The sequence below is a fragment of the Synechocystis sp. PCC 6714 genome (assembly GCF_000478825.2).
In the GTDB taxonomy this organism is placed as follows: Bacteria; Cyanobacteriota; Cyanobacteriia; order Cyanobacteriales; family Microcystaceae; genus Synechocystis.
Genome location: NZ_CP007542.1, coordinates 3224218 through 3281888 on the forward strand (window position 1 = coordinate 3224218; position 57671 = coordinate 3281888).

Here is a 57671-nt window from a genome sequence, read left to right on the forward strand (position 1 = left end):
AATTGTGGTGGTGCTACTACGGGGCAATCAAAGTCCCTTGGTGGTGACTCAGTACAGTTGGCGCAATACCAACATCGGCGCCCAAACCGAAGCCCTGACAATGACTTTTAACCATCCCTTTGACCCAGAAGAAATGGAGTCAGGCTTGGTGATTGACCCCCCCCTGGCAGGCAAAACCATTTGGCAAGGAAGGCGTTGGTTCTATACCCTGACAGATATTCCCCGTTACGGCACTAACTATCAATTGACCTTACCCCTAGCTTCCATGGTAGGGGGTAGGGGGACCCAAGACTTTACCAGCGTAATCACCAGTCGGGCTAGGGCTTTAGTTTATATCGGTGTTAGCGGAGAAGAGAGGGGACGGCTAATTCTTTACAACATCACTAACCCCCAACAGCCCCAAAAAATTATCCTCACCCCTAAGGACCTCACCGTTCGTCAATTCCAGATTTATCCCCAAGGCGATCGCCTCGTTTTTACCGCCACTGATCCCAGCCGTCGTCAAAGCCAACAAAATATTTTTACCGTTACCACCGGCATCAATAACCTCAATACCCAAACCAAGGTTTTACCCGGTAAGTTAGAAAGGCTGTGGGAAAATCAGGACTACAACAATCAACGTATTGCCTTGGCCGCCAATGGCAGTGTGTTAGCAATGGCTAGGGAAAATGCCCAAAATCCTGCCGACTCTGGTTTGTGGGTAGCCCCCAGGGGAGAAAATCCCAGACCTCTGGGTATTAGGGCAGATAAATTTATTGTTGGCCCCAACGGTAATTTCCTTGCAGTGGGCCAGGAAGGGGGAGTAGGTTTAATTCCCCTGAACCCGGAGGCCGGAACGCCGCAATTTTTAGCCGGAATGGAGCAACCCCTAGATTTTTCCCCCAAGGGTAAAGAATTGTTATTAACTCAACAAAATCCCGATTTTAGCCATTCCCTGATCATCTACGACCTCGAAACAAGAAGCCAGGAGGAAGTTTTACGGAGTCCCTATCCCCTCTTAAACTGCCGCTTTGACCCCCGGGACCAACCCAGAGCCTATTGCTTGCAAGCAGACTTTGTACAACGGCCAGGGGAGCCAGTACAACCGGAACCTTACCTAGCGGTAATTAACTTGACCAGTGGCCAAAGCCGTCCCCTGCTGGCTCTCCCTAACTATCCTGAGGTGGACCTAACCATTGCCCCCGATGGACTGGGGTTGATGTTTGACCAAGTTGCCACCAGTTCAGGATTAAGTTCTCAAGATCTACTGACCGACTCCCAAAGATCGATTGTGGATGGCCGGGTTTGGTTATTGCCCTTACCAAGGGATTTGGCCATTGAAACGGAGTCCGAGCCGGACCCCCAGGAATTGACGGCAGGTTTTGCTCCCCGTTGGATGCCATAGTCTCTGATCCCCAGTGGATTAGGGTTATCCGCCCCTGGGAACGACAAAATAGTCAGATTATTTGGTACGCTAATTTAAACAGTTTGGGAATAGTAAGTAAGCGTGAACATTACGATTGGACGGGGAAAAACAGCCCGTCGAGCCTACGGTATCGACGAGATTGCACTGGTTCCCGGAGTGCGTACTTTAGATCCAGCTCTGGCGGACACCCGCTGGAAGGTGGGGCCCATTGAGCGGGAAATCCCCATTATTGCCAGCGCCATGGATGGGGTGGTGGATAGCCGCATGGCGGTATTGCTCTCCGAATTGGGTGCTTTGGGGGTAGTTAATTTGGAGGGGATCCAAACCCGCTACGAAGATCCCAATCCAATTTTGGACCGCATCGCCTCCGTAGGGAAAACAGAATTTGTTGGGTTGATGCAGGAGCTCTACGCAGAACCGATCAAGCCCGAGTTAATCACCAAACGTATTCGGGAAATTCAGTCCGCTGGGGGCATCGCCGCAGTAAGTTTAACTCCGGTGGGGGCGGCCAAATATGCTAGTACAGTGGCAGAAGCTGGGGCAGATTTATTGTTCATCCAAGCCACGGTGGTTTCCACGGCCCATTTATCCCCCGAGTCGGTGGAAAGTTTAGACCTGGTCAAACTTTGCCGGGAAATGCCCATGCCAGTGGTGTTGGGCAACTGTGTTACCTACGAAGTAAGTTTGGAATTGATGCGGGCTGGTGCAGCGGCGGTGCTGGTGGGCATTGGCCCTGGTGCGGCTTGTACTTCCCGGGGAGTACTGGGGGTTGGGGTACCTCAACCGACGGCGATCGCCGATTGTGCGGGGGCCAGGGATGACTATTTCCAGGAAACGGGTCGTTATGTGCCGGTCATTGCCGACGGAGGCATCATTACCGGTGGAGACATCTGTAAATGTATTGCCTGCGGTGCTGACGCAGTGATGATCGGTTCCCCCATTGCTAGGGCCGCTGAAGCCCCCGGCCGTGGTTTCCATTGGGGCATGGCTACCCCCAGTCCCGTGTTACCCCGAGGCACTCGCATTAATGTGGGCACCACCGGCACCATTCGGGAAATTTTAGTGGGGCCGGCTAAACTCGATGACGGCACCCATAACCTGCTGGGGGCATTGAAAACCAGCATGGGCACCCTGGGAGCTAAAGATATGAAGGAAATGCAACAGGTGGATGTGGTCATTGCCCCATCTCTGCTCACGGAGGGCAAGGTCTACCAAAAAGCCCAACAGTTGGGCATGGGTAAGTAGTTAATCCTTGCCGGTCCAAACCCATTTCCCCCTGGAATTATTCTAGGGGGATTTTTTCTGCGCCATCTGTTAACCTAGGCCAGGTTTTGTTTGCCTCTGCCCAAGTCCCACTAACCTCTATTCCCCATCCCATCACCGCCGTGCAACGCTGGAAAACCTACCTAGTTTTGGCCCTATTGGCGATCGCCATGTTGTTTCCTCTGCTTTGGTTGGTGGCCACCGCCCTCAAAGCCCCCACGGAGGATGTATTTGGTGGTTTAGGTCAATTGTTGCCCCGGCAACCTAATTTAGGCAATTTTATTAAGGTTTGGCAAGACTATCCCTTTGCTCGCTACCTATTCAACAGTGTCGTAGTTTCCAGCATCACTGTAATCCTCAATCTGTTCTTTTGTGCCCTGGCGGCCTATCCCCTAGCCCGTTTGAATTTTATTGGTAGGGACGTGACCCTAGCGGCGATCGTGGCCACATTGATGATTCCGTTTCAGTTAATCATGATTCCCCTCTATATTTTGGCGGTGAATTTTGGGCTAAGGAATAGTTACCTGGGCATTATTTTCCCCAGCTTGGCCTCCGCCTTTGGTATTTTTTTGCTCCGCCAAGCGTTTCAAGGGGTACCCAAGGAGTTGGAAGAAGCGGCCCGCATAGACGGTTGTCGGGAACTGGGCATTTGGTGGCATATCATGATCCCTGCCATTCGCCCCGCCCTGGTCACCCTGGCCATTTTTGTTTTCATTGGTGCTTGGAGTGATTTTCTCTGGCCCCTAATTGTGCTGGACCAGCCAGAATATTACACATTGCCCCTAGGAGTTGCCCAACTATCTAGCGCCCTGGACTTTGACTGGCGCTTAATCGCGGCGGCATCGGTAATTGCCATTGCTCCGATCATTGTGCTGTTCCTGTTTGTGCAACGGTACATAATCCCCTCGGAAGCTAGTAGTGGCGTTAAAGGTTAGGCGGTTGGATTTTTGAAATTTTCGGGTTGAAGTCTTCCAGCAAATCCCCTAAATTTCCCCTGGGTTGAGGGCAATCATCGCCCAGGTAACATATGTACCAATGGGGCTCCAGAGTAAAAAGGGTACTAAAAGGGCAAAGGCCGTGGGGGAAACTTGGGCGACGGCGATCGCCAGGGCCAGGCCGACAAAAAAGCCCGTGGCACCGATGATGGTGCCCACCCTTAGACTACGGAGTTTGCACATTACAGGGGTATAGGCCATGACAGTTAGTTCCAGCAAAAGATAGCCAGCCATCAGTCCCCAGCGGTGGCCAGGATTTTCCGTGGCCTGCCAAGTTACGGTGGCGGAAACTGCTCCGGCAATGAAAATCCCGATCCAGATGAAGGGGATGGCCCACTCAAAGGTCAGCCAGGGGGGACGACGCAGACGATTAAACCAGCGCAAATCCCTGGGGGAAAGGCGATTGCAAACAAAGGCCAGGGCGAAAGTGATCAGTCCAATCCAGAGCCAAGCTGGAACCATAAGCAGTGTCGGGTAACTTTTGCAAATTCTATCAACTACTCATACTCACCGTTGCTCGTTTGAGGAGCCTCAAATACGTGGCGGGGAAAGACCTCCGAGCTGATTGGAGGAACCAATGGATTCTTTTCGCTCCCAGAAAGATGGGGGTAGAATACGGAGGAGGTTGTCCCATGGAACCCCAAGCAAATGGTTACTCCGTCCCAAACTCTTCCCATGTCTGCCATTAGCCGCTGTCTACGCATTCTCCTCATTGAAGACAACCTAGGGGAAGCCCGCCTGTTGCAGGAAATACTCAAGGGGGCCCCGAAGGAAAACTTTGCATTTCAACACGTACAACGGTTGGAGGATGCTCTGACGGTTTTGGATCAAGGGGAAAAGTTTGACATCATCCTGTTGGATTTAACCCTACCGGACAGCCAGGGTTTAAGCTCCCTGCCCAAACTGCAAAAGCACCACCATGAACTGCCTATCATTGTACTTACCCACTACCAGGACGAAGAATTAGCCCTAGAAGCGGTGCGTCAAGGAGCCCAGGATTATTTAGTCAAACGGGACGTTAGCTTGGATATTCTCCTGCGTTCGCTCCATTATGCCATTCAACGCCATTGCCTTGCCCGGGAACTGGCGGTGGAAAATCAGACTCTCAATGCCAACATCAAACGTCAGGAACGGGAATTATCCGAAGCCAAAGCGGCCAATAAACTCAAATCGGAGTTTGTTTCCATGCTTTCCCATGATTTTCGCAATCCCCTCAATACCATTCTTTTATCGGCGGGCTTATTGGAAGAAAGTGGCGATCGCCTGAGTAAGGGGCAACAACATAATTATTTCAATATGATCCGCACCGCCATCAAAGATTTAGATGAGTTGTTGTCGGAGGTTTTACTGCTGGGAAAAACGGAAAATGGGCAACTAAATTGCCAATTTGAGCCGTTGGATTTGCTCTACTTCTGTCAGGATTTAATGCGTTTGGTCAATAACGCTCAGCGCCATCCCCGACCCATTCATTTCCACTCCCAGGGCAACCTCCAGCAGGGGATGTGGGATGCCCACTTACTGCGCCATATTATTTGCAATTTACTCAGTAATGCCATTAAATATTCCCCCGATGCTACCCCGATTATTTTTGAGGTGATTGCAAAAGATAAAACCATGGTTTTTCGGGTCACCGACCAGGGCATTGGTATTCCCCCAGGGGCGATGGCGGAATTATTTAATCCCTTTTTTCGGGCTGATAACGTGGAAGGGGTGACGGGCACTGGTTTAGGTCTGGCGATCGTGCAACGCTGTACCCATATCCATGGCGGCGAAGTGACGGTGGAAAGCACAGAAGGCCAAGGCTCCTGTTTTACGGTGCGTTTACCGATTTTGGAGCCCCCCGATAACGGCGATCGTTTTGGTTCCTAATTTGGGCAACGGAGAACGAAAGGGGACTAACTCCATTCCTCCGCCAAGGTGGGTGAATCCAGTCAGCTCCCAAGAGTGATGGATAGATCGTAGAGCGAAGTGGAGAAAATTCTATTTTTTTCCATGTCTAAACCGGAAGTGGAAACGCTAAAAGCCTTGATTTTACAGGTTTTTGGGGACTGACATGCCCTTAGGCTTTCCCTATGCTGTAAGTATCGACAGCAAAGGAATACGTCGCCATGTTTGCCTCCACCAACTACACCTCCACCGCCATCCGCAACTACACCATCGCCGCTGTAACCGTTTTGACCTTGAGTATAGGCATCGGTGAACTGTTCAACAACCCCGACCGCATTGCCACCCAAAACACCATTGATAACTACACTTCCTACCTTGGTGCTGGCTTAGTAAGCTACGCCCAGTCCTCCTTGAAGTAGGTATAAATTCGATCTGTTCTGCCCCAAGTGGTCTAAAAATTGACTAGTCTGAGCAAAATAACCGTTGGGTTGAATTGCTCCCTGGGATAAAAAAAGAAGTTAACAAACTGGTTTGATTTAGTTGAGTTTAAATAGTTGAAATAAACTATTTTAAAAAATTGCCCTCTTGCATGGCATTACTGAATGCTTGCAGTTGTTGATAATGGGCCAATAGGCGATTTTGATAGTGTTGTCGCCGCTCCGGAGACCGAGCCGATCGCCAAAAGATCAATTCCGTTGCCAGAAGCCTGAGGGTTCTTCGTAATTCCGTTTGTATGGACAGCCATTTTTGTCTTCTCTGGACTGGCAGAAGCTCCGCTGGCAGAGCAAGAAAATAATCATGGATATGATTTTCCAGGTGGTCAATCTGTCCTGCCACCGTTTCCCCATCAATGACAGTCTCAACCAAAGTTAACCGACATCGCTCCAGCAACTGCTGAAATTCCCTAAGGCGATCGGGTAAATCAAGTAGTAGTGTAGATGACATTAATCCGAGAAGTTTTTCAGGGGAAGGACAGATCTAAGGTTAAAATAATGTTAAGACCCACTGATATTAATTTAGATTTACCATGACCAAATGGTCAAACTGCCTGGGGTACATCCTTGGGGAGAAAATTTGTTTTCGATCTTCATGGTAGAAGGAGCAAAAAATCATTAACAACCATTAACATTAATTCCCCAAAACCTGCCCCGATTAGGGAATGTCTGTTACAAGATAAATACGGGATTTTAATAAAGCAATAGTTACTGTTATATTTTTTCCCGTTAACTGGCAATTATCGGCTTTTTTGGTCGTTTTTTCTGTTTTAAACTTAAGTTAGTGCAAGCTACCTCAACTATCTCCCCAAAACTATGAATGCCGTCGCCGCTCTGCCCACCCCTACCATCCATACCACCTGTCCCCAGGATATCCACGATATTGAACTACCCCAGTGGCTAGCGGATTGTTTACAACAGTGGCAAACGGAACTAGAACAGGGCCAGGACGAAGCGACGGTGCCCCATTGTTTAATCTGTCGAGCTTTTTGTTTTGCCTACGATCTCCATGCCCAACAGCGGCGAAAGTCTGGGGAACCCTACATTGCCCATCCGGTGGCCGTCGCTGGGCTACTGCGGGATTTGGGAGGAGACGAGGCGATGATTGCGGCGGGTTTTTTGCACGATGTGGTGGAAGATACGGACATTAGCATTGAACAAATTGAAGCTCTGTTTGGCGAGGAAACAGCTAGTTTGGTGGAAGGGGTAACCAAACTTTCCAAGTTTAATTTTTCTAGTACAACGGAGCATCAAGCGGAAAATTTTCGCCGCATGTTTTTGGCCATGGCCAAGGATATCCGGGTAATTGTGGTCAAATTGGCCGATCGCCTCCACAATATGCGGACATTAGATGCGCTAAGTCCGGAGAAGCAACGGCGCATTGCCAGGGAAACTAAGGATATTTTTGCTCCTTTGGCGAATCGTTTGGGCATTTGGCGTTTCAAATGGGAATTGGAAGATCTTTCTTTTAAATATTTAGAACCAGATTCCTACCGCAAAATTCAATCCCTAGTGGTGGAAAAACGCGGCGATCGGGAATCCCGTCTGGAAACTGTTAAAGATATGTTGCGTTTTCGCCTACGGGATGAGGGCATTGACCATTTTGAACTCCAGGGCCGTCCCAAACACCTCTATGGCATTTACTACAAAATGACCAGTCAGAATAAGGCCTTTGAGGAAATTTACGACATTGCTGCCCTACGGATCATTGTAGAAAGCAAAGGGGAATGCTATCGAGCCTTATCCGTAGTTCATGATGTATTTAAACCCATTCCGGGGCGCTTTAAAGACTACATTGGCTTGCCGAAACCCAACCGCTATCAATCTCTCCACACCACCGTTCTAGGCCTCACTAGCCGTCCTCTGGAAATTCAGATTCGCACTGAAGAAATGCACCATGTGGCGGAGTACGGGATTGCAGCCCACTGGAAATATAAGGAAAGTGGCGGTTCTGAAAATACTACCCTTAGTTCCACCGACGAGAAATTTACTTGGTTGCGGCAACTGTTGGACTGGCAAAGTGACCTCAAAGATGCCCAAGAATATGTGGAGAATCTTAAACAGAATCTTTTCGACGATGACGTTTACGTGTTCACCCCCAAGGGTGAAGTGATTTCCCTGGCCCGGGGGGCAACGCCGGTGGATTTTGCCTATCGTATCCACACCGAAGTGGGCCATCACATGAAAGGTGCTCGGGTTAACGGTCAATGGTTAGGGGTTGATACTAGGCTGAAAAATGGCGACATTGTGGAAATTGTCACCCAAAAGAATTCCCACCCCAGTTTAGATTGGCTTAATTTTGTTGTTACCCCCAGTGCCCGCCACCGCATTCGCCAGTGGTTTAAGCGTTCCCGGCGGGATGAAAATATTCTCCGGGGTCGGGAGTTGCTAGAAAAGGAATTGGGCAAAACGGGTTTGGAAGCTCTGCTCAAATCGGAACCGATGCAGAAGACAGCGGAACGTTGTAATTATCAAACTGTGGAGGATTTACTGGCGGGTCTGGGCTATGGGGAAATCACTTCCAATGCGGTGGTTAACCGTCTGCGGGAAAACAATGTCAATAACGTCAAAAATAGTCAACCTAGCCAGGAAGTCACCCTAGCCAGTTCCCCCCAAGTCCATCCCACTACTCCCCCCGCCACCGGCAAAGATAATTCCCCGATCGCCGGCATTGAAGGTTTGCTCTATCACATTGCTGGTTGTTGTCATCCTTTGCCAGGGGAGCCGATTATGGGGGTAGTGACCAGGGGGGCCAGAGGTATTTCCATCCATCGCCAAGGTTGCCATAATCTCGAACAAATGGACGGCGATCGCCTAATTCCAGTGCGGTGGAATCCCAACAATAATAATCACCAAACCTATCCAGTGGACATTGTCATTGAAGCCATTGACCGGGTGGGGGTGCTGAAGGATATTCTTTCTCGCCTCAGCGATAACCACATTAACGTCCGCAACGCCGAAGTGAAAACCCATCTGGGACGGCCTGCCATTATTAGCCTCAAAATTGATATTCGGGATTATCAACAACTGCTGGGTATCATGGCCAAAATTAAGAACATGAGCGATGTTATGGATCTCCGTCGGGTTATTTCCGGTTAGGTTCGGGTTTGTGGAAAAAATTGCCTAGAGAATTGATACGATATTTAGTATTTCCTTTCAATTTATTGACTGGGGCATCCTCAAGAATCCTAATTAAAGCTTTTTGGCAAAGTTTTAGTTTGCCCCCTAAATCGACCCACTAAAGCTCTGGTAATATAGTCAATCAAAGTAAGATTGAGATGACTAAAGTCTTTCCCAAAGACGCTTTTAGCCCTGGTCAGTGTCTTACTTTCAATTAAATTAACTATACTAGGGGACTTTTATCTGATTTCCCCCAAATTTGGGGGACTGGGACGTTGACAGTACTCTCCAAACAAAAAAATCTCCTAAAACTTAGGAGATCGAAAAAGTTTCGAGCAAAATTGGCTTTCCGAATGACCTAGGTGCCAGAAGCCCAGGAGTTGATATATTCCAACTGTTCTGGGGTGAGACTATCAATTTCAATACCCATGGCTTGGAGTTTCAAGCGAGCAATTTCTTGATCCACTTCCACAGGGATGGAGTGCATACCAGGTTCCAGTTGGCCTTTATTTTTAACCAAATGCTCACAGGCCAGGGCTTGGTTAGCAAAGCTCATATCCATTACCGCACTAGGGTGGCCTTCGGCGGCGGCCAAGTTGACCAAACGGCCTTCACCAATGACGATGATCGACTTGCCACTAGGCAGAATATACTGCTCAGTAAAGTTGCGGACTTCCTTAACTTCGGTGGCCTGTTCCTTGAGGGATTTGAGGTCAATTTCAATGTCAAAGTGACCGGAGTTGGAAACAATCGCCCCGTCTTTCATGACAGCAAAATGCTCAGGACGGATAACGTGTTTGTTGCCGGTGACGGTGATGAAAATATCCCCCTGTTTAGCGGCTTCGGCCATGGGCATCACTCGGAAACCATCCATGGCGGCTTCGATCGCCGGAACAGGGCTAATTTCGGTCACAATTACATCGGCTCCCATACCTTTGGCCCGCATGGCAACCCCTTTGCCACACCAGCCATAGCCCGCCACCACAATGGTTTTACCAGCTAGGAGAATATTAGTAGCCCGGATGATACCGTCCAGGGTGGATTGACCGGTGCCGTAACGGTTGTCATAGAAATGCTTGGTGTCCGCATCGTTAACGTTCATGGCAGGGAAGGTCAGTACCCCATCTTTGAACATGGCCCGCAGGCGCACAATGCCAGTGGTGGTTTCTTCGGTGGTGCCAATGATGTCGCTCAGTTGATGTTGCCGTTCCTGTACTAAGGTGGCTACTACGTCGCTACCGTCGTCGATGATGATGTTGGGACGGTGGTCTAGGGCAATTTGCACATGACGGTGATAGGTTTCGTTATCTTCCCCTTTAATGGCATAAACGGGAATACCGTAATCGGCTACCAAGCAAGCGGCCACGTCGTCTTGGGTGGACAGGGGATTACTGGCAATTAATAAAGAATCAGCTCCCCCGGCATGTAGGGCGATCGCCAAGTTAGCGGTTTCGGTAGTAACGTGACAGCAAGCCACCAAGCGGATACCGGCGAAGGGTTTTTCTTGGGCAAAGCGTTCCCGGATTTGTTTTAACACGGGCATTTCCCGGGCCGCCCATTCGATGCGCTGACGACCTTGGGGAGCAAGACTAATATCTTTAATATCGTATTTTTGTTTAACGGGCGTTGCTACCATACGGATCAATTCCTAGGGATTTTGCGTGAATGTGATATAACTTAACATTTATTTGCCCTTAGCTGACCACACAGCAAAGGCTCTGACCTAGGAAATGGAACTCATCTATTGATCGACGGGAAAACTAAACAGGGCAATTCATAGAGGAGAGTTTTGCCCTAGGTCATAGTAGTAGATTTGCTGGCTCTTATCCGTTAGGGCATTTAAATATTTACGATAGATTTTTTCTCCTGGGATCAATTCTGTAAACTCCGGCGGTTGTTTGTAGTCCGTTTCAGGATAGGCTTGTTGAATACTAGCAATCAAGCTGTAGTATTTTAACCACTGCCGCAATACTTTAATTAACTCTTCAAACTTTAGCGCCGTATTGCGATGTTGATGGTTCAGAGCAATAAATTGCACTATTAAGGCGAAGGAACGACTGTTGTTTTTTTCCGGTGGTATCTGAATAATTTGGCTGATTTTATCAAAAATAGTAATGTTTTTATTGACCAAATGAATCAGGATAGGGAGATCATGGATATTCCGAATTTCAATGTTGCGAATCAAGTCAGAGATGCTAACTAAAACGGAATAATCTGACTGCCCAAAAGAGTGAAATCTCCTCAATAAATTGAGCCCTAGGAGGTTGTCGGAGATTTGCTTGAGATTGTCAACGTAATGGTTGAGTGCCTCTTTCCCCTCCGGTGTTTTTGTTTGGGCAATGGCTTCGATGACGGTATATTCTAGTCTTTGCTTAAAGGTTTCAGCATCCTCCGATTCCTTGAGAATTTCAGGTACTTGATCATAGAATTCTTGCTGTTTATAGCCCCGATATCTCAGTTCGGTTTGGTTAATAAACAGAAGTAAATCTTTGACATCAATGGCTAATTCCAAGTATCGGTAACTCTGTTTCAGATTGGCATATTCCCCTAGATCGTTGTCCAGCATATATTGGATTTTGATATAGGTAATAAACTCCCCGTCTAAAAACTGAGGACTGTCGATCGCCTCTGCGGTTTTAGCAAAAATGTAGAGGTCATTGATGTGTTTTTTTCGCTCAATTAAAGCCTCCTCTGGCACCTCTTTTTTACTGTTAATAATGTCTTCAATTAACCCACCTTTGCCCAACACAGGACGATTCCACCAGGGCTTTTCCTTCTCTGATTCCAGCGATGAATTTACGTCTTTGTTTGGTTTGGCCATGGGTGAAGCTCCGGGGGAACCCCCAATGTAACTAAAAAAGGTCGAATGTAGCTAAATCAACACTCTATTAAGCTTGATTGAGCAAAGTGGTTAAACAATTATTGTAGGTACTAAAGCACGATTAAGGCTCAATAACGGTGACCTCATCCGGACGAAAATGGGCCTTAAAACGCTGTTCAAACTTAACCAAAACCGGCAAATTAGCGCTGATGGGTCTCCCCTGCCATTCGGTCAATACGGCGGCCACTTCCCCTTCCATTCCCTGCAAATCAAAAGCTGTTTTTTTATATTCTGGATGGTGGTAAACCACAACGGAGGAGGTGACTCGAACACGATCGCCGACATTCATAGGGACTTTCTCTAGGGTTGGCTTTGATAATTAACAGGGTCTAAGGGCACAGGAGCCAGAAAACAGCACTGTGATGATAGAGTTTCCATTTTTGCATAGGTTAGCCCCCGCTAAGCAAGCATCACCCAGGGAGGGAATGGGGAACAGAGTGGATTAGTCTTGGGTTTTGACCAGGCCAACTTCCGGTTGGATTGTTTCCGGGGTAGGGGATGGGGTCGTAAATTTAATCTTGGTTTGGATTTGTTGATTCAACCAAGTTTGGAAAAGATCGTTCCGCAAACGTTGCCGAATATTGTCATCCAATTGGCTAGAAATATATTTTTCCAGTCGGAGCAGAATCCACCACTCCCCAACGGCGATGGGTAGACAGAGTTGCCCAGCGGGAGTACTTTTCAGCAGTTGCACTATTTGAGGATGGGGTACATTCAGTTCCACTGGGCCGATTAAACCGCCATTTTGGGCTTCTGGCCCTTCGGAATATTGTCGCGCTAGGGCACTAAAATCTCCCTCCCCTTCCTGGATACGGAAATATAGCTCCTGAATAATGCCAGAGTCCCGACTGCGGATCAGAGAATAGATAACCTGGTCTAATTTATCTTTGCTATTGAGGAAATGACCTTCCAGTTGATCGTTCCAGGTTTGGTGTTTAAATTTTTCTAGACGGGCAGTGCGGAGGATGGACGTTTCCAACTGTGCCAGGGTCATGCCAGATTGCTTTAACCAAGCCTGCCTTTGTTCTTCGTTGGTGATTTGGGTTTGCTGGTAAAAGAGTGCTAAATTCTGCTGTTGCTCTTCCGGGGTTAGCTGGATATGGTCGATCGCCTGGTCGAGCAAAATTTCCCGAGCTAAATGGGGCAATAGTTGATATTCCACCATGAGGGAATACAATTCGTCTTCCTTCACTTGGCGATCGCCGACCGTCAATACCACCGACATAGTTAGCCAACTCCTAACGCACAATATAGCTTGATTGCTCCATAACCCTAGCCCAAGCTGACCTAAACATCAATCAGAGGAAGAGAGAAATATCCGTAAAAGTGCCTCTGGTAAATGGTTTTCTTCCGCAGCAGAGGTATCGAGGTAAAAAACCAAAGGTGCTTCTGATTCAGTGAAATCCTGCCAATCTAGGGATTGAATGAGTAACAATGTTTCATTGGCATCGGAAATATCTCCCCGGCGGGACTGCAAACGTTCCCTTAAAACTTCCATGGGAGCATGGCAATTGATAATGGTTAGGGAAAATTTTTCCTGTACTGCAAATTTAATGATGGGCGATCGCCATAATACTAGATCAAATTTTGCATCGAGAATGACATTGAAACCGGATTTGACTACCAAGGAAGCTAAATCAAGCAATGATTGGTAAACTTTTTTTGTCATAGCTTTGCTATATAAATCAGCTTTCCCTGGTTCGTTCAAAGGCACTTTTGCTAAATGTTTACGTACCGCATCAGAGCGAATATGAACGGCGGGTAAAAATTGGCCAAGATGCTGGGCAATGGTACTTTTCCCCGACCCTGACAACCCGGTCATTAAAACTATTTTTTTCTCTTTTTGTTGCCCTAATTGACTATATTGCCACGCCAATTGGTAATAACCTTTAGCTGTAACTAAAGCCTTTTGCTTTTCCACTTCATTTAAATTGGCATCATCTAACAAAAATGACGTTACTTTAGCCCGCACATAGGCTTGGCGACAGAGATAAAAAGGTAACACCTGTAAACCATGCCAGTCCCCTGTTTGCTCTAAGTAAGTATTTAGGAATAGATAGGCCCAATCAGTTCTACCCTTAGCTTGGAGGTCCATCATCGTAAAGGCAATGTCATAGATCACATCCACGAAGCGAAAAGGTTGATTAAACTCAATGCGGTCAAATAATTGAATCTTCCCCTGCCAATAACACAAATTCCTCAGGTGTAAATCTCCATGGCACTCACGAATTTTGCCCATGGCCTGTCTCTCTCGAAAAATATGGTCCTGGGTTTGGTAAAAATCCTTGCTAAATTGACAAATTTCTTGATATTGATCCGGACTTTGGGCAATGCCCAGGTATTTTTCCGTTGCCAAAAAATTATCCGAAACTGATTGCCAAATTACAGCGGGATCACCAAAACTGTTAATTTCCGCATTAGTCACTGTTTCCCGGTGAAATTCAGCTACTTTTAGAGCTAAAGCAATAATATCTTGACTGGATAATTTACCCGCTTCAAACATAGAAACAAGTAAACAATCCTGGGGAAACTGAGCCATTTTTAAAAGATAATCCTTTGGCTGGGAATTATCGCCAGCAGATTTTTTTGCTTTCTGCCAGTGCCATTGGTTATCTGTTAACTCAACCGTTAAAACTTCCTGATAAATATCCGGTGCCACTGGGGAATTTAAACGCAATTCTTCCTGCAAAAAATGCTCACGCTTTTCCGCCGTGGAGTAATCTAAAAAACCTAAATTAACTGGCTTTTTTAACTTGTAGGCATAGTCTCCGGTTAACAGCACGACGGAACAATGGGTTTGTAAGCATTGAATTGGTTCTCGGACGGGATGAGGATAAAAATCAGCCTTTTGTAGAGTGTGTAACAAACTTAGGAAAGGATCCTGGACAGACACGGCGATTTGATCGGGTTGATCCGGAAGACTATTCATAGGTAGTGGCCAGTTAATTCCCGTCTCTAATCGTAACCCCACCACCGGAGGCGATCGGGTAATGATCAACGTTGTGAGGTACCAATGGGTGCAAGGCTTTGGGTTAGGATGGATAACCGCCCGGAAAATTGTTAATCATTGCAACGAGGAAAACCTGTGACTGTCCGTGTCCGCATTGCCCCTAGCCCCACTGGTAATCTCCACATTGGGACTGCCCGCACCGCCGTTTTTAATTGGTTGTTTGCTCGCCACACCGGAGGCACTTTCATTCTGCGGGTGGAGGATACGGATGTGGAGCGCTCTAAGGCGGAATACACGGAAAATATCCAATCTGGCCTGCAATGGTTAGGTTTGAATTGGGACGAAGGGCCTTTTTTCCAAACCCAACGGCTGGATTATTATCGTAAAGCGATCCAACAGTTGCTGGACCAGGGGTTGGCTTACCGTTGTTACTGCACCACTGAAGAATTGGAACAAATACGGGAAGCCCAAAAGGCCAAGAACCAAGCTCCCCGTTACGATAACCGTCACCGCAATTTGACCCCAGAACAGGAGGCAGCTTTTCGGGCTGAAGGTCGCCAGCCGGTGATTCGTTTCCGCATTGACGACGATCGCCAGATTGTTTGGCAGGATCAAATCCGGGGTCAGGTGGTGTGGCAGGGCAGTGATTTGGGGGGAGATATGGTCATTGCCCGGGCGACGGAAAATCCGGAAGAAAGCTTTGGCCAACCTTTGTATAACCTGGCGGTGGTGGTGGACGACATTGATATGGCCATTACCCACGTGATCCGGGGGGAAGACCACATTGCCAACACAGCTAAGCAAATTTTGCTCTACGAAGCTTTGGGAGCGACGGTGCCCACCTTTGCCCATACGCCGTTGATTTTGAACCAAGAAGGCAAAAAATTATCCAAACGGGACGGGGTAACTTCCATTGATGATTTCCGGGCCATGGGTTTTCTGCCCCAGGCGATCGCCAACTATATGTGCTTGCTGGGCTGGACCCCTCCGGATTCGACCCAGGAAATCTTCACTTTGACGGAAGCGGCGGAGCAATTTAGCTTGGAGCGGGTTAACAAGGCCGGGGCTAAGTTCGATTGGCAAAAATTAGATTGGATTAATAGCCAATACTTGCACCATTTACCAGCGGCGGAACTAGTTCCTCTCCTCGTTCCCCATTGGCAAGGGGCGGGCTATGAAATTGATCTCGAAAAAGATGGTAATTGGTTGGCCAGTTTAGCCAGTTTAATTGCCCCCAGCTTAACTAGGCTCACCGATGCGGCCAAGGAAAGTCAGTTGCTTTTTGGCGATCGCCTAGAACTCAAAGAAGATGGGCAAAAACAATTGGCAGTGGAAGGAGCAAAAGCAGTGTTGGCAGCAGCTCTGACCTTTAGCCAAAATACGCCCGAGTTGACTTTGGATGAAGCCAAAGGAGAAATTAACCGTTTGACCAAGGAATTGGGTCTGAAAAAAGGCGTGGTGATGAAATCCCTCCGGGCTGGGCTGATGGGCACAGTGCAAGGGCCCGATTTACTCCAATCCTGGTTATTACTGCAGCAAAAAGGTTGGGCCGCAACCCGTCTCACCCAGGCGATCGCCGCAGGGCAATAGAAAAGCAACTAGGGCGAGGAAAGATCACTTAATTGTCTTACTTTTCCTGAGCTTGGTGGGATAAAAACCTATCTGAAAATTCCCCTTGACCCCCACCGATGGAGGGATTAAGGCTCAATTCCCCCGAAATATCCCAACCATCCTTCTTTTTTGGGGTTGTTTGATGGGGAGAATCGCCATTGTTTTCCACCTGATTTTGCCTAGCGACGTGCCATTGTCCCGTATCAGGGTCCCGATAGGCCGTGTAGGGGGATGGTCGCAACGGTTGGGAAGAGATTTTCACGGATATCATCCACAGCCCAGGCGATTACTAGGCACAGTTTCACCAGTCCAAGTCTAATATTTCAGCCCGGTTGGACAATGATTAAGGTCACCCTTTGGCCGTGATCCTAGTCACCGATCGCCGTTTGCCAGGGCCGGGGCAGGGAAGATTTTTTTCTTTCCGGTAGGGCAATGCAAACATGGTGGGTTTGGGCCTGGGCCAGCAGTTGGGACGACACGGCTTGACTAATTTGATAATCACAGCAAAAACGATGGGGGCTAGCCTGGGTAATGGTCAATTTCACCAACAGGCGATCGCCACAGTGGGCAGGGGCGAAAAAGTCAATGCTGGCATGGACTAGGGGTAAGGCAAAATCCCCGGCACTAATCATATTTTGTAAGGACAAATGCTCTGATATCAGCCAACTTTCATAGGCTTCGTGGCACATTTGCAAAAATTGGTTGAAATAAACCACCCCGGCCCCGTCGGTATCCGCCAGGTAAACTTGCCTTTCATAGGTAAATGTCGCCATAGTCCGCCCTAGTTAATTAACCACCATCCCTTGAACTACTCCACCTGTTCTGGAACTGCCCACAAAAATCCACAGTCAATCAGCCTGGAAACTAGCAACAATTGTCAAAAATATTAAGAATTGTGCGCTCATCAATCCCTGAACTAGTGGATACAATAACCTTAGATTACCTTCCTTGCCGGCTTTTCTCGGCCATTTTGTTCACCTGAGTCAATTAACTATTTCCGTTGCGTCGTTTTTCGGCTTTTAAATTTCCATGGTTAAAAAACGCTCCCAATTCCCCGTGATCGGCTCAATGGTGGCCCTTGCCCTACTCAACACCGCCTGTGGGGGAGACAAGCCAGGGGCCAATGCCCCCAAAGCCATTCCGGTGCAGCTACAGACCCTAGAAACTAGCTCTGTGGTGGACAGCAACGAATTTGTCGGCAACCTAGTGGCTACCAAATTTGTTGAGCTGGCCCCGAAAATTGATGGACGTATTTTACGAATTTATGCCCAATGGGGTCAGCAGGTGAATGAGGGAGATCCAATTCTGCTCTTGGAACCCACTCAACAGCAGGAAAACGTCAACGCCGCCGTGGGTAATCTCAATATCCAGCGGTCTAATTTTCAGGTCACTGAAGCGAACCTCCGCACCGCTGAATCAGAAAGGGATGCGGCCCAGTCGTTTGTTACTACCCAGGAAGCCAACCTGGCCCGGGCGATCGCCGATTTAGCTAATTCCCAGGAAGTTTTGAAAACAAGGGAAGCGGATTTAAAACGGGCCCAAGCCAATCTTAACCTGGCCCAAATTAACTTCAAACGAGCTCAATTTTTAGTGGAAACGGGGGTGCAACCCCAACAGGATTTAGACAATCGCACCACTGAGTTGGAAGATGCCCGGGCCAACACCGAAGCGGCCCAAAAAACAGTCCAAGCGGCCAAAGCTACTGTTCAAGCTAACCAGTCCAGTGTGTCTGCTTCCCGTTCCGCTGTGCAACAGGCCAAGGATAATTACCAAGCTGCCGTGCAACGGGTTAACGCTTCCCGTGCTTCCATCAGTGCCCAGAAAGGGGCGATCGAGCAGGCCCAGGGACAATTGGGCGCCACCTCCCAGGAATTAATTTATAACCGGGTGTTAGCTCCCGTTAGTGGTGTGGTGGGTAACCTACCCCTGCAAATTGGTGATTTTGTCCGCACTGGGCAAAGCTTTACCACCATTACCAACAACAACGAATTTGAACTGGACATTAACGTGCCAGTGGAACGCTATAACGACTTACGCATTGGCTTGCCCGTGGAAGTTGTTCGTAGCGATGGCCGAGCCGGGGAAGTGGGGCGGATCAGCTTTATTTCCCCCACCGCCAATCGCAATGACCAATCCATTCTGGCGAAGGTGATTTTCAAAAATGATGGCAGCCTGCGGAATAACCAGTACGTCCGGGTGAGAATTATTTGGGATCGTCAACCGGGCTTTCTGATTCCCACCACAGCGGTTACTTCCATCGGCGCCCAGAAGTTCATTTTTGTGGCCCAGCCTAAGAGTACCCAGGACAGTGGAGGGAAAGATGGGGCCAGTGGTGGAAGCACCAGTAGTACGGAATTAGTGGCTCGACAAACTCCAGTGGTGCTGGGGGGAATCCAAGGGCAATCCTACCAAGTTATTTCTGGAGTCAAAGCCGGTGAACGGGTGGCAGTATCAAGGATTTTGGAATTGCGGGATGGTATGGCCATTGAACCTGCCAGTGCCGCTACCCCTTCCAGTAACAGTGGTAATGGTGCTGGGGCCGGTGACAAACAGCAATCCTCTTCGTAGTGCTCCTTTGGTATTGGGGCTAAAGCCAAATCCCATCCTCCCCCGGTGATAACACCGCCGGTAATTGATCGCAAACTGTTGGGAAGAGCCCAGTGGGGAACTGTAAGATGGTCAGTGGCCCCGATCGCCATATTTGCCATGGTTGAATCTGTGGGTTTGGAGAAAATATCTACCGGCACCGAGCCCTTTTCTTGTTGACCAAACTTCCATGACCCAAGCCCACGCTAAGCGTTTTCAGTTCGATCGCCAACTGTGGCACCGCTTCGTTGAAACGGCCCAGCCCTACTTCTATCCGGTGGGGCAAAAGCAAACTAGGGTTTTTCTCGGTCTCATCCTGGCCTTGATGGTGGTGGTGGTGGCCCTGACCCTGTTTTTGTCCATGGGGTTGAGCCTTTGGGCCACGGCAATTTTTCCTGACTTTTTTGCCAAATCTGGTAAGGGCTTGGTGGATGGGGTGCAAGGTCTGATCAATTCCCCAGCTCCCTGGATCGGTTTAGTAGCCCTAGCCATTGCCGGGGCCGTTTTTGTTAGTCAGCGCCAGAAACTACAACAACGGTGGCTCCAGTGGTTATTACTGGGCGTATTGTTATCTCTACTATTTATTGTCAACGGCCTAAACGTTATTTTAAGCTTCGTTTTTCGCTTCATTGACACTGCTTTGAATGGTAAAGATGCAGAGGTATTTTGGCAATTTTTGTGGATCTATGGCATTGTCATTGTGGTGGCTATTCCCATCATTGTGGCCTATCGTTACCTACGCCAAAAACTAGGGGTGCTCTGGCGAGAATGGCTCACGGAACATTTCCTCGGCCGCTACTTTAAGGGGCGTTCCTACTATCATCTGGATTCCAATTCTGCCTACACTTTAATCGATAATCCAGACCAGCGGATCAGCCAGGATATTCAATCTTTTACCGGCGTGACCCTGGATTTTTTGCTGGACATCCTTGACTCTATTCTGACCCTAATTTCCTTCACCGCCATCCTCTATAGCATTTCCCAAACTTTGATGTGGGGATTGATTGGCTATGCTACCTTTGGTACGGCGGTGGCGATCGCCATTGGTACTCGGCTAATCCGGATTAATTATGAACAACTACGCTTGGAAGCCAACTTTCGTTACGGCTTGGTACGGGTACGGGACAATGCGGAATCCATCGCTTTTTACCGGGGAGAAGGATTAGAACGCAAACAAGTTACTGAGCGTCTGCTGGGGGCGATTAGAAACTTTAACCTATTAATTATTTGGCAAGCCCTAATCAGCCTATTTCAACTGGGCTATAACTATTTCACTCGGCTTATTCCCTACATTATTATTGCCCCCCTATATTTGGCTGGGGATCTGGATTTCGGGGCGATCGCCCAGGCTAGCTTGGCCTTTGGCATGGTACTTTCTGCCCTCTCTTTGGTCACTAATCAAATTCAAAATATTACCGAATTTGCCGCCAGCATTAACCGTTTGGGGGAATTCTATGAATCTTTAAATGGTCCCAACAATGAATTGGAACGTCGGGAAAGTGTTAGCTTCGACCGCAATGCTATCACTACCCGTATTGGTTCCACCGTTGCCCTGGAAAATGTCAGCCTTTCTCCCCCCAATTCCCCCCGGATACTGGTGCGAAATTTGTCCTTGACAGTAACTCCCGGCAATCATCTACTGATTATGGGCCCCAGCGGTAGTGGTAAAAGCTCCCTCCTCCGGGCGATCGCCGGTTTGTGGGACAGTGGTCAAGGCACCATTGAACGGCCCGAATTGGAAGATTTGTTATTTCTGCCCCAACGGCCCTATATGATCCTAGGTACCCTGAGAGAACAATTGGTTTATCCCAATTCCCAAACCACTGTGGAAGATGGGTTTCTGCTGGAAACTTTACGCCGGGTTAACCTCCCCGACTTGGCCCAACGCTTTGCCGATTTAGACAGCTTAGAAAATTGGTCTAATGTTCTTTCTTTAGGGGAGCAACAGCGCATTGCCCTAGCCAGGGTTTTCATTAATCAGCCCCGCTATGCCATCCTTGATGAGGCCACCAGCGCTCTAGATGTGGATAACGAAGCGGATTTGTACCATACCCTGACGGATTTAGGTACCACTTTTATTAGCGTTGGCCACCGTCCTACTTTGAGAAACTTTCACCGCCAATGTTTGGAAGTTCGACCGGAAGGCCACTGGCATTTGAGCCCAATCAATGATCGATAAATCCCATCAACACCCTAGGAGAGAATGGTCTGGCCAGTCTGGGAACGGAGACCAATTGCCTATCTCTCCACCGGAACGAATGAAATGGGCAGATCTTCTGACAGAGCAATTTTTCCTTGGCTCAACCCTGGGTTTGGGGTACCGGATCAAGTTCACCTCTACCCTGCTCGGCGATCGCCAATAACTCCCGCTCAAAGGCTACCTGGGCCCGGTTAGTTCTACCGCCAAGGTAAAGTTCTTGTTTATCTTCATTATTGACAGTGAGTAGCCAAACCTGGGAATGGGAAACATAACTCATCATCACCCCCACCATCAACAAGCCAAAACCAAGATAAACAAAGGGAATGCCCGGATCTGCTTTAATTTGCAGACCAGTACTACCTACTAATTCTTTGATTGTTAAAGTTACTCCGTTAATTTCCACCGTAGAGCCGGCCCGCACCGCATCGGTTAGATTACCCTGTTGATCATAGATAATCATGGTGCCCTGGAGGTCTTTAACTAATAGGGCCGCCCCTTCACTAAAATCTGTTTTGGTGGGAATATAAGCACCCCAAAGTTGGCCACCGTTAGTAGTTTGTAGGGGAGCCATGGGCAATTGCAACACTGGACTATTATTAATCTGTACCCTGACCCCAGCAATGCCCCAATTGGTTTGATAAAAAGTAACTCCCCGATGGCGCAAAGGATGGTTAACAGAAATAGTTTGACGGTCTAATTCTTCTCCTTCATCAGTGATAACTGATAAGTCAGAGTAAAATTGATCAACGGTGCCATCTTCGGTGTAGTCAATCCAGAAACGATTAACTTTAATGCCCCAATCTTTGGGAATTTGCCTATCTGCTAGGGGACCTTTTTCAATAATATTGCTTACTTGGAATGTTTCACCACTGGGAATCATATGTTGGGCAAAAAATCCTGTCAACGCCCCCCAAATTGCTCCCCCAAGAATAATTAACATAGCGGCATGGACAATAATGGGGCCAATTTTTCCCATCAAGCCCTTGCGGGCATAAATACTATCCCCTTCTTGGAAAATCCTATATCCTTTACCCCTCAGTAAGGTTTCAATTTGCTCACCATTACCATTCGTAAGAGAAATACTAAGGGCTAATTTTTTAAATTGTCTTGGCTGATGATAAAACTGCCAACTCCTAGCCGCTTTTAAGGCGGGAAACTGACGGTTAAAAGTGCAAGCAGTTAAGCTAGATCCGAACAGTATTAATAGACCTAAAAACCACCAAGTGCGATAGACTTGATTTAAGCCCAATTGTAGGATTACCTGCCAACTGAGAAAGCCAAATAGTGCGGGATCATCGGGATAATTTTGTTGATAAAAACTGACACTTTCCCCCTGTTCAATAATTGTTCCACCGACACTAAAAATAGCAATCAGTAATAAAAGGGCGATCGCCAGACGGAGATCCGCCAAAGTTTTGAGGCACTGCCGACTTAATTGTTGAAAAAAGTTGCTGGGGAAAGGGTTAGCAATGGTCATGAAAATAGCAAAATTGGCGAGATATAATTCTATTATTGTGCCCCGATCGCCAGCTCCATGGCAACGGAATTCAGTCGAGGATCAACAGCTGCTTATAGACCTTGGTCCTGTGGGAAATTCTACCCATTGACGAATCCACTACCCCGGGCGAGCATGACACTAGGTTCCTAACGGGTCAAAGCTTAAGCTGACAATCAATTCGGTAATTTAACCGTTGGCAACTCAATGGGCTAAAAACAAACTTGCCTCCCACTCACCCCCTTAACAGCAAGGAAAAAACCATGGCTAATGATCAGATGTCGGCCGGTAAATGTCCTGTAATGCATGGAGCAAACACGGCGGAGCGGAAAAACAACCTCGACTGGTGGCCCAACGGACTGAACCTAGACATATTGCACCAGCATGACCGCAAAACAAACCCCATGGATAGTGGGTTTAACTATGCCGAAGCCTTTCAAAAACTGGATCTAGCCGCTGTTAAACAGGATCTACATCATCTGATGACCGATAGCCAGAGTTGGTGGCCTGCCGACTGGGGTCATTACGGGGGGCTGATGATCCGCATGGCCTGGCACGCCGCAGGGACCTACCGTATTGCCGATGGTCGAGGGGGCGCTGCCACCGGGAACCAACGTTTTGCTCCCCTCAACAGTTGGCCAGATAACGTCAATTTGGATAAAGCCCGCCGCCTCCTCTGGCCGATCAAAAAGAAATATGGCAATAAACTTTCCTGGGGAGATCTGATTATTTTGGCCGGCACCGTGGCCTACGAGTCCATGGGCCTGAAAGTTTATGGTTTTGCTGGAGGTCGGGAAGACATTTGGCACCCTGAAAAAGATATTTACTGGGGATCGGAAAAAGAGTGGTTAGCTTCCAGTGACCATCGCTACGGCAGTGAAAATAGGGAGAGTCTGGAAAATCCCCTAGCCGCAGTGCAAATGGGGTTAATTTACGTCAATCCTGAAGGGGTAGATGGTCAACCCGATCCGCTCCGGACAGCCCAGGACATACGCACTACTTTTGCCCGCATGGCCATGAATGACGAGGAGACCGTTGCCCTCACCGCCGGTGGCCACACTGTGGGGAAATGTCATGGGAACAGTAAACCTGAGCTAATGGGGCCAGAACCGGAAGGGGCCAGTGTGGAAGAGCAGGGCTTAGGGTGGCGTAATCAAAATGGGAAAGGCGTGGGTCGGGAGGCCATGACCAGTGGCATTGAAGGAGCTTGGACTACCCATCCCACCCGCTGGGACAACGGCTATTTTTATATGCTGTTCAACCACGATTGGGAGCTGAAAAAAAGTCCCGCCGGAGCCTGGCAATGGGAACCGGTCAACATTAAAGAAGAAGATAAACCCGTCGACGTGGAAGACCCGAGCATTCGCCACAATCCCATCATGACCGATGCCGATATGGCCATGGTCAAAGACCCCATTTATCGACAAATTTCGGAGCGTTTCTATCGGGAACCGGACTATTTTGCGGAGGTATTTGCCAAAGCCTGGTTTAAACTGACTCACCGGGATCTGGGACCCAAAAGCCGTTACCTTGGTCCCGATGTGCCCCAGGAAGATTTAATCTGGCAAGACCCCATTCCGACCGTAGATTATATTCTTTCCGAAGCAGACATTGAAGAGCTTAAACAACAAATTCTTGGTTCGGGGCTGACCTTGTCCGAATTGGTCTGCACCGCTTGGGACAGTGCCCGAACTTTCCGTTACTCCGATTATCGTGGGGGAGCCAATGGAGCCCGCATTCGTTTAGCGCCCCAGAAAGACTGGCCCGGTAATGAACCACCCCGATTAGCCAAAGTGTTGGCGGTGCTGGAAAAAATTAAGGCCAATTTCGCTAAACCCGTTAGTCTAGCGGATTTGATTGTACTGGGAGGGGGAGCGGCGATCGCCAAGGCGGCCCTGGATGCTGGCTTTGAAGTGATTGTACCCTTTGCCCCTGGTCGGGGAGATGCGGGCGAAGCCATGACGGACGGAGAATCCTTTGCCCCGTTGGAACCGGTTCATGATGGTTACCGCAACTGGCTAAAACATGACTATGCGGTGTCTCCGGAAGAATTGCTGTTGGACCGGACCCAACTGATGGGATTAACGGCCCCTGAAATGACTGTTTTGATCGGTGGCATGCGGGTATTGGGGACTAACCATGGAGGTGCTAGCCATGGTGTTCTCACCGAGAGGGTGGGGGTACTGAGCAACGATTTCTTTGTCAATTTGACCGATATGGCCTACCAATGGCGGCCGGTGGGCAACAACCTCTACGAAATTGGCGATCGCCAAACAGGGGAAGTGAAATGGACCGCCACCAGGGTAGATTTGGTCTTTGGCTCCAACTCCATTCTGCGATCCTATGCCGAGGTCTATGCCCAGGACGACAACCAGGAAAAATTTATCCGTGATTTCGTTGCTGCATGGACTAAGGTGATGAATGCTGATCGGTTTGACCTTCCCCAGAGCTAGTTGGCACAATAGAAAAATAACAAAATCAAGGCAACATTTCAGCAATCCATGGCAGACCAATTAATCCGGGCCACCGCCGCCGATGGGGGTATTCGTGCAGTGGGAGTGATCACCACCAATCTGACCGAAGAAGCTCGCCAACGCCATCGCCTTTCCTACGTTGCCACCGCCGCCCTCGGCCGCACCATGGCCGCAGGTTTACTCCTAGCTTCCAGCATGAAACAGGAAAAATCCCGGGTCAATATCCGTATCCGGGGCAATGGCCCCCTAGGGGGTCTACTGGTAGATGCGGGGGTCGATGGTACCGTGCGAGGCTACGTACAAAATCCCCAGGTGGAACTACCTCCCAATGCCCAAGGCAAGTTGGATGTGGGGGGAGCTGTGGGCCGGGACGGCTTTCTCTACGTAGTGCGGGATGTGGGTTTTGGTTATCCCTATTCCAGCACAGTGGAGTTAGTTTCCGGGGAAATTGGCGATGACGTTACCCACTATTTGGTTACTTCCGAGCAGACCCCTTCCGCTTTGTTATTGGGGGTTTTTGTCGGTAAGGATGGAGTCACTGCCGCTGGGGGACTACTGCTACAGGTAATGCCAAAAGCTGCCCGGGATGAGGCTCTGGTGACAGCGTTAGAATCTCGGCTAGGACAACTGACGGGCTTTACACCCCTTTTGCGCTCAGGGAAATCCCTGAAGGATATTTTCCAAGAACTGCTGGGGGATTTTAGCCTTTCCATTTTGCCGGAAGTACAACTTTTGCGTTTTGATTGTCGCTGTTCTTTCCCCAGGGTGTTGGGAGCTCTAAAAATGCTGGGGCAAGAGGAACTAGAAGACATGATCGAAAAAGATAATGGGGCCGAAGCCACCTGTGATTTTTGTGGTGAAGTGTACCAAGCTAATCGCCACCATTTAGCCCAGTTGATCAGAGAAATTCAGCAAGAAAAAGCAGAAAGGGAAGGTTGACACTCCCCACGGATGAATTGGAGAGTATTCCCGCACGATATTTTCGATAAATTCAGGGCAATTTAGGGCTTGGTCAACTTTCCTTTCCTAGCCATAGGGCTTCCCGCTCACTTGAGCTAAAATTAAATGACTTAGCCTACGCTTCCTAAAGCGCTTTGTCCTGTGGTTGCATCAATCCCTAATCCAAAAACAACTGTCCTGAAAACTGTGCCCAGCCAGCGGCAAACCGGGGCTTTTATCCTAATGGATAGCCTCAAACGCCACGGGGTCAAACATATTTTCGGTTATCCCGGTGGGGCTATTCTTCCTATCTACGATGAGTTGTACCGTTTTGAAGCGGCCGGGGATATTGAGCATATTCTAGTGCGCCACGAGCAGGGAGCTTCCCATGCGGCCGATGGTTATGCCCGGGCCACGGGTAAGGTGGGGGTTTGTTTTGGTACTTCCGGCCCCGGAGCAACCAACTTAGTGACCGGCATTGCCAACGCCCATTTAGACTCGGTGCCCATGGTGGTGATTACAGGACAGGTGGGGCGCTCCATGATTGGCAGTGACGCTTTCCAGGAAATTGATATTTTTGGCATCACTCTACCCATTGTTAAACATTCCTACGTGGTGCGTAGTGCGGCGGATATGGCCCGCATTGTCACTGAAGCTTTCCATTTAGCTAGTACTGGCCGCCCCGGCCCGGTTTTGATTGACATTCCCAAGGATGTGGGGCTAGAAGAATGTGAATATATTCCCCTCGAACCCGGCGATGTCAATTTGCCTGGTTATCGTCCCACGGTAAAGGGTAATCCTCGGCAAATTAATGCGGCCTTGCAACTTTTGGAACAGTCCAAAAATCCCTTGCTCTACGTCGGTGGAGGGGCGATCGCCGCCAATGCCCATGCCCAGGTCCAGGAATTTGCCGAAAGGTTCCAGTTGCCAGTGACTACCACATTAATGGGGATCGGCGCGTTTGACGAAAACCATCCCCTTTCGGTGGGTATGTTAGGGATGCATGGCACCGCCTATGCCAACTTCGCTGTTAGTGAATGTGATCTATTAATTGCCGTAGGAGCCCGTTTTGACGACCGGGTAACGGGTAAATTGGACGAATTTGCTAGCCGCGCCAAGGTGATTCATATTGATATTGACCCGGCGGAAGTGGGCAAAAATAGAACCCCTGAAGTACCCATTGTAGGGGACGTACGCCATGTGTTGGAGCAAATTCTGCAACGGGCCCGGGAATTGGACTATCCCACTCGACCCCACGCCACCCAGGATTGGTTAAATCGCATTGACCACTGGCGGGCTGATTATCCCCTCCAGGTGCCCCATTACGAAGACAGTATTGCTCCCCAGGAAGTGGTCTATGAAATTGGTCGTCAGGCCCCGGATGCGTATTACACCACCGATGTGGGACAACATCAAATGTGGGCGGCTCAATTTTTAAACAATGGCCCCCGCCGCTGGATTTCCAGTGCTGGTTTGGGCACCATGGGTTTTGGGGTACCGGCCGCCATGGGAGCAAAAGTGGGGGTAGGGGACGAAACGGTGATTTGCGTTAGTGGGGACGCCAGTTTTCAGATGAATCTCCAGGAACTCGGTACCTTAGCCCAATATGACATCCAGGTTAAAACCGTCATTCTCAATAACGGTTGGCAGGGCATGGTGCGTCAATGGCAACAAACTTTCTATGAAGAGCGTTACTCCGCCTCCAACATGTCCCAGGGCATGCCGGATATCAATCTGCTCTGTGAAGCCTATGGCATCAAAGGTATCACTGTCCGGAAGCGGGAAGATTTGGCCCCGGCGATCGCCGAAATGCTAGCCCACAATGGCCCAGTGGTGATGGACGTGGCAGTCAAAAAAGATGAGAACTGTTACCCTATGATTGCCCCTGGTATGAGTAATGCCCAAATGCTCGGTTTGCCGGAAGTGCCAGTACGGGACAATGGCCCCCAAATGGTGGAGTGTGACCATTGCCAAACTCAAAATCTGATCACCCATCGTTTTTGTTCCGGCTGTGGAGCCAAACTCTAACTAAAATAACCACTTCGAATTGGTAATATGGCAGGAAAAACTTTGGAATTACCTTTTTCCTGCCTTTGTTTTTATTACTTGTTGAACTATGGCGGTTTTTGCTTTGATAAGGTCGGCGTCAAAACCTTGTAATACTTGATTTAAAGGATCTTGTGCACACTTTTCAAATCTGAAAACCGTTATAACTTAATTTCTTTGATATCTGTTTTTCTCGATACTCTAGCTAAAGTACCCTAGGGATATGTCCCCAGAGCCCCTATTGCCTCCTTAATTTAAATAAAAAATCAAGACACTCTAAAAGCTTCTATTGTTGCCCTGCCCATTGAAGAGCGTAATTATGCTTGCTTCTAGCCCAAACCCCACCCTAACCCTCGTTGATTTTTTAGCGTTGCCCCATATTGATGACTCGCCGGCTTGGGAATATGCCCATGGCACCATTACCCAAAAACCAATGCCCAAGACTTTCCACAGCCGATTACAACTAAAATTAGCCAGCATGATTGATTTGGCAGGGGAAAGGAACAAAACTGTCTTAGCCTTCACTGAACTAAGGTGTAACCTGTCTGAAAGGTCAATAGTGCCCGATATTGTAGTTTTAGATTGGGAACGTCTGCCGGTGAATGATTCTGGAGAGCTAGAAAATCAAGCGATTAGTTTTGCTCCAGATTGGCTGATTGAAATTCTTTCTCCCCAGCAAAGTTTGGCCAAGGTGATGAAAAATATTCTCTACTGTTTAGACCAGGGTAGTGAATTGGGCTGGTTAATTAATCCAGAAGAGCGCTCCATTTTAGTTCTCCTACCCCAGCAGGCGCCCCAGTGTTATCTCAGCGATGATCCAGAGGTGAATAATGCCCAAGAAATTTTGCCTGTGCTGTCCGGTTTAGACTTAAAACTAACCACAGAACAAATCTTTTCTTGGTTAAAATTTTCTCGCTAGTTTGAGACTAATATTCTAATTCGATGGCAGAGAATTTTGATCAAGAATAACCATAGTTATAAACTCAAGTACATCAAAAAGATGTTGGTGTTGAGTTGCTTAATGTTTTGCCAAGAAACATTAATATTAATGCCTATTTTTGCCAATGATGCTGGCCCCAGCTATCTGTCAGAAAAGGGTATAGACAGCAATTTTCTAACCCAGTATCCCAATAATTTGCAGGGCAGGAAAATAGCCATTGGCCAAATGGAAATGGGCCGGCCGGTACAATATCTTTGGGATAAGTTAGGTGGTTGGCAACCCCCTTACCGTTTAGCAGGGGTGTTTCATCTCAATGAAATTTCTCCCCGCAATCGTTTTTTTGATGATCATGCCGGTATGGTAGCCCAGGCTATGGTCAGCCATGATAAGCGCTATCCAGGGGTAGCACCGGAAGCCCGGCTTTATTCCACCGCCATGGAGCCGTTGACAGAAAATTTGCAGCCCCAGCAATGTTTAGCGGCCCAGTTTCTGAGTCAGCAAGATGGAGGCAATCTCCGGGCAGTCAATTTGAGTTATGGAGAATCCTTGGAGCGGGATGCCAGGGGGGATGCCCAGTTAGACGGCAATGCATTGTTAACTTTGTGCTTAGATTGGCTGACTCAGCAGCAGAATTTACTCTTCGTGGTGGCGGGCAATCAGGGACCGGGGGGCATTGCCATTCCTACGGATAACTACAATGGCATCACCGTTGCCTATACTGTCCAGTCTGTCGATCGCCAGGGACGGTATGACCGCATGGCTTTTACAAATTTAAGTCGGCAACCGGAGGGCATAGGGCGCAGAATTGTGGCGCGGGAAATTAATCAAGCTGGTCGGCAGGGGGTGAGTTTGGTGGCTCCGGGCAGTGATTTTTATCTATACGACATGAAGGGGCGAGTGGAATGGATCAGTGGCAGTAGCTTTGCCACCCCTCTAGTGACCGGAACCGTTGCCTTATTGCAGGAATTTGGCGATCGCCAGTTGTTGGCTAATCCCCCTAGTGCCCAGTGGAATTTAGCAGCTCGAAACCCCATGGTCATGAAAGCAATTTTGCTCAACTCAGCGGTAAAAATTCGCAATGTTGGTTTGGGTACAGACTACACCCTCTACAGCAGTAAAAACCGGGATTGGCTAGCTACCGAAGCCTACCAAGATCCTGCCCTACCGTTGGATTTGGAAATGGGAGCCGGTCAGCTCAACGCCCGCCGAGCCCTGGAACAATTTCAGTCGGGAGCCTACGGCCCTGGGGAAAGTTATCTACCGGCGATCGCCTGGGATTACGGACAAATCCAACCGGGGCAGACCGTCAATTATGCCCTGTCAAAACCTTTAAAAGGGGGAGAATTCGCCAGCGTTACTTTGGTGTGGCACAGACCAGTGCAGTTGTTGGACACCAATGGCAATGAACAATATGACCTGGGGGAAAGCTTTCAAGGCCAGCCTTTGGGTAACCTGGACTTATTTCTAGTATCTGAGAATGCTAATTCCCCCGTGGTTTGTGCTTCCCAGAGCCAGGTTGATAATGTGGAACATTTCCTTTGTCCCATTGCTACCGCTGGCAACTACACCATTCGAGTTAAACACCAAGGTGGTGGATCCGTGGCTCGACCGGAACAATATGCCCTTAGCTGGTGGACTGTTACCGAGTGAACTTATAGTTGATTTAATTGAAAGTAAGACACTGACCGGAGCTAAAAGCCTCTTTGGTAAAGACCTTGGCCGTCTCAACCTTACTTTGATTGACTATACTCCTCCGTGCTAAAGCGAGGAAGGAGCTTCCTGCCCAAAGAACTGCTCTCCATTCCGAAAAACAGAAAGTCTTACATTCTGGCGATAGGCGGAAAACCCTCGTTCCGAAGGCCACAAACTTTTTCTTGCAACACTGCCCGTTTAGCTTGGTTTTCGCTTAGGGAGACGCGCTCAAGACTGTTCAAAGTCAGACTGGCCTTCATCCCCTTCCTGCTCATCGCCATAAACCTGCGTCCGAGGAAGGGGAATTCCCGCTCTTATCAGTTAAAAGGACTGTCTGGCCGTGGGTAAATATCTTTAGCAAGCAAAATTTCAGGGGCAATCACACCAAGGTATCGACAAATTCTCCCAATTTAGCCAAACCCCGTTTAATGGTGTCCATATCGGTGGCATAAGAGAAACGCACGCACTCATCAGCCCCAAAGGCAACTCCCGGAATCACCGCCACCTGTTGGGATTCCAGTAACTGGGCGCTAAATTCCAGGGAATTAAGCCCAGTCTTGGCAATGTCCACAAAAACGTAAAATGCCCCTTTGGGGTTGGGACAACTCAGTCCCGCAATTTGATTAATCCCCTCCACCATCACCTGCCGTCTTTCGGTAAAGGCTTTGACCATGGTTTCCACACAGGTTTGGGGATTTTCCAGGGCGGCGATCGCCCCATACTGGGCAAAGGTGCAAACGTTGGAGGTGCTATGGCCTTGGATGGTGCTACAGGCCTTGATCAAGGGTAGTTCCCCCGCTAGGTAACCCACCCGCCAACCGGTCATGGAATAACTTTTGGCAAAACCATTACTGATGATGGTGCGCTGGAAAATTTCGTCATTCACAGCGCCAATGCTGAGGTGTTCTATGTCGTCGTAGAGAATACGTTCATAGATTTCATCGGAGACCACATACAAATGGTCGTACTCCAGGATTACCGCCGCCAAAGCCCGAATTTCGTCAGGGGTATACACCGCCCCGGTGGGGTTGGAAGGGGAATTGAGGACAAAAAGCTTGGTTTTGGGGGTGATGGCCTGCCGTAGTTGTTCCGGGGTGATTTTGTAATCCGTTGCCGCTGTGGTGTTGACAATGACTGGGGTTCCTTCCGCTAGGCGCACCATTTCCGGATAGCTAAGCCAATAGGGAGCCGGAATAATTACCTCATCCCCCTGCTCAATCACAGCCAGCATCAAATTAAACAAGGAATGTTTACCCCCGTTGGTGACCAAAACATTGGCCGCCTCGTAGGGCAAATTATTCTTTTCCCGTAACTTTTTGGCGATCGCCTGACGGAGGGCGGGTTCCCCAGCGGCCGGGCCGTAACGGGTTTTCCCCTCATCCAGGGCCAGCTTAGCCGCCTCCACAATATGGGCAGGGGTAGCAAAATCCGGTTCCCCAGCGGTGAAACTAAGCACATCAATGCCCTCGGCCCGCATTGCCTTGGCCTTTGCCGTAATTTCAAGGGTGATGGAGGGTACAACTTGGCTAACACGCTGGGTTAGTTGCATAATCAAAACATCCCTGGGGTAAACAACAGCAAAAAACGGCTAGGGCTAGTCGGACAGAGAATCTCAACCCCAGTAAAGGAACCGGAATTGAAACGATTTAGCTAAACACGATTAAGCACAGTTTAAATAATCGCATTGGGGTCTTCATTGCGGGCCACGGAAACCACCCGTTCTGTCATGGGAACATAAGATAAATTGTGGTCACCGACATAAATTTGGGTCGGACGGTAAATTTTGTTCACCGACAATTGCTCCTTCCAATGGGCTAACCACCCCGCCACCCTGGCGATCGCAAATAGGGGGGTGAACAGGTCAGCAGGGATATTCAGTTTGCGATAAACTAAGCCGGAATAGAAGTCTACATTGGGGTAAATACCCTTTTGCCCTACATATTCTTCCACAACTTTTTCCAACTCCACCGCTATTTCGTAATACTCGTCGTGGCCCATTTTGGCGAATAACTGCTCCGCTAAATCCTGCAGGATAATTGCTCGGGGGTCCTTGACTTTATAGACCCGGTGCCCAAAGCCCATGATCCGTTGCTTATTAGCCAAACATTTTTCCACATAGGGCCGGACATTTTCCACGGAGCCAATTTCTTCGAGCATATTCAACACTTCTTCATTGGCTCCCCCATGGAGAGGCCCCGCCAATGTACCCACCGCCGAAGCGATGACAGCATAGGGATCCGTCAGAGTGGAAGCGGTCACCCGGGCCGAAAAAGTAGAAGCATTCATGGTGTGCTCAGCGTGGAGAGTCAAACACACGTCAAATACCTTCGCCGCAAAGGGGTCTGGCTCCTTCTCCGTCAACATATAAAGGAAGTTGGAAGCATAGTCCAATTTATCGTTGGGCTGAATTGGATCGTTGCCCTCCCGGATCATATGGAATGCCGCCACCATAGTGGGAATCTTGGCCAACAGACGCACCACCGCCGCTCGGATATAGTTGGGATCATCCAAGGCCCGACGGGCATAGAACAGTCCCAACGCCGCCGCTGAAGTTTGTAAAGCATCCATGGGGTGCCCTGTTTCGGGAAAACATTTCATCATGTCCCGGATGTGATATTTAATGCGTCGATGGGTACGAATTTCGTACTCGAATTCCTCTAATTCCGACTGGGTGGGTAATTTCCCCCAGATGAGTAGATAAGCTACTTCGATGAAACTACTGGATTTGGCTAATTCTTCGATGCGGATGCCCCGGTACTCCAAAATACCGTCGGTGCCGTCCACATGGCTCACCCTGGATTTAGCGGCGGGGACTCCGGCTAGGCCTTCTTTAAATACTTCGCTATCAGTCATCATATAGTTCACCTATAACGGACAATGCCACTACTGTTGCTTAAAATTCGGACTAACAAAATTTCCGCTGGGCCAGGCCAGCCAGCTCCCCCCTACTTATATTAAAGAATCTGAAGGAATTCTGGAAATTTCCCCTCTGCCTTAAGTTAGCAAAAGAAAATGGGCCCAACTTTTCATTTCAGATTAACCAACGGGGGGAAATGAGTAAAAATAATTCCCCCTGACCGGGCTGAAAGTCCCATGGAGGCAAGGTTAAACCGATAATGCCAGCTTTTTTGACAATTAATTTGCCCTGGGGGCTACCAAAAATGAGATATTCGGCCCAGTTGGCCAAATCCGGTTGATGCCCCACTAGGGCCAGGCAACGATGACTACGATGCTGATATGCCTGGGTTAGCTGGACAATCCCAGTGGCAATGTCTTCCTCCGGAGCTAGGGGGGCAAAGATTTCCAAATGGGGAGAAAGACCCCTATCCATCAAGATTTGGGCTGTTTGTTGGGCCCGCACTAGGGGACTGGTGAGGATGAGGTCAAATTCCACTCCGATCGCCTGGAGGCGCTGGGCCACCCGTTCAGTTTTATCTTTACCTTTTTTAGTCAGTTGGCGATCGCCGTCGGGGATATCCGGGGACTGTTCCTGGGCGATGCCGTGACGAATGAGGTAAAGTTCCATGGAGATGACCGATAGAATGGAAGAATTGAGCAGTACAAGCCGGCAAAAGTTGGAATATGGAAAAATACAACATCCAAGTATTGGGCAATGTTAACTCCAAGGAAACCCTAGTATTTGCCCATGGTTTTGGGAGTGAACAGACAGCTTGGCGTTCTGTTTATCCGGCCTTCGAAGAAAATTATCGCATTGTTTTATTTGACTTTCCTGGCAGTAAACCCGCCAATAGCAAAGATTTTGATATTCAAAACTATGATTCTCTCCAGGATTATGCCGACGATTTAATGGAGGTGGGCTCCCTAACCGGGGTGCAGGGGGGGATTCTCATTGCCCATTCCGCCAGCTGCATGATTGGAGCCCTGGCAAGCTTACGGGATCCGGATTTGTTCAAAGGCATAGTATTCATCTGTGGTTCCCCCCGCTATCGGGATGATGGTGACTATAGGGGAGGGTTTAGCCAGGAAAAAATTGGCAAAATTCTCAATGAAATGAGCCATAACTATGCTGAATGGATTCGTACCTATGCCCCGGCAGCGGTTAATGACCCCAGTAAACCGGAATTGGTGGAGGAATTTTCCAGTTGTCTTTTCCAGTTGCGCCCGGACATCGGCCTGGTGGTGTTTAGCCTAATTATCATGTCCGATTACCGCCAAGAAGTGGCCAAAGTGGAACTGCCTACCCTAATTGTTCAGCCCCAGGAAGATATATTTGTGCCACCTTCAGTGGGAGCCTATCTCTATCGGACGATGAAAAATAGTGAGCTTTATTGGATTGATACCCCGGGCCATTTTCCCCACCTAGCTAACCCGTCCGAAATTATCAAGGCGATCGCCAGTTATTTAAAGGAGCATGGATTTTTCTAACGGTTATCACCAAAATTTTCTCGGTCTTCAAGGCGAGAAGCGCCCCAGGGTGGCCAAAGTTGGGCAAAATTAAGTTGGCTTGATGGGGCAGTTGTTGTCCTAGTTGGGTTTCCATCTTCTTTTTCCCACTGGAGGGTTTTCTATGGCTAAGGTCATGATTGTTGGCGCGGGGGGTGTAGGCAGTGTGGTGGCCCATAAATGTGCCGCTTTGGAAGATTTCACAGATATTCTTTTAGCCAGTCGCACTGTGGCTAAATGCGACCAAATTGCGGCCCACATTGGTTCCCCCAAGGTAAAAACGGCGGCGTTAGATGCTTTTCAAGTTGCCGATACGGTTAAATTACTCCGGGAATTCGGGGCAGATTTGCTGATTAACGTGGCTCTGCCCTACCAGGATTTAGTGCTGATGGATGCCTGCCTTGAGGCGGGGGTGGATTACCTCGATACGGCCAACTATGAACCCCCCGACGTGGCCAAGTTTGAATATAGCTGGCAGTGGGCTTACCACGACAAATTCAAGGAAGCAGGGTTAATGGCCCTGTTGGGTTGTGGCTTCGACCCAGGGGTAACGGGCATTTTTACCGCCCATGCCCTCAAGCACCATTTTGACGAAATTCATTACTTGGACATTGTGGACTGCAATGCGGGCAACCACGGCCAGGCCTTTGCCACCAACTTCAACCCAGAGATTAATATTCGGGAAATTACCCAAAAGGGTCGCTATTACGAAGATGGAATCTGGAAGGAAATTGATCCCCTTTCTGTCCATCGGGATATTAACTATCCCCACATCGGCGATCGCCCTTCGTACCTGCTCTACCACGAAGAATTGGAATCCCTAGTAAAAAATATTCCTACTTTAAAACGGGCTCGCTTTTGGATGACCTTTTCCGAGGCTTACATCACCCATCTACGGGTACTGGAGGCGGTGGGCATGACCCGCATTGACGAGGTGGAATACCAGGGGCAAAAAATTGTGCCGTTGCAGTTCCTGAAAGCTGTGTTACCGGAGCCCGCTTCCCTAGCGGAAAACTATTCCGGGCAAACCTCCATTGGTTGCCACATCAAAGGGGTTAAAGATGGTCAAAGCAAAACCTATTACATTTACAACAACTGCGATCACGCTGTCTGTTTTGCGGAAGTGGGTTCCCAAGCCATTTCCTATACCACCGGGGTACCCGCCGCTTTAGGGGGGTTGATGATGGTACAGGGTAAATGGAAGCAAGCGGGAGTGTTCAATGTGGAAGAAATGGACCCCGATCCTTTCCTTGCTAAATTGGGGGAAATGGGTTTGCCCTGGCACGAAGTGGTCAATGGCCCTTTTCCCTTTGATGATTAGTATTAGTGATTTGATTAGTTTTTAACTCAATTTTTGATGACTTCCGACCCCATTACCCTCTTGGTCAACGGCGATCGCCAAGTCGCTTCTGGCCCGATCACATTGCCCGATTTTTTGCAAAGCCAGGGTTTTAACCTCCGTTTAATTGCAGTGGAATATAACGGCGAAATTCTCCATCGCCAGTTTTGGCCAGAAACTCAACTACAAACTGGCGATCGTCTGGAAGTGGTTACCATTGTGGGGGGAGGCTAGCGTTTGACTGTGACTTGTTCCCCGCGCCCCAAAGGGTGGGGATTTCCCCCAGACCCATGGCAGATGGCTGGTAAATCAACGGAGCCATGGGTAATAGGTAAGATGACAAAATTGGGCAAAAATCCCCTAAAGTAGGGTAGCTTACGGCAACATTGCCCTTGGTCTGACGTTGGGAAGGCATGGATTTATCACAGTTAATCTTTAATGGCATTGCGGTGGGTAGTATTATTGCCCTGGGGTCTGTGGGTTTGACCCTCACCTATGGCATTTTGCGGCTGTCTAATTTTGCCCATGGTGATTTTATGACTTTGGCCGCCTATCTAACGTGGTGGGCCAACACCAGTGGAGTTAATTTGTGGTTATCCATGGCCCTGGGTTGTGGCGGCACCATCATTGCCATGTTTCTCAGTGAATGGTTACTCTGGAAACCTATGCGGGCTAGGCGGGCCACGGCCACCACTTTGATTATCATTTCCATTGGTCTGGCTCTATTTCTCCGTAACGGTATTCTTTTAGTCTGGGGTGGCAATAATCAAAATTACCGAGTGCCCATTGTCCCTGCCCAGGATTTTATGGGTATTAAATTTGAGTATTACCGTCTGCTAGTCATTGTCCTGGCGATCGCCGCCATGGTGGTGTTGCACCTGATCTTGCAAAAAACCAAAGTGGGTAAGGCAATGCGGGCAGTGGCGGACAACGTGGATCTGGCCAAGGTTTCCGGCATTAACGTGGAATGGGTGGTGATGTGGACCTGGGTAATGACCGCCGTACTAACCGCCCTGGGGGGCTCCATGTATGGCCTAATGACCACTCTGAAACCGAATATGGGCTGGTTTTTGATTTTGCCCATGTTTGCCTCGGTAATCCTGGGGGGCATTGGTAATCCCTACGGGGCGATCGCCGGGGGACTAGTTATCGGCGTAGCCCAGGAAGTGAGCGTGCCGTGGTTTGGCACTAGTTACAAAATGGGGGTGGCCTTGTTGTTGATGATCATCATTTTGTTTATCCGTCCCCAAGGTTTGTTTAAAGGCACCCAGTGATGACCAGTGTGGGCAAACAAAGGTTAGATGCTCTGTTGGTGGCAAGGGGTCTGTGCGAGTCCCGGGCCCTGGCCCAACGGTTGATCCGGGCGGGAGAAGTAAAAATCAATCAACAGTTGGTGGATAAACCCGGTACCCTCGTAGCTCTGGATGCGGCGGTGGAACTAGCCCAAAAGCCTCCCTATGTTTCCCGGGGGGGAGAAAAATTGGCCAAAGCCCTAACAGAATTTGCCCTTGATGTGACCGGCCGCATTTGTTTGGATGGAGGAATTTCCACCGGTGGTTTTACCGACTGTTTATTACAAAGGGGAGCTACGAAAGTTTACGGAGTCGATGTGGGTTACGGCCAGGTGGCTTGGAAATTGCGCCAGGATGACCGGGTGATTTTGCGGGAGCGGGCTAATTTTCGTTACCTCACACCCCAGGATTTGTATGGAGACCAGCCCTGGCCGGACTTGGGAGTGATGGATTTGTCTTTTATTTCCCTTACCAAAGTGATGGCTCCCCTCTGGTCTCTCCTCGCCCCTCCCCGGGAAGTGGTCTTATTGGTTAAACCGCAATTTGAAGTGGGTAGGGAAAAAATTGGCAAAAAGGGAGTGGTGCGGGATGCCCAGGCCCAGGCAGAGGCCATTGACCAAGTGTGGCGATCGGCCCAGCCTTTGGGGTGGCAATTCCAGGGATTAACCTTTTCCCCAATCACCGGGCCAGCGGGCAATGTGGAATACTTACTCTGGCTTAGTCAAGCGGCTGTTAACACTTCTGCTCCAACGCTAGCTCAGTTGGGAGAAATTACCCAGCAGGCAATGGATTCTTTCAAGACTTGAGAGGGGATTCAAATCTTTCCTAGTCTCTTACCGGAAAGGATAACTAGATTGAGATCTCAGTCTGAGATATGTGGGAGAACGAAAGGCAAATCGAAACCCGTTTAAACAGGGCTAATGGTGGAGTCAAGCAAACATAGTAAGATTTGAGGTCGAGAGTGTAAACGGAGTTGACAATTGGGTAAATGCATTTACTAATTCCGGCGGCGGGTTCCGGCAAGCGCATGGGGAGTAGCCAAAATAAGTTGCTTTTAAATGTTCTGGGGCAACCGCTATTGAGTTGGACAGTACAAGCGGCTTTGACATCCCAGTCCATCGAATGGATTGGCATAATAGGGCAAACCTACGATTTTCCAGCCTTTGAAACTCTATTAACTCCTCTCCATAGCTCTAAACCAGTGCAGTTAATTGTCGGGGGAGATACCCGGCAGCAATCGGTTTTTAACGGCATCCAAGCCTTACCCCAGTCAGCGAAATTTGTGTTAATCCACGACGGTGCCCGTTGTTTGGCTACGCCGGATTTGTTTGATCGTTGCACAGAAGCCCTCCAGCATTGCCAAGGGCTAATTGCCGCCATGCCGGTGAAGGACACCATCAAAATAGTGGACTCCGCTGGTTGGATCATTGACACCCCCGATCGCCAGGGATTATGGGGAGCCCAAACGCCCCAGGGTTTTGACGTGGCCCTGCTCAAAGCCTGCCATGAAAAAGGTAAACAGGAAGGTTGGGAAGTGACGGACGATGCGGCCCTGCTGGAAAAATGTGGCCAGCCCGTAAAAATTCTCCAAGGGGAAGACACCAATTTGAAAATCACCACCCCCGTGGATTTGGCGATCGCTGAATTTATTTTGGGGCAAAGGTTGGCAAAATCTGCCTGAAAATAGGGAAATTTCGGGGTTCGGAAAGATCAAGTTAGGATGGAAGGGACTTTGAGCCTAGCAATCCAAGGAGACTTTCATCCATGACCGTTAGCGAGATTAATATTCCTAACTCTTTACTAGACCGGGATTGCACCACCCTTTCACGCCACGTCCTCCAGGAACTCAATAGTTTTGGCGCCGATGCCCAGGACTTGAGTGCCATCATGAATCGCATTGCCCTGGCCGGAAAATTAATTGCCCGTCGCCTCAGTCGAGCGGGGTTAATGGCCGATGTGTTGGGCTTCACCGGGGAAACCAACGTCCAGGGGGAATCGGTGAAAAAAATGGACGTATTTGCCAACGATGTTTTTATTTCTGTCTTTAAGCAAAGCGGCTTGGTTTGTCGCTTAGCTTCCGAAGAAATGGAAAAACCCTACTATATCCCCGAAAATTGCCCCATTGGTCGTTATACCCTGCTCTACGACCCCATTGACGGTTCCTCCAACGTAGACATTAACCTCAATGTGGGTTCTATTTTTGCTATCCGTCAACAACAGGGGGATGACCTGGACGGCAGTGCGTCGGATTTATTGGCCAACGGAGACCAACAAATTGCCGCCGGCTATATCCTCTACGGCCCTTCCACGATGTTGGTTTATTCCCTCGGCTCCGGGGTGCATAGCTTTATCCTTGATCCCAGTTTGGGAGAGTTTATCCTAGCCCAGGAAAATATCCGTATTCCCGACCACGGCCCCATTTACAGCACCAATGAAGGTAACTTTTGGCAATGGGATGAAGCCCTGAGGGACTACACCCGCTATGTCCATCGCCACGAAGGTTACACTGCCCGTTATAGCGGTGCTCTGGTGGGGGACATTCACCGGATTTTGATGCAAGGGGGAGTGTTTCTTTACCCAGGTACGGAAAAAAATCCTGACGGGAAACTACGTTTGCTCTATGAAACCGCGCCGCTGGCCTTTTTGGTGGAACAGGCCGGTGGACGGGCCAGTGATGGTCAACATCGTTTGCTGGATTTGATTCCGTCTAAATTACATCAGCGTACCCCCGTTATTATCGGCAGCGGGGAAGACGTCAAGTTGGTGGAATCCTTCATCAGTGACCACAAACAACGGCAAAGTAGTTAGTTTCCGCTACTACGAAACAGTTCAAAGAAGATCTTTCTACTTGTTGCTCAGTTAATTTAAGTAGCTTTATGCGACAGTTATTGCTAATTTCTGACCTGGACAATACCTGGGTCGGAGATCAACAAGCCCTGGAACAGTTGCAACAATACCTAGGCGATCGCCGGGGAGATTTTTATCTGGCCTATGCTACGGGGCGTTCCTACCATTCCGCTCGGGAACTACAAAAACAGGTGGGACTAATGGAACCGGACTATTGGCTCACCGCGGTGGGGAGTGAAATTTACCATCCGGAAGGCTTAGACCAGCATTGGGCTGATTACCTTTCTGAGCATTGGCAACGGGATACCCTCCAGGTGATCGCCGATGGTTTTGAGGCATTGAAACCCCAATCTCCCTTAGAACAAAACCCTTGGAAAATTAGCTATCACCTTGATCCCCAGGCTTGCCCCACCGTCATTGAACAATTAACCGAAACTTTGGCGGAGACTGGCATTCCAGTGCAGGTTATTTTCAGCAGTGGTAAGGATGTGGATTTGTTACCCCAACGCAGTAATAAGGGCAATGCTACCCAGTATCTGCAACAACATTTGGCCATGGAGCCGTTTCAAACCCTTGTGTGTGGAGATTCCGGCAACGATATCAGCCTGTTTGCCACCCCTTCCCGAGGAGTGATTGTCCGCAACGCCCAACCGGAATTGGTGCAGTGGTATGAGCAACGGCGGGAACCTAGGCATTATTGGGCCCAATCGAGCTACGCTGGCGCTATCCTAGAGGCGATCGCCCATTTCGATTTTTTTAGTTGACACGTTAGTTAACATTTCCGAATGGGTAAACAAAGTAAGCTACAATTTGACATTGTTCAATTTTGAGTACAGGGTGCAAAACCGAGGAGGGCGTTATTGCTGAGCCACTAAACTTGACGGTCAGTTTACGCGGGACGTTGGAAGTCAAGGAAAAGCTACAAATATTCCGTCTGACAGGCCTGTTGGACGCATTTTCCGAGCCTACCTTCCGTAAGGTAGTTAGTGACCATATCGAGGCGGGCCCCTCCCATGTGGTACTAGACTTGTCCACCATTGATTTCATTGATAGCTCCGGCTTGGGGGCATTGGTACAGGTAACCAAACTTTCCCAAAATAAACAGGGGAGCGTGCAGATTGTCACCAATCCTAGGGTTACCCAAACGGTAAAACTGGTGCGTCTGGAAAAATTTCTCCACCTCCACAATTCCCTGGCCGAGGCGATCGCCGCCGCTGATGCGGAATAATGATGGCCCCTTGCCTGGGCATAGCCAAACCCTGTCATTGTTGTTCGGCCTTGACTGCAATGGGGACGTGCCATGACCCGGTTTAATGACCATCCCCTTTGGCAATCCTTGCTTTCCACCACCTCTGATTTACCAGTGCAGTCTCTCTCCCCCGTGGCCCTAGCTTACCTGGGGGATGCCGTTTTTGAACTTTATGTCCGTTGCCGTTATCTGTTTCCTCCCCGCCGTATAGGGGATTTTCACCGTCGGGTGGTGGCCCAGGTGCGAGCTGAGCAACAGGCCCAAATATTAGCCATCCTGTCTCCCCAACTAACTGATCCGGAAAAGGAATGGGTGCGTCGGGGTCGCAATGCCGCCACATCGACTTCCCGCCGGGCCAACCCAGAACTTTACCAGGCCGCCAGTGGTCTAGAAACTCTTTTGGGTTATTTATATCTCAGGGATGTCCACCGCCTGGATGAACTATTAGCCTTAATTGAACTGCCAGACGCAGCCCCACGTTAGCCCCCCAAAGTCATGACTGAAATGCCCAAGAAGAAATTTTCTCCCCGTTCCACCCGTGGGGACAAGCCCCGCTATGGGGAGCATAAGCCGAAGCCGAAGCGGGCCGGTGATAAACCCCGCTTTAAAGATGACCAGCCCCAGGATTTTAAAGAAAAATCTGATCGCTTCCAGGATAAGCCCCGCCCCCGCCCCCATGAAGACCGGCCCCGACGGGCTGGGGATAAGCCCAGCAACTTTAAAGACCGGTTTAAAGATAGGGATAAACCCCGCTACGGTGAAGACAAACCCCGGCGATCGGGCCAGAAGCCTCCATTTGGTAAAACTTTCCCCGCTGCCCCCCCGCCGATGGACTCCGAGCAAGCCCAGGAAGCCTTAGATTTACTCTACGGCCACCATGCTGTCCTAGCAGCCCTAGACGGCGATCGCCAATTGAATCGCATTTGGATTACTTCTCACCTCCGCCACGACATCCGTTATCGCACTAAAATCCAGGCCGCTAAAGCTAACGGGACAGTGGTGGACGAAGTCGATAATTTCCGCCTGAATCAAATCACCCATAATGCCAATCACCAAGGCATCGCCGCCCAAGTGGCTCCCTATCACTATTGGGAATTGGGGGATCTGATTGATAAAGCTAAAAGCCAAAGCACCGCTCCAGTTTTGATCATCATCGACAGCATTACCGATCCCCATAACCTGGGGGCCATCATCCGCACCGCTGAAGCGTTTGGGGCCCAGGGCATGGTACTGCCCCAACGACGGGTGGCAGGCATCACCTCGACGGTAATGAAAGTGGCCGCCGGAGCTTTGGAACATTTTCCCGTGGCCAGGGTGGTCAATCTCAGTCGAGCATTAGAGACCCTGAAAGAATCAGGCTTTTGGATTTATGGCACCGTGGCAGGAAAACAAACCGCCCTGCACCAAACGGATTTACGGGAACCCATGGGGTTAGTAATTGGCTCCGAAGGAGAGGGATTAAGCTTGCTGACCCAAAAACACTGTGATCATCTCATTACCATCCCCCTAAGCGGTAAAACTCCCAGCCTTAACGCTTCTGTGGCAGCGGCTATCAGCCTCTATGAAATCTTTCGGCAACGGGGCTTTGATCGTCCTACCTTGACCACTGCTTCGGATTCGACATTGGAGTTACCAGGAATTTCAGTAGACTAACTAGGGCAAAAGGACAAAAGAGGCGATCTAATTGCCATTCTGCCGGCAATGTAACAAAATATTGCGGGTTTGAAAGCTAGAATGACAGCAACTAAAACCTCTTATGTTGTCTCCATCCTTATCCGAAGTCCTATGAAAGAACTGTGGATCCGTGTTTTGTCCCTGCTGGGCATGGCTCACTGGGTTGTGATTAGCACCGGTGCTCCTCGCTGTACCTATTACTTTGGCCCCTTTGCCCGCCGCAGTAGTGCGGAGAGGGCCCAATTAGGTTATCTAGAGGATTTACAGGGGGAAGGAGCCCAAGATATCCAGGTGACCATTAAGCAGTGCAAGCCGGCCCGCCTAACTATTTTTGATGAAGGGGAAGAATTAATGCCCCTACTTTCCCCCTAGGACAGAGATCTCGTCCATCTCCACTACGGCCCAATTGTCTCCGCCTAGTCCAATCCTTGGTGATCACCTTTGGGCCTAGGCTATGCCTTGATGGAGAATAATGGAAAGACTATCAACGATTTTTGCTTTCCCCGCCCATGACCCTGCGCCTGTACGACTCCCTCACCCGAGCCAAACAAACCCTCCAATCCCTCCGCCCTGGCCTGGTGACCATGTACTGTTGCGGCATCACGGTCTATGACTATTGCCATCTGGGCCATGCTCGCACCTGCATTACCTGGGACCTGGTGCGCCGTTATTTAGAATGGTCGGGCTACGAAGTCCGTTATGTACAAAACTTCACCGACATTGACGACAAAATCCTCAAACGGGCAATGGACGAGGGTTCCACCATGGAAGCAGTGTCAGAAAAATTTATTGCTGCCTACTTTGAAGATATGGAAGCTTTGGGGGTCCAACCGGCGGATCTCTATCCCCGGGCCACCCACACCCTAGATGGCATTAGACGGCTAATTGCGGAGTTGGAAGCTAAAGGTTATGCCTATCCTGCCGCCGGAGATGTCTACTATTCAGTGCGTAATTTTGCTGGTTATGGTAAATTGTCCGGGCGTAGGTTAGAAGATTTACAGGCGGGGGCCAGTGGCCGGGTGGCGGATGCCGATGGTGCCCACAAACAAGACCCCTTTGATTTTGCCCTGTGGAAAAGCGCTAAACCGGGGGAACCGGCCTGGGAATCCCCCTGGGGCAAAGGGCGGCCGGGCTGGCACATCGAATGTTCCGCTATGGTGAGGGAATTTTTAGGGGAAACCATTGATCTCCATGTGGGGGGCAATGACTTAATTTTTCCCCACCATGAAAATGAAATTGCCCAATCAGAGGCGGTGACAGGGCAACCCCTGGCCCAATATTGGCTCCATAACGGCATGGTCAAGGTGGATGGGGAGAAGATGTCCAAATCCCTGGGGAATTTCACCACCATCCGGGCTTTACTAAAAACCGTTGACTCCATGGCCATTCGTTTGCTTGTCCTCCAAGGCCATTACCGCAAACCCTTGGATTTCACCGATACGGCGATCGCCGCCGCCACCAATGGTTGGCAAACGTTAACCGAAGGATTGAAATTTGGTCATGACCATAGCAAGGATTTTGGCTGGGATTTAGAAGATTTCGCGCCCATCGGCCCCAACGCCAATCAATGGACAGAGGCATTCCAACAGGCAGTGGATGACGATTTCAATTTTGCTGGTGGTTTGGCAGTACTGTTCGAATTGGCTAAACATCTGCGTTCCGAGGGCAATAAGTTAAAGTTTGAGGGGATAACCCAGGCCGATCCAGATTTATTAAAAACCCAATGGACTACGTTGGTTAGTCTGGCGGAAATTTTGGGTTTACGCGCTAATCTAGATTCCCCATCTGCCACAAATGCTGGTTTAACCGACACAGAAATTGAACAACTGGTGACCCAACGCACCCAAGCTCGGAAAGACAAAAACTGGGCTGAAGGCGATCGCCTGAGGGATTTACTGCAAGAAGCGGGGATAACCTTAGTGGACAAGCCCGGCGGCGTAACAGTATGGTTCCGTTAGTTGATCCTCAGCAGGTATCACTGGACCATATTCTCCTTAAAAAACTGCAAAAATTTTTCCATGGCAAAAAGTGGGCTGCTTAGGACATTTTCAATTTTATCCCTATTCCGTTAGAGAGGGGGAATTAGAATGAAAGAAAAAGGCTGAAAAGCCCGGAGAGAAAATGACAGAAACAAGAGAAGCAAAAAAGATAGTACGATATGTAGATACTTATAGTGAACTGTATAAGGATATATTCATTTCAAATAATTTCGAGACCGCTTAAGTCTTTATTGACAAGCTTTTTGGTGAATTTGACTGCCTCAGTCTTACTAGAAACGACTAGAATGCTAGAGATTTAGCCATGGGAGAAACCAAATTGTCAGAAAAAGTTTTCCCTCGACGATGTCAATATTTGTCAGAATAAATTTTAAACATTGTTTGATTAAATTGGTGTGACATTAACAGCGCAGGCTTTTAGTTCAGGCTGTTTAGAAATCGGGCAAGCAATGGGATGGGTCAAACTATTGACTTCTGCATTTTCCTGCCACAAAAACCCCCAATGCATAGGCATAAAAACTGTACCGGGAGCAATGGCCTTAGTCACCAAAACTTCTAGTTGGGCAGAACCCCGTCGAGATTTAATTAAGACTAGATCTTGGCTTTTAATACCCAACTTTTCTGCGTCCCTAGGATGCATTTCCAGGATCGGTTTAGGGTGCATTTTTTTGATTTTGGCAATATGGCCAGTGCGGGTTTGGGTATGCCAGTGACCATAAAGGCGACCGTTGGTAAGGACAAAAGGATAATTGGGATCCACTGGTTCCGCTAAACCTTGGCCATGGTCTAAACAAAAGTTTGCTCGACCAGTTTCTGTGCAAAATTTATGGTCAGTGTATAGTCTTTTGGGGCTTAAAATTTCTTTTTCATGCTCAGCACTAGGACGGGGCCATTGTAGGGGACCAAATCTTTCCAAAGCTCTGTAACTAATGCCCGATTGATCACACAATCTACCAGCGGTTAATTGCACATATTCCCAATGCACCGCCGCTGAATTGGTAAACTTAAACTGCTCTGCAAAGCCTAATCTGCGGCCCACCTCTGCGAAAATTTGCCAATCTGCCCTGGCTTCTCCCGGGGGAGAACGAAAAGCGGTGGATAGGGTAACTACACGCTCGGAATTAGTCATAGTGCCGGTTTTTTCACTCCATTGGGCCGCTGGTAGTAATAAATGAGCATATTCCGCTGTTTCCGTTGGAAAGTAAGCATCTTGATGAATCGTAAATGGCGATCGCCGGAGGGCATTTTTAACCCTTTCTAAGTCCGGCATGCTGACCGCTGGATTAGTGGCCACAATCCAGAACAAACCAACCTCTTGGCGTTCTAAACCCATGAACATTTCCCAGGCGGATAAACCCGGTTGAGCATCAATACGACCGGGGGGAATTTGCCAAAATTGTTCCACTTCCTGGCGGTGTTGAGCATTTTTAATCGAGCGATAGCCCGGCAATAAGTGGGATAAGCCCCCGGCTTCCCTACCCCCCATAGCGTTGGGTTGTCCTGTTAAAGAAAAAGGTCCACTGCCGGGTTTGCCAATCTGACCAGTGAGTAAATGTAGGTTAATTAGACAACGACCCTTAGCCGTACCCTGGGAAGACTGATTTATTCCCATGGACCAGAGGGAGAGCACGGCCCTAGCATTGCCCCAGTAGTTCACCACAGTTTCCAATTGCTCCAGGGTAATGCCACAGGTTTGGGTTACTTTTTCTGGGGTGTATTGGCTAATAACTTGACAATATTGCTCAAAATCTTGGGTGTGATTGTTAATAAATTCTTGATCAATTAAATTCCTTTTTTTTAGTAAATAGGCGATGCCATGGAGTAGCTCAATATCACTGCCCGGATTGATGGCTAAATGTAAATCTGCCACTTCAGCGGTGGCGGTACGGCGGGGATCCACCACAATTAATTTAACGTGGGGATTTTGCTTATGATGTTTACGTAAACGATTAAAAACAATCGGATGACAATCGGCAGTATTAGTGCCAATCAGAAAAGCACAATCGGTCAACTCTAAATCTTCATAACAGCAAGGAGGACCGTCAGAACCGAAGCTTAGGCCATAGGCGGATACGGCCGAAGACATACAAAGGCGGGAGTTAGTGTCAAAATTATTGGTTCCTAAACAGCCTTTAAATAGCTTTTGGGCAACATAATAATCCTCGGTTTGCATTTGTCCGGAGGCGTACATACATAAGCTGTTTACGCCTAAGGTTTGACTAACTTGTTGGATTTTATCAACTACAATCTGCAAGGCTATTTCCCAGCTGATCGGTCGAAATGGCTGGTCCAAACTTGGCCGAAACATTGGATGCATTAGCCGCTGTTTATCCATTGCTTCCAACACGGTAGCCCCCTTTACACAGACCATGCCCTGGCTAGAAGGATGCTGGCGATCGCCTCTAATTTTATGGCCACCGCCGGAGTTAACTGCCGACTTTTGGGGACTAGCAACAGCCTCCAAACCACAACCAACCCCACAGTAGGGACAAAGGGTTCTGATGGTGGGAAGAATAGCTGAGGAATCCATTAAAATATCGGCAGTTGATTGAAGCGGATGTGATTAGTTGACCACTAATTAACCAAAAGATGAATACAGTTAATATGATTGGTCGATATTTGATCGGATTGAAAAACTTTAACAGTTAATTCATCCTGGGGGCTAGCCCAAAACAATAATCGTTCTCCGGGGAAAATTAGTTTTTCCTTTTTCCAAGTGCCATTGATGATGATTTGCTGTAGGTTATTACCACTATTGCGATAGTAGCAAAGCCGATTATCACTGGCATGGGTCGAGTTGTTAGGGGGCGAGAGGGGATGATTAAAGTTGTTAATGGTTGACATTATCTTAGAAATTAATCGTAAACCTACGGCTGGGAAAATTACTGGTGGTCAATGGTGACAACAACAAAAATTCAGCTAATCCAAATAATTTAATACCCTTCCATGGATTCCACTGCGGGGGCGGGGCCACTATCTCCCTTGGAACTAAAAGTTTGCACTAAGCCAATGCCCACTAAGGCGATCGCCGCTACACAAGTTACCCCGGCCACAATTTTTTTGATGAGCAAACCAGGGTTGGGCTGGTCTTCTTTCATTTCATCATCTTCATCGTGGGCATAACGGTGAAAGAGAAAATCAAGGGCATAATTCCGCAGTTGATAATATTTAGGGTCATCGGTAATTTGACTGCGGTTGCGGGGACGATCAAAGGGGATATCTAAAATTTCACCAATTTTTGCGCTGGGGCCATTGGTCATCATTACCAGGCGATCAGCAAGGAATAAAGCTTCATCAATGTCGTGGGTAATCATCAACACAGTCAGATTATTTTCTCGCCAAATTTTTAATAGCTCCTCTTGTAATTCCTCCTTAGTAATGGCATCCAAAGCCCCAAAGGGTTCGTCCAGGATCAACACTTCTGGAGAAATAGCTAAAGCCCTGGCGATCGCTACCCGTTGTTTCATACCCCCAGAAATTTGCCCGGGTTTTTTCTGGGCCGCTTCCGTCAAGCCCACCATTTCTAAGTAATGTTTAACTAACTCTCCTTTTTCCGCTTTGGACTTATCTGGATAAACCGATTCCACCGCAAGAAAAACATTGTCATAGGCAGATTTCCAAGGCAACAAGCAGTAATTTTGGAAAACCATCATTCGGTCAGGGCCCGGAGCAGTAATAACTTTATTTTTAAGCTTAACTGTGCCCTGGGTGGGTTGATTAAAGCCCGACACCATATTTAAGAGGGTAGATTTACCACAGCCAGAATGACCAATGATACAAATAAATTCTCCTTCTTTTACTTCTAGATTGACCCCGTCTAAAACCGTATAGGGCCCCTGGGGAGTGGGATAAACTTTCGTAACATTGTCAATGGCTAAAAAAGCAGTGGTTTCCTGAGTGAATATGGATTCGTTGGCATTCATTGTTTGCATGGCATTTAGAAAATAGATATTCAAAGGTTAGAAATGGGGTCAAAAATTGATTTACTAATTAACTTGATCAATTTGGTCAATGAGAATTTCTGTTACTTGAATATCCCGATGAATGGTGAAACGTTTAATGTAGCCGAGGGGATCATTGGGGGTGAAGACCATGCCATCAAACAGGGAAACATTATGGTGATCGCCTTCTAAATCGGGCCAACCTAAATGGCGACAAGCTTCCCCAAACAGGTCAGGACGGCGAACCCTCTCAATAATCTCCACCCAGTTTTTAGGAAAATCAATGTAACCCCAACGGGCTAACTGAGTCAGGATCCATAACCCTTCACTGCGGGAGGGATAGTTAGATTGCTTGACATAAAATTGATTGAAATCCAGCAATATTTCCGCTTCTTTACCATTCCCTTGATCATATTCAGTCAAAAATCCTGGACTGATATATTCTGTGGAGGTGCCGACATATTGGGGCAAGGCCAGATAATCTAAAATTTCTTGGCGATGACGGCGATCGTCACAATATTCACAGGCTTCCAACAGAGCTTTGACAAGGGCTAAATGGGTAGCTGGATATTTATTAACCCATTCTTCCCGTACTCCCAAAACCTTTTCCGGATGACCATTCCAAATGTCTAAATCCGTGGTAATAACATAGCCTAAATCCTGTTTGACGGCATAGGAATTCCATGGTTCTCCCACACAAAAACCGTCGATATTACCAGCCTCTAAATTAGCTACCATTTGGGGAGGTGGTAGGCGCATTAGATTAATGTCTTGATCGGGATCAATACCGCCAGAAGCCAGCCAATAACGCAGTAATAAATTTTGCATGGATGCGGGGTGAACCATGCCTAAGGTAGCAACTTGATCGGGGGTTTCTGATAGTTTTAGCCGTAAATCTTCGAGGGTTTTAACACCAGCTGCAGCAAACTTTTTATCGAGGGTAATAACGTTGCCGTTGCGACTCATCACCATGGCAGTAATCATAGGTAAAGGAGTTTTTCCCCCCATGCCCAAGGTTAAAGCTAGGGGCATGCCTGCCACCATTTGTGCTCCATCTAACCGTCTTTCCCGAATGCCATCGGCGATCGCCTGCCAACTGGGTTCCCGTACTAGATTAACCTGCTCTAAACCATGTTTTTGGAAGAAACCTTTTTCTTTGGCTACCACTAACGGGGCACAATCGGTGAGGGGAATAAAACCCAAGTCGAGGTTGATCTTTTCCAGTCCATTGCCAGTAATAACCGCCGTTGATGGGGCGGCCAGACCAACTTTTTTAACCCTTTTCTGTTGGTTTAGAAAATAAACCATTTCCCCCCGCAAGGCGTAATAACTGGGATGGTTCACCACTTCTAAACGGTGGCGGGGTCGGGGGATGGGCACTTCCAAAATTTGCCCAATGTGGGCTTCGGGCCCTGTGGTTAACATCACTACTCGGTCAGAAAGTAATAACGCTTCGTCCACATCATGGGTAACCATAATGCAAGTTACGCCACTTTCCTGGACAATTTCCATTAACCGTTCCTGGAGATTACCCCGGGTTAGAGCATCCAAAGCCCCAAACGGTTCATCTAATAATAAAACCTTAGGACGGATCGATAATGCCCTGGCGATCGCCACCCGTTGTTTCATGCCTCCGGATAGTTCCCCTGGCCGCTTATGCATGGCCCGTTGCAATCCCACCAAGGCAATATTGTCATCAATAATTTTTTCCCGCTCCGGTTTGGATAGATTCCGCAAAACCCGATTCACCGCTAAGGCGATATTTTGCCGCACCGTTAACCAAGGCAACAAAGAATAATTTTGAAAAACCACCATTCTTTCTGGGCCGGGGCCCACAATTTCCCGGCCTTCCATAATTACCCCGCCAAAGGTCGGTTTATCTAAACCCGATACCATATTTAACAGAGTTGATTTACCGCAACCGGAATGGCCAATGAGGGAAATGAATTCCCCCGATTTAATTTTTAGCTCAATATTTTTTAAAGCAATATAACGATCGCCATTGGGCAGGGGAAAAATCCGGTCAACGTGGTCAATTTCAATGAAGGCAGACATGGCACTCAAGAATGGAGGTTAATTATTAATCAAAACTGCGGTATCTAAAGTCAACTGGGGGACATATGGAAGATAAAACCTAATGCCAACTATTTTTGTTCTTCCGGCACCATTAAGCTGGCAATAAAACTGACAAAACGATCTAGCAGCAAACCAACAATACCAACATAGAACAGGGCCAAAATAATTTCACTGGTGTTGGAACTGTTATAGGCATCCCAGATAAAGAAGCCAATGCCCACGCCCCCCACAAGCATTTCCGCCGCCACAATGGCTAACCAAGACAAGCCGATGCCAATGCGTAACCCGGTGAAAATATAGGGCACAGAAGCAGGAAAAAGAATGTTGAAAAAATACTCTAATTTTGATAACTGTAAAACCCGGGAAACGTTACGGTAATCCTGGGGAACTTGCTGCACCCCCACCGTTGTATTGATAATAATTGGCCAAATAGCAGTGATAAAAATTACGAAAATTGCCGAAGGTTCACTTTCCCGTAACGCCGCCAGAGCAATGGGCAACCAAGCTAGGGGAGGAATAGTTCTCAGCACTTGAAAAATTGGGTCTAGGGCGTCGTACATTACCTTGCTAGTGCCCACTAAAATACCTAAAGCAATACCTACCACTGCGGCTAAAGTAAAGCCCACTGCCACCCTAGTTAAACTGGCAAAAATTTGTAAGCCCAAACCTTTATCGGTGCCCCCATTATCAAAAAAGGGATTAATAATCAGAGGGTCCCAGGTTTCTTGGAAAACGGTGATCGGACTAGGTAAATTGGGGTTGGGGCCAGAGCAGATAATTTGCCAAATCACCAAAAAAATAATCAGGGCAATTAATGGACGGGTAAGTTTTTTAGAATAGGCTAAAAAGCGAAATACATTGGTCCGGGAACTGCGTCGATTAACTGCGATGTTAGCCATAAATTTAGCTCGGTAATAGAAAAAATAAGAAAAATTAGATTTTCAGGGATTACGAAAATGCCATACATTTATTCAAAAACTTCCAACGTCATCGCCAAAAATTTTTGAAAAATGTCTAAAAAGTCTGGATTTTCCCCCTAAATCTAATTAGTTCAACCAGCGGACTTTGACTTAGATCTTCCCACCATTGGAGGGCTAGGGGGACTTATTCAACTGCCTCTTAGGCCTTAATGGCTTTGATTTTCAAGCTGTCCAAGTAAGCCTGGGGATTTTCAGGATCGAATTTAACGCCATCAAAAAATGTTTCCACACCCCGGGACGTACTGGTGGGAATTTGGTCAGCGGGAACTCCGATCGCCGTGGCGGCCTCTTTCCAAAGATCTTCTCGGTTAACTTCAGCGATAACTTTTTTGGTATCGGTGGAGGCGGGTAAATAACCCCAACGAATATCCTCCGTTAAGAACCAAAGGTCATGGCTTTGATAGGGATAGGAAGCGTTATCCCGCCAGAATTTCATCGCCAAATCGCGGTCATCAAGGGTACGGCCATCGCCGAAATCGACTTTGCCCTGGAGCCGACCTAAAATATCCTCAGAAGGAACATTAAGGTATTGGCGACCACCGATAATCTCCGCCATTTCCTCTGTATTGGCAGGATCGTCACACCATTGTTGGGCTTCTAAAACTGCCTTCAATAACGCCTTGGCCGCCTTAGGATTTTGATCTGCCCAGTCTTTTCGCAGGGTAAAAGCCTTCTCCGGATGATCTTTCCACAACTCACCGGTAATTAACGCTGAATAACCTGCTCCTTGGGCCACTAGCTGGGCATTCCAGGGTTCCCCTACGCAAAAAGCACTCATGTTACCCACTTTCATATTGGCTACCATCTGGGGGGGAGGCACGGGGATAACAGAGACATCCTTACCGGGGTCAATGCCACCGGCAGCTAACCAATAACGAATCCAGAGATCATGGGTTCCCCCAGGAAATGTCATCGCCACCTTACTTTCCTTGGTTAACTTAGCTTTAAGGGGTTGACTATCGGTGCTGACTTTTAAATCCTTCAACGCATTATCAACGGAAATGCCCTGGCCTTGGGTGTTGAGACGGGCCAAAATATACATGGGTACCGGTTTTTGGGTGATAGTTCCCAGGGTCATCATGTAGGGCATGGGGGTGAGAATATGGGCTCCGTCAATGCCCCCACCACCGGAACCAAGTTCGAGATTATCTCTGGTTACAGGCCAGGATGCTTGCTTCAGTACTTCTACCTCTGTCATCCCATACTTAGCAAATAGTCCTTTTTCCTTAGCAATGATTAGAGGGGAGGCATCGGTGAGGGCGATAAAACCAAGCTTAGCTTTAGTCACTTCTGGAGCATCTTCCGCGCTGACGGGAGCCGGTTGTGTCCCTGGGGAAGCATTCTCAGTATTAGGTGTGGTGGTGGGGGAGGTACAACCATGGAGAACCACTCCTCCAATGGCGGCAGCCCCTGCGGTTAACATGAACTTGCGTCGGGTAGTTCGGGAAAAATTACTCATAGTTTAGGTAATAACTTAGGCAATAACTGAAGTCACAAAGGGCAACCGCTGACGATCACATTCCTAAGACTGGATTTTTTTCTTGTAAATATTTGTATAGTTTGTAACTAATAATTAATTTTCATGCGCTTACTGCATTATTGCTAGCTTATTTTGCATATGATTGCAGTCGGTGCCATTGCTGTTGCACCAGTCCGTCATCAATCAACTGTTCTGCTTTAGCGATCGCCGTTTCCAGGTTTTCCAAATCAGTATGTTGCCAGAGATAAAAAGCACTGTTCCAAATCAGGGCTGGGCGTAGGGGGGTTTGTTCTCCGGCCAGGGTTGCTTTAGCCAAAGTTGAATAATCAGTCAAATTGGTCCAAACCGGATTTTTGCCCCCCAAACCAAAATCGGCAGCGTGGAGCCGTAGGCGAGTTAAAGCATTGTCCCCTTGGGTTAAATCGTATAAACCAATAATGGCCGTGCGTTCCTGGGGTAAATCACAGCTTCCCTCCAAACCTTTCACTGTGGTAAATGCACTAACTCCCCGTAGGGTCAGGGCCTCGGTAATCATGTTTTCCGTGGGGGGATGAACAAACCCTGCCACCACATGGTGTTTACCGGCATAGGGACTCCAAATTAACTCCAAGGTAGCAATGGGAGGACGTTTCCCGATTTCCCGCCGGTAGCTGACCAATGCCTCTGCCTGGGGAAAATGTTTCGCTAAATAGACAAAGGCAAGATTGGTTTTTTCTAAAATTGCTTGAATTTCCCCTAAAGATGGCGATCGCCAATTAACTCCCAAACCCTGCCAGATTTCCATTAGGGGAATACCTTCTTTGGTGGGCATTCTATCCCCGCCATGTTGCAAAACCGGACAGCCCGCCGCCGCCAACAGTAACGCCGTCAGGGGACTAAGGGGACAGGTGCGATCCCGCCCATCGTAGGGCTGGCTGAGCATCAACACCGATTTTCCCGAATTCAAAGTCGGTACCTTTGGACCCCATTGGTCAAACGCATCCAACATTCCTGCCAACTCAGTGCCCGTAGGTCTTTTAATGCGGTGGGCAATTAAAAACGCACCAATCTGGGCCGGGGTTGCTTCCTTGGTTAACATCAACTCCATAGCCCGAGCCGATTCTTCCCTGGTCAAATTTTTGCTGGTATGGGGACCACTGCCCACTTTTCTCAACAGATCACGAAATTCCTTGCTCATAATGACGGAAAAATGGGCTATCCCAGGAATACATAGCAAAGATTTCTTATAGCTCTTTAGCCAGGGCATAAAGGTGATTTTTGCTACCAATTAATTTTCCAATGCTGGGAGGCCAACGGGCGCGAAAAAACAGAGTATTTACGTACAATGGAAATGGACAGAGTTAAGCCTCAACTCCTCTGTAATATTGCTCTTTTTCAACTCGCCCATGGCCCTAAAACTTTATTTCCTGCGCCACGGACAAACCGCCTACAGTGCCACTGGCGGATATTGCGGCACCCCAGAGAATGATCCTGGGCTAACCCCAGACGGAGTTTTAATGGCTAAGGAATTCGCCGAAGCCTATGCCCATTACCATTGGCAAGCAGTGTATGTTAGCCCCTTGCAAAGGGCCCGCCAAACGGCCCAACCCCTGTGTGAGCGTCTGGGCATAAAAATGGAAATCCGCCCCGGCCTGCGGGAAGTTGCCTATGGGGAATGGGAGGGACTCCATCCCACAGAAGTCTATCAACGGGACCATGACCTTTATATGCAATGGCTGACCGATCCCGCCTGGAACTCTCCCCCCGGTGGTGAAAGGGGCATCGACATCGCCCGCCGGGGCACCAGGGTGTTGGAGGAAATAGAGGACCGTTTTGAGGACGGCAACGTCTTACTGGTTTCCCACAAGGCTACCATCCGAATTTTGCTCTGCTGTCTGATGGGCATTGACGTGGGCCGTTATCGGGACCGTTTTGCCATGCCCGTAACTGGACTAAGTGTGGTGGAGTTATCCTCCCGGGGCCCCCTATTTCATTCCATCGCTGAACGTTCTCACCTCAGCCCCTATTTACGCAGTTTGCCCAGCACCTAAAGACGGGTAATGCTGACGGGCACCCGGCCTTTGCGGGGGTTAGCAATTTGTTGGAAAGCAGAGCGACTGAGATCGATGGAGCAGTTACAACGGTCACTCACCGTCACCACCACTGATTTACCAGTGCGTCGATTGGTTACCCTGACTCGGGTACCGAGGGGAAGGCTGGGATGGGCCGCCACCATGCGACCATGGTTATAGACCTGGCCGTTGGCCATCTTCCGCCCCACAAATTGGTTTCCGTAGAAGGTGGCCGATTGGGCCTGCACCGGCAAGGGCAATATGAGGGGAATTAGTAGGCTAGCAAACAAAAAGCGCAAATCAATCAACCTCTTTAGCTTGAAACAACAATTCGAGGTTAACAGTGTAGCTTACGAAACTTTCTTGGTCAAATTAATTGCCCCCATCAAGCAAATTTTGGGAACCTAGCGCCGAGGAAAACGTCTCTTTTGCAAAAAATCGGGGATGTCCAATTCCGGAGCCATGGGAATCTCTCCCAGGGGATCTTCGGAAGCGGCGGCTGATTCCACCATTTCCACTCCGGCCGGGGGACCACTGAGCACCGTCCTATTGGTGGCCTTTGCTTGGGGTTTCTCTTTTTCACCGTTGAAGCCCGTGGCAATAACCGTAATTCTCATTTCCCCTTGTAGGCGATCGTCAATCACTGCCCCAAAGATGATATTGGCGTCAGGGTCCACCACTTCATAGATAATTTCAGCGGCTACGTTGACTTCATGCAGGGTTAAATCGGTGCCCCCGGTAACGTTGAAGACAACTCCCTTAGCTCCTTGGATAGATGATTCCAACAGCGGAGAAGAAATGGCCGCAGTGGCTGCTTCCTTGGCCCGGGATTTCCCGGAACCCACACCAATCCCCATCAAAGCTGATCCGGCATCGGCCATCACCGCCCGCACATCGGCAAAGTCCACGTTTACCAAACCGGGGATAATAATAATGTCGGAAATGCCCTGTACCCCTTGACGGAGAATATCGTCGGCAACCCGAAAAGCTTCTTGGAGCGGAGTTTCCGCCGGAATAACCGATAGCAGTTGGTTATTGGGGATAACAATTAGGGTATCCACCCGGGATTGCAGAGCACTAATGCCTTCCTCCGCTTGTTTAGCCCGACGTCGACCTTCAAAAGTGAAGGGACGGGTGACAATGCCCACTGTCAAACAGCCCATTTCCTTGGCCACTTCTGCCACAATGGGAGCCGCCCCAGTGCCAGTGCCTCCCCCCATACCAGCGGTGATGAAAACTAAATCTGTCCCCTCTAAGGAGCGGGCAATTTCATCCCGGGATTCCTCCGCCGCTTTTTGACCGATCGCCGGATTACCGCCGGCCCCTAAACCCCTGGTGAGTTTTTGACCAATTTGGATTCTAT

The 57671-nt window shown here is 48.7% G+C and carries 50 protein-coding genes and 1 pseudogene (2 of these 51 only partly in view); 28 read left to right on the plus strand and 23 right to left on the minus strand.

The features are described from left to right. The 3 genes from D082_RS14670 to D082_RS14680 all read left to right on the plus strand — a co-directional run. Nucleotides 1-1384: the 3' portion of a hypothetical protein gene (locus tag D082_RS14670; protein WP_028948373.1), read on the plus strand. Its footprint begins 95 nt before the window's first position; only the last 1384 of its 1479 coding nucleotides appear in the window; its start codon lies off the left edge, out of view; its stop codon occupies nucleotides 1382-1384. Between the two features lie 102 nt (nucleotides 1385-1486). Further along, nucleotides 1487-2650 carry a GuaB3 family IMP dehydrogenase-related protein gene (locus D082_RS14675; RefSeq protein WP_028948372.1) on the plus strand — a complete coding sequence of 388 codons (1164 nt, stop codon included), beginning with the start codon at nucleotides 1487-1489 and terminating at the stop codon, nucleotides 2648-2650. A 140-nt stretch (nucleotides 2651-2790) separates the two neighbouring features. Continuing rightward, entirely contained in the window at nucleotides 2791-3603 is an 813-nt protein-coding gene (locus D082_RS14680; RefSeq protein WP_028948371.1) for a carbohydrate ABC transporter permease, read from the plus strand. Nucleotides 3604-3651: 48 nt separating this feature from the next. Here the strand turns inward: D082_RS14680 and D082_RS14685 are convergent, their stop codons facing one another. Beyond that, nucleotides 3652-4131 (minus strand): TspO/MBR family protein, encoded by a 480-nt coding sequence (locus D082_RS14685; RefSeq protein WP_081857674.1) that lies wholly within the window; start codon nucleotides 4129-4131, stop codon nucleotides 3652-3654. A gap of 207 nt (nucleotides 4132-4338) precedes the next feature. Here D082_RS14685 and D082_RS14690 point away from each other — a divergent pair, with 207 nt between their 5' ends. Beyond that, complete coding sequence (locus D082_RS14690) at nucleotides 4339-5532, plus strand: ATP-binding protein (RefSeq protein WP_028948369.1); 1194 nt, start codon at nucleotides 4339-4341, stop codon at nucleotides 5530-5532. Between the two features lie 239 nt (nucleotides 5533-5771). After that, a complete protein-coding gene (locus D082_RS14695) occupies nucleotides 5772-5969 on the plus strand; it encodes a hypothetical protein (protein ID WP_028948368.1) in 198 nt (65 codons plus the stop codon). A gap of 145 nt (nucleotides 5970-6114) precedes the next feature. Here the strand turns inward: D082_RS14695 and D082_RS14700 are convergent, their stop codons facing one another. Beyond that, nucleotides 6115-6495: a hypothetical protein gene (locus tag D082_RS14700; protein ID WP_028948367.1), complete on the minus strand. Its 381-nt coding sequence runs from the start codon at nucleotides 6493-6495 to the stop codon at nucleotides 6115-6117. Between the two features lie 365 nt (nucleotides 6496-6860). On the opposite strand from D082_RS14700, the gene D082_RS14705 reads away from it, so the two are divergent. After that, nucleotides 6861-9143, plus strand: a complete 2283-nt coding sequence (locus tag D082_RS14705) for a bifunctional (p)ppGpp synthetase/guanosine-3',5'-bis(diphosphate) 3'-pyrophosphohydrolase (RefSeq protein WP_028948366.1) — start codon at nucleotides 6861-6863, stop codon at nucleotides 9141-9143. A gap of 379 nt (nucleotides 9144-9522) precedes the next feature. On the opposite strand, the gene ahcY is transcribed toward D082_RS14705, so the two are convergent. From ahcY to D082_RS14730, 5 genes are all read right to left on the minus strand, one after another. Further along, nucleotides 9523-10800, minus strand: coding sequence for an adenosylhomocysteinase (gene ahcY / locus D082_RS14710; RefSeq protein WP_028948365.1), 1278 nt, complete (start codon nucleotides 10798-10800; stop codon nucleotides 9523-9525). A 138-nt stretch (nucleotides 10801-10938) separates the two neighbouring features. Beyond that, nucleotides 10939-11985 (minus strand): hypothetical protein, encoded by a 1047-nt coding sequence (locus D082_RS14715; RefSeq protein WP_028948364.1) that lies wholly within the window; start codon nucleotides 11983-11985, stop codon nucleotides 10939-10941. Nucleotides 11986-12106: 121 nt separating this feature from the next. Further along, nucleotides 12107-12334: a ferredoxin-thioredoxin reductase variable chain gene (locus D082_RS14720; protein WP_028948363.1), complete on the minus strand. Its 228-nt coding sequence runs from the start codon at nucleotides 12332-12334 to the stop codon at nucleotides 12107-12109. A gap of 153 nt (nucleotides 12335-12487) precedes the next feature. Beyond that, nucleotides 12488-13270 carry a peptidylprolyl isomerase gene (locus D082_RS14725; protein WP_028948362.1) on the minus strand — a complete coding sequence of 261 codons (783 nt, stop codon included), beginning with the start codon at nucleotides 13268-13270 and terminating at the stop codon, nucleotides 12488-12490. A gap of 69 nt (nucleotides 13271-13339) precedes the next feature. Continuing rightward, nucleotides 13340-14974, minus strand: coding sequence for an AAA family ATPase (locus D082_RS14730; protein ID WP_028948361.1), 1635 nt, complete (start codon nucleotides 14972-14974; stop codon nucleotides 13340-13342). A gap of 156 nt (nucleotides 14975-15130) precedes the next feature. Between D082_RS14730 and gltX the strand changes: the two genes are divergently transcribed. Further along, a complete protein-coding gene (gene gltX, locus D082_RS14735) occupies nucleotides 15131-16585 on the plus strand; it encodes a glutamate--tRNA ligase (protein ID WP_028948360.1) in 1455 nt (484 codons plus the stop codon). A 37-nt stretch (nucleotides 16586-16622) separates the two neighbouring features. Here gltX and D082_RS14740 read toward each other — a convergent pair whose 3' ends face one another. Together D082_RS14740 and D082_RS14745 are read right to left on the minus strand one after the other, a co-directional pair. Further along, the gene (locus tag D082_RS14740; protein WP_144428751.1) at nucleotides 16623-16868 is read right to left on the minus strand and encodes a hypothetical protein; all 246 of its coding nucleotides are present in this window, start codon (nucleotides 16866-16868) and stop codon (nucleotides 16623-16625) included. 106 nt (nucleotides 16869-16974) lie between these two features. Next, nucleotides 16975-17379, minus strand: a complete 405-nt coding sequence (locus D082_RS14745; protein WP_028948358.1) for a 1,4-dihydroxy-2-naphthoyl-CoA hydrolase — start codon at nucleotides 17377-17379, stop codon at nucleotides 16975-16977. Between the two features lie 256 nt (nucleotides 17380-17635). Between D082_RS14745 and D082_RS14750 the strand changes: the two genes are divergently transcribed. Next, entirely contained in the window at nucleotides 17636-19174 is a 1539-nt protein-coding gene (locus D082_RS14750; RefSeq protein ID WP_028948357.1) for an efflux RND transporter periplasmic adaptor subunit, read from the plus strand. Nucleotides 19175-19382: 208 nt separating this feature from the next. Beyond that, nucleotides 19383-21371: an ABC transporter ATP-binding protein/permease gene (locus tag D082_RS14755; protein ID WP_038531078.1), complete on the plus strand. Its 1989-nt coding sequence runs from the start codon at nucleotides 19383-19385 to the stop codon at nucleotides 21369-21371. Between the two features lie 121 nt (nucleotides 21372-21492). On the opposite strand, the gene D082_RS14760 is transcribed toward D082_RS14755, so the two are convergent. Beyond that, nucleotides 21493-22869: a cytochrome c biogenesis protein gene (locus D082_RS14760; RefSeq protein ID WP_028948355.1), complete on the minus strand. Its 1377-nt coding sequence runs from the start codon at nucleotides 22867-22869 to the stop codon at nucleotides 21493-21495. A gap of 281 nt (nucleotides 22870-23150) precedes the next feature. Between D082_RS14760 and katG the strand changes: the two genes are divergently transcribed. From katG to D082_RS14785, 5 genes are all read left to right on the plus strand, one after another. Continuing rightward, nucleotides 23151-25340: a catalase/peroxidase HPI gene (gene katG / locus D082_RS14765; protein WP_028948354.1), complete on the plus strand. Its 2190-nt coding sequence runs from the start codon at nucleotides 23151-23153 to the stop codon at nucleotides 25338-25340. A 48-nt stretch (nucleotides 25341-25388) separates the two neighbouring features. After that, complete coding sequence (gene hslO / locus D082_RS14770) at nucleotides 25389-26300, plus strand: Hsp33 family molecular chaperone HslO (RefSeq protein ID WP_028948353.1); 912 nt, start codon at nucleotides 25389-25391, stop codon at nucleotides 26298-26300. 162 nt (nucleotides 26301-26462) lie between these two features. After that, nucleotides 26463-28328 carry a biosynthetic-type acetolactate synthase large subunit gene (gene ilvB, locus D082_RS14775; protein ID WP_028948352.1) on the plus strand — a complete coding sequence of 622 codons (1866 nt, stop codon included), beginning with the start codon at nucleotides 26463-26465 and terminating at the stop codon, nucleotides 28326-28328. Nucleotides 28329-28665: 337 nt separating this feature from the next. Next, a complete protein-coding gene (locus D082_RS14780; protein ID WP_038531082.1) occupies nucleotides 28666-29265 on the plus strand; it encodes a Uma2 family endonuclease in 600 nt (199 codons plus the stop codon). A 129-nt stretch (nucleotides 29266-29394) separates the two neighbouring features. Further along, entirely contained in the window at nucleotides 29395-30936 is a 1542-nt protein-coding gene (locus D082_RS14785; protein WP_238546749.1) for a S8 family serine peptidase, read from the plus strand. Between the two features lie 421 nt (nucleotides 30937-31357). Here D082_RS14785 and D082_RS14790 read toward each other — a convergent pair whose 3' ends face one another. The 3 genes from D082_RS14790 to sixA form a co-directional block, all read right to left on the minus strand. Continuing rightward, the gene (locus D082_RS14790) at nucleotides 31358-32527 is read right to left on the minus strand and encodes a pyridoxal phosphate-dependent aminotransferase (protein WP_028948349.1); all 1170 of its coding nucleotides are present in this window, start codon (nucleotides 32525-32527) and stop codon (nucleotides 31358-31360) included. 122 nt (nucleotides 32528-32649) lie between these two features. Then, nucleotides 32650-33843 carry a citrate synthase gene (locus tag D082_RS14795; RefSeq protein ID WP_193386667.1) on the minus strand — a complete coding sequence of 398 codons (1194 nt, stop codon included), beginning with the start codon at nucleotides 33841-33843 and terminating at the stop codon, nucleotides 32650-32652. 166 nt (nucleotides 33844-34009) lie between these two features. Beyond that, a complete protein-coding gene (sixA, locus tag D082_RS14800) occupies nucleotides 34010-34504 on the minus strand; it encodes a phosphohistidine phosphatase SixA (RefSeq protein WP_028948347.1) in 495 nt (164 codons plus the stop codon). Nucleotides 34505-34560: 56 nt separating this feature from the next. Here sixA and D082_RS14805 point away from each other — a divergent pair, with 56 nt between their 5' ends. After that, nucleotides 34561-35364 carry an alpha/beta fold hydrolase gene (locus D082_RS14805; protein ID WP_028948346.1) on the plus strand — a complete coding sequence of 268 codons (804 nt, stop codon included), beginning with the start codon at nucleotides 34561-34563 and terminating at the stop codon, nucleotides 35362-35364. On the opposite strand, the gene D082_RS18640 is transcribed toward D082_RS14805, so the two are convergent. After that, nucleotides 35321-35479 carry a hypothetical protein gene (locus tag D082_RS18640; protein WP_158506522.1) on the minus strand — a complete coding sequence of 53 codons (159 nt, stop codon included), beginning with the start codon at nucleotides 35477-35479 and terminating at the stop codon, nucleotides 35321-35323. The two genes, D082_RS14805 and D082_RS18640, sit on opposite strands and share 44 nt — an antisense overlap. 27 nt (nucleotides 35480-35506) lie before the next feature. On the opposite strand from D082_RS18640, the gene D082_RS14810 reads away from it, so the two are divergent. The 12 genes from D082_RS14810 to cysS all read left to right on the plus strand — a co-directional run bounded on the left by D082_RS14810 (nucleotide 35507) and on the right by cysS (nucleotide 45741). Then, the gene (locus D082_RS14810; RefSeq protein ID WP_028948345.1) at nucleotides 35507-36703 is read left to right on the plus strand and encodes a saccharopine dehydrogenase family protein; all 1197 of its coding nucleotides are present in this window, start codon (nucleotides 35507-35509) and stop codon (nucleotides 36701-36703) included. Between the two features lie 36 nt (nucleotides 36704-36739). Beyond that, complete coding sequence (gene thiS / locus D082_RS14815) at nucleotides 36740-36955, plus strand: sulfur carrier protein ThiS (protein WP_028948344.1); 216 nt, start codon at nucleotides 36740-36742, stop codon at nucleotides 36953-36955. A 179-nt stretch (nucleotides 36956-37134) separates the two neighbouring features. After that, the gene (locus tag D082_RS14820; RefSeq protein ID WP_028948343.1) at nucleotides 37135-37995 is read left to right on the plus strand and encodes a branched-chain amino acid ABC transporter permease; all 861 of its coding nucleotides are present in this window, start codon (nucleotides 37135-37137) and stop codon (nucleotides 37993-37995) included. Further along, on the plus strand, nucleotides 37995-38819 hold the full coding sequence (locus tag D082_RS14825; RefSeq protein ID WP_038531087.1) for a TlyA family RNA methyltransferase: 825 nt from the start codon (nucleotides 37995-37997) through the stop codon (nucleotides 38817-38819). The genes D082_RS14820 and D082_RS14825 overlap by 1 nt, the downstream gene beginning before the upstream one ends. A 182-nt stretch (nucleotides 38820-39001) precedes the next feature. Next, nucleotides 39002-39694 (plus strand): 2-C-methyl-D-erythritol 4-phosphate cytidylyltransferase, encoded by a 693-nt coding sequence (gene ispD / locus D082_RS14830; protein WP_028948341.1) that lies wholly within the window; start codon nucleotides 39002-39004, stop codon nucleotides 39692-39694. Between the two features lie 83 nt (nucleotides 39695-39777). Further along, nucleotides 39778-40821, plus strand: a complete 1044-nt coding sequence (fbp, locus tag D082_RS14835; protein WP_028948340.1) for a class 1 fructose-bisphosphatase — start codon at nucleotides 39778-39780, stop codon at nucleotides 40819-40821. Nucleotides 40822-40889: 68 nt separating this feature from the next. Then, nucleotides 40890-41624, plus strand: a complete 735-nt coding sequence (locus tag D082_RS14840; protein ID WP_028948339.1) for a sucrose-phosphate phosphatase — start codon at nucleotides 40890-40892, stop codon at nucleotides 41622-41624. Nucleotides 41625-41686: 62 nt separating this feature from the next. After that, nucleotides 41687-42088, plus strand: a complete 402-nt coding sequence (locus D082_RS14845; protein ID WP_028948338.1) for an STAS domain-containing protein — start codon at nucleotides 41687-41689, stop codon at nucleotides 42086-42088. 72 nt (nucleotides 42089-42160) lie between these two features. After that, a complete protein-coding gene (locus tag D082_RS14850) occupies nucleotides 42161-42592 on the plus strand; it encodes a Mini-ribonuclease 3 (protein WP_028948337.1) in 432 nt (143 codons plus the stop codon). A 12-nt stretch (nucleotides 42593-42604) separates the two neighbouring features. Next, on the plus strand, nucleotides 42605-43762 hold the full coding sequence (rlmB, locus tag D082_RS14855; protein WP_028948336.1) for a 23S rRNA (guanosine(2251)-2'-O)-methyltransferase RlmB: 1158 nt from the start codon (nucleotides 42605-42607) through the stop codon (nucleotides 43760-43762). 132 nt (nucleotides 43763-43894) lie between these two features. Further along, the gene (locus tag D082_RS14860; protein WP_028948335.1) at nucleotides 43895-44155 is read left to right on the plus strand and encodes a DUF1816 domain-containing protein; all 261 of its coding nucleotides are present in this window, start codon (nucleotides 43895-43897) and stop codon (nucleotides 44153-44155) included. 137 nt (nucleotides 44156-44292) lie between these two features. Beyond that, the gene (cysS, locus tag D082_RS14865) at nucleotides 44293-45741 is read left to right on the plus strand and encodes a cysteine--tRNA ligase (RefSeq protein WP_028948334.1); all 1449 of its coding nucleotides are present in this window, start codon (nucleotides 44293-44295) and stop codon (nucleotides 45739-45741) included. A 424-nt stretch (nucleotides 45742-46165) separates the two neighbouring features. Here the strand turns inward: cysS and D082_RS14870 are convergent, their stop codons facing one another. The 7 genes and pseudogenes from D082_RS14870 to D082_RS14900 form a co-directional block, all read right to left on the minus strand. Next, nucleotides 46166-48310, minus strand: coding sequence for a molybdopterin oxidoreductase family protein (locus D082_RS14870; protein ID WP_028948333.1), 2145 nt, complete (start codon nucleotides 48308-48310; stop codon nucleotides 46166-46168). A 44-nt stretch (nucleotides 48311-48354) separates the two neighbouring features. After that, nucleotides 48355-48624 (minus strand): DUF1830 domain-containing protein, encoded by a 270-nt coding sequence (locus D082_RS14875; RefSeq protein WP_038531095.1) that lies wholly within the window; start codon nucleotides 48622-48624, stop codon nucleotides 48355-48357. 263 nt (nucleotides 48625-48887) lie between these two features. Continuing rightward, nucleotides 48888-49712, minus strand: a pseudogene (locus D082_RS14880) (ABC transporter ATP-binding protein); the annotation flags it as partial. A 54-nt stretch (nucleotides 49713-49766) separates the two neighbouring features. Further along, nucleotides 49767-51776: a nitrate ABC transporter ATP-binding protein gene (locus tag D082_RS14885; RefSeq protein WP_028948331.1), complete on the minus strand. Its 2010-nt coding sequence runs from the start codon at nucleotides 51774-51776 to the stop codon at nucleotides 49767-49769. A gap of 89 nt (nucleotides 51777-51865) precedes the next feature. After that, on the minus strand, nucleotides 51866-52696 hold the full coding sequence (gene ntrB, locus D082_RS14890) for a nitrate ABC transporter permease (RefSeq protein WP_028948330.1): 831 nt from the start codon (nucleotides 52694-52696) through the stop codon (nucleotides 51866-51868). 220 nt (nucleotides 52697-52916) lie between these two features. Then, nucleotides 52917-54236, minus strand: coding sequence for a CmpA/NrtA family ABC transporter substrate-binding protein (locus D082_RS14895; protein WP_028948329.1), 1320 nt, complete (start codon nucleotides 54234-54236; stop codon nucleotides 52917-52919). Nucleotides 54237-54384: 148 nt separating this feature from the next. Further along, on the minus strand, nucleotides 54385-55434 hold the full coding sequence (locus tag D082_RS14900) for an anthranilate phosphoribosyltransferase family protein (protein WP_028948328.1): 1050 nt from the start codon (nucleotides 55432-55434) through the stop codon (nucleotides 54385-54387). A gap of 208 nt (nucleotides 55435-55642) precedes the next feature. Here D082_RS14900 and D082_RS14905 point away from each other — a divergent pair, with 208 nt between their 5' ends. Further along, nucleotides 55643-56287, plus strand: a complete 645-nt coding sequence (locus tag D082_RS14905) for a histidine phosphatase family protein (RefSeq protein WP_028948327.1) — start codon at nucleotides 55643-55645, stop codon at nucleotides 56285-56287. Here the strand turns inward: D082_RS14905 and D082_RS14910 are convergent. Together D082_RS14910 and ftsZ are read right to left on the minus strand one after the other, a co-directional pair. Next, complete coding sequence (locus D082_RS14910) at nucleotides 56284-56556, minus strand: septal ring lytic transglycosylase RlpA family protein (protein WP_028948326.1); 273 nt, start codon at nucleotides 56554-56556, stop codon at nucleotides 56284-56286. The genes D082_RS14905 and D082_RS14910 overlap by 4 nt on opposite strands. Before the next feature lie 156 nt (nucleotides 56557-56712). Then, nucleotides 56713-57671 carry the 3' portion of a cell division protein FtsZ gene (ftsZ, locus tag D082_RS14915; protein WP_028948325.1) on the minus strand. Its footprint extends 334 nt past the window's final position, so the window shows 959 of its 1293 coding nt (coding positions 335-1293); its start codon lies off the right edge, out of view; the stop codon is at nucleotides 56713-56715.

Coding starts and splice junctions, on each gene's coding strand:
- D082_RS14860 (WP_028948335.1), top strand. CDS start 43,895: ATGAAAGAACTGTGGATCCGTGTTTTGTCCCTGCTGGGCATGGCTCAC.
- D082_RS18640 (WP_158506522.1), bottom strand. CDS start 35,479: ATGGAAACCCAACTAGGACAACAACTGCCCCATCAAGCCAACTTAATT.
- D082_RS14715 (WP_028948364.1), bottom strand. CDS start 11,985: ATGGCCAAACCAAACAAAGACGTAAATTCATCGCTGGAATCAGAGAAG.
- hslO (WP_028948353.1), top strand. CDS start 25,389: ATGGCAGACCAATTAATCCGGGCCACCGCCGCCGATGGGGGTATTCGT.
- D082_RS14840 (WP_028948339.1), top strand. CDS start 40,890: ATGCGACAGTTATTGCTAATTTCTGACCTGGACAATACCTGGGTCGGA.
- D082_RS14730 (WP_028948361.1), bottom strand. CDS start 14,974: ATGAATAGTCTTCCGGATCAACCCGATCAAATCGCCGTGTCTGTCCAG.
- D082_RS14705 (WP_028948366.1), top strand. CDS start 6,861: ATGAATGCCGTCGCCGCTCTGCCCACCCCTACCATCCATACCACCTGT.
- D082_RS14690 (WP_028948369.1), top strand. CDS start 4,339: ATGTCTGCCATTAGCCGCTGTCTACGCATTCTCCTCATTGAAGACAAC.
- D082_RS14700 (WP_028948367.1), bottom strand. CDS start 6,495: ATGTCATCTACACTACTACTTGATTTACCCGATCGCCTTAGGGAATTT.
- ispD (WP_028948341.1), top strand. CDS start 39,002: ATGCATTTACTAATTCCGGCGGCGGGTTCCGGCAAGCGCATGGGGAGT.
- rlmB (WP_028948336.1), top strand. CDS start 42,605: ATGACTGAAATGCCCAAGAAGAAATTTTCTCCCCGTTCCACCCGTGGG.
- D082_RS14720 (WP_028948363.1), bottom strand. CDS start 12,334: ATGAATGTCGGCGATCGTGTTCGAGTCACCTCCTCCGTTGTGGTTTAC.
- D082_RS14900 (WP_028948328.1), bottom strand. CDS start 55,434: ATGAGCAAGGAATTTCGTGATCTGTTGAGAAAAGTGGGCAGTGGTCCC.
- D082_RS14825 (WP_038531087.1), top strand. CDS start 37,995: ATGACCAGTGTGGGCAAACAAAGGTTAGATGCTCTGTTGGTGGCAAGG.
- fbp (WP_028948340.1), top strand. CDS start 39,778: ATGACCGTTAGCGAGATTAATATTCCTAACTCTTTACTAGACCGGGAT.
- D082_RS14745 (WP_028948358.1), bottom strand. CDS start 17,379: ATGGCGACATTTACCTATGAAAGGCAAGTTTACCTGGCGGATACCGAC.
- D082_RS14785 (WP_238546749.1), top strand. CDS start 29,395: ATGCCTATTTTTGCCAATGATGCTGGCCCCAGCTATCTGTCAGAAAAG.
- D082_RS14820 (WP_028948343.1), top strand. CDS start 37,135: ATGGATTTATCACAGTTAATCTTTAATGGCATTGCGGTGGGTAGTATT.
- D082_RS14695 (WP_028948368.1), top strand. CDS start 5,772: ATGTTTGCCTCCACCAACTACACCTCCACCGCCATCCGCAACTACACC.
- thiS (WP_028948344.1), top strand. CDS start 36,740: ATGACTTCCGACCCCATTACCCTCTTGGTCAACGGCGATCGCCAAGTC.
- D082_RS14755 (WP_038531078.1), top strand. CDS start 19,383: ATGACCCAAGCCCACGCTAAGCGTTTTCAGTTCGATCGCCAACTGTGG.
- cysS (WP_028948334.1), top strand. CDS start 44,293: ATGACCCTGCGCCTGTACGACTCCCTCACCCGAGCCAAACAAACCCTC.
- D082_RS14790 (WP_028948349.1), bottom strand. CDS start 32,527: ATGCAACTAACCCAGCGTGTTAGCCAAGTTGTACCCTCCATCACCCTT.
- D082_RS14805 (WP_028948346.1), top strand. CDS start 34,561: ATGGAAAAATACAACATCCAAGTATTGGGCAATGTTAACTCCAAGGAA.
- sixA (WP_028948347.1), bottom strand. CDS start 34,504: ATGGAACTTTACCTCATTCGTCACGGCATCGCCCAGGAACAGTCCCCG.
- D082_RS14760 (WP_028948355.1), bottom strand. CDS start 22,869: ATGACCATTGCTAACCCTTTCCCCAGCAACTTTTTTCAACAATTAAGT.
- ahcY (WP_028948365.1), bottom strand. CDS start 10,800: ATGGTAGCAACGCCCGTTAAACAAAAATACGATATTAAAGATATTAGT.
- D082_RS14885 (WP_028948331.1), bottom strand. CDS start 51,776: ATGTCTGCCTTCATTGAAATTGACCACGTTGACCGGATTTTTCCCCTG.
- D082_RS14810 (WP_028948345.1), top strand. CDS start 35,507: ATGGCTAAGGTCATGATTGTTGGCGCGGGGGGTGTAGGCAGTGTGGTG.
- D082_RS14870 (WP_028948333.1), bottom strand. CDS start 48,310: ATGGATTCCTCAGCTATTCTTCCCACCATCAGAACCCTTTGTCCCTAC.
- D082_RS14780 (WP_038531082.1), top strand. CDS start 28,666: ATGCTTGCTTCTAGCCCAAACCCCACCCTAACCCTCGTTGATTTTTTA.
- D082_RS14725 (WP_028948362.1), bottom strand. CDS start 13,270: ATGTCGGTGGTATTGACGGTCGGCGATCGCCAAGTGAAGGAAGACGAA.
- D082_RS14895 (WP_028948329.1), bottom strand. CDS start 54,236: ATGAGTAATTTTTCCCGAACTACCCGACGCAAGTTCATGTTAACCGCA.
- D082_RS14875 (WP_038531095.1), bottom strand. CDS start 48,624: ATGTCAACCATTAACAACTTTAATCATCCCCTCTCGCCCCCTAACAAC.
- D082_RS14850 (WP_028948337.1), top strand. CDS start 42,161: ATGACCCGGTTTAATGACCATCCCCTTTGGCAATCCTTGCTTTCCACC.
- D082_RS14750 (WP_028948357.1), top strand. CDS start 17,636: ATGGTTAAAAAACGCTCCCAATTCCCCGTGATCGGCTCAATGGTGGCC.
- katG (WP_028948354.1), top strand. CDS start 23,151: ATGGCTAATGATCAGATGTCGGCCGGTAAATGTCCTGTAATGCATGGA.
- D082_RS14905 (WP_028948327.1), top strand. CDS start 55,643: ATGGCCCTAAAACTTTATTTCCTGCGCCACGGACAAACCGCCTACAGT.
- ntrB (WP_028948330.1), bottom strand. CDS start 52,696: ATGGCTAACATCGCAGTTAATCGACGCAGTTCCCGGACCAATGTATTT.